The 57,671-nt window shown below is 35.6% G+C and carries 57 protein-coding genes and 2 pseudogenes (1 of these 59 running past the window's edge); 37 read left to right on the top strand and 22 right to left on the bottom strand.

Translation table 11 applies throughout. The features are described from left to right. Together OMO38_RS17415 and OMO38_RS17420 are read left to right on the top strand one after the other, a co-directional pair. Window positions 1-371: pseudogene (locus OMO38_RS17415) on the top strand (hypothetical protein); the annotation flags it as partial. 219 nt (window positions 372-590) lie between these two features. Next, window positions 591-2,060, top strand: a complete 1,470-nt coding sequence (locus OMO38_RS17420; protein WP_264751463.1) for a M20/M25/M40 family metallo-hydrolase — start codon at window positions 591-593, stop codon at window positions 2,058-2,060. A 97-nt stretch (window positions 2,061-2,157) separates the two neighbouring features. On the opposite strand, the gene folP is transcribed toward OMO38_RS17420, so the two are convergent. Beyond that, the gene (folP, locus tag OMO38_RS17425; RefSeq protein WP_406567335.1) at window positions 2,158-3,030 is read right to left on the bottom strand and encodes a dihydropteroate synthase; all 873 of its coding nucleotides are present in this window, start codon (window positions 3,028-3,030) and stop codon (window positions 2,158-2,160) included. Window positions 3,031-3,260: 230 nt separating this feature from the next. Between folP and OMO38_RS17430 the strand changes: the two genes are divergently transcribed. The 4 genes from OMO38_RS17430 (at window position 3,261) to tpiA (ending at window position 6,217) form a co-directional block, all read left to right on the top strand. Beyond that, window positions 3,261-3,827, top strand: coding sequence for a DUF1599 domain-containing protein (locus OMO38_RS17430; protein WP_264751464.1), 567 nt, complete (start codon window positions 3,261-3,263; stop codon window positions 3,825-3,827). Window position 3,828: 1 nt separating this feature from the next. Continuing rightward, window positions 3,829-4,938, top strand: a complete 1,110-nt coding sequence (locus OMO38_RS17435; protein ID WP_264751465.1) for a BT_3928 family protein — start codon at window positions 3,829-3,831, stop codon at window positions 4,936-4,938. 100 nt (window positions 4,939-5,038) lie between these two features. Continuing rightward, window positions 5,039-5,389, top strand: coding sequence for a tellurite resistance TerB family protein (locus OMO38_RS17440; protein WP_264751466.1), 351 nt, complete (start codon window positions 5,039-5,041; stop codon window positions 5,387-5,389). Between the two features lie 69 nt (window positions 5,390-5,458). Further along, on the top strand, window positions 5,459-6,217 hold the full coding sequence (gene tpiA, locus OMO38_RS17445; RefSeq protein WP_264751467.1) for a triose-phosphate isomerase: 759 nt from the start codon (window positions 5,459-5,461) through the stop codon (window positions 6,215-6,217). Window positions 6,218-6,339: 122 nt separating this feature from the next. Here tpiA and clpP read toward each other — a convergent pair whose 3' ends face one another. After that, window positions 6,340-7,026 carry an ATP-dependent Clp endopeptidase proteolytic subunit ClpP gene (clpP, locus tag OMO38_RS17450; protein ID WP_264751468.1) on the bottom strand — a complete coding sequence of 229 codons (687 nt, stop codon included), beginning with the start codon at window positions 7,024-7,026 and terminating at the stop codon, window positions 6,340-6,342. A 224-nt stretch (window positions 7,027-7,250) separates the two neighbouring features. Beyond that, a complete protein-coding gene (gene dnaG, locus OMO38_RS17455; protein ID WP_264751469.1) occupies window positions 7,251-9,221 on the bottom strand; it encodes a DNA primase in 1,971 nt (656 codons plus the stop codon). A gap of 100 nt (window positions 9,222-9,321) precedes the next feature. Between dnaG and tsaE the strand changes: the two genes are divergently transcribed. The 12 genes from tsaE to OMO38_RS17515 all read left to right on the top strand — a co-directional run bounded on the left by tsaE (window position 9,322) and on the right by OMO38_RS17515 (window position 19,740). Then, window positions 9,322-9,729, top strand: coding sequence for a tRNA (adenosine(37)-N6)-threonylcarbamoyltransferase complex ATPase subunit type 1 TsaE (gene tsaE, locus OMO38_RS17460; RefSeq protein ID WP_264751470.1), 408 nt, complete (start codon window positions 9,322-9,324; stop codon window positions 9,727-9,729). Window positions 9,730-9,892: 163 nt separating this feature from the next. Further along, on the top strand, window positions 9,893-11,086 hold the full coding sequence (locus OMO38_RS17465) for an alanine dehydrogenase (protein WP_264751471.1): 1,194 nt from the start codon (window positions 9,893-9,895) through the stop codon (window positions 11,084-11,086). Between the two features lie 19 nt (window positions 11,087-11,105). Further along, on the top strand, window positions 11,106-11,477 hold the full coding sequence (locus tag OMO38_RS17470; protein WP_264751472.1) for a hypothetical protein: 372 nt from the start codon (window positions 11,106-11,108) through the stop codon (window positions 11,475-11,477). 9 nt (window positions 11,478-11,486) lie between these two features. Then, a complete protein-coding gene (locus OMO38_RS17475) occupies window positions 11,487-12,257 on the top strand; it encodes a histidine kinase (protein ID WP_264751473.1) in 771 nt (256 codons plus the stop codon). Further along, complete coding sequence (locus tag OMO38_RS17480; protein ID WP_264751474.1) at window positions 12,235-12,945, top strand: LytR/AlgR family response regulator transcription factor; 711 nt, start codon at window positions 12,235-12,237, stop codon at window positions 12,943-12,945. The genes OMO38_RS17475 and OMO38_RS17480 overlap by 23 nt, the downstream gene beginning before the upstream one ends. 109 nt (window positions 12,946-13,054) lie before the next feature. After that, on the top strand, window positions 13,055-13,444 hold the full coding sequence (locus OMO38_RS17485) for a hypothetical protein (RefSeq protein ID WP_264751475.1): 390 nt from the start codon (window positions 13,055-13,057) through the stop codon (window positions 13,442-13,444). A gap of 104 nt (window positions 13,445-13,548) precedes the next feature. Continuing rightward, on the top strand, window positions 13,549-15,831 hold the full coding sequence (locus OMO38_RS17490; RefSeq protein WP_264751476.1) for a cation:proton antiporter: 2,283 nt from the start codon (window positions 13,549-13,551) through the stop codon (window positions 15,829-15,831). Window positions 15,832-16,102: 271 nt separating this feature from the next. After that, a complete protein-coding gene (locus OMO38_RS17495) occupies window positions 16,103-16,948 on the top strand; it encodes a prephenate dehydrogenase (protein WP_264751477.1) in 846 nt (281 codons plus the stop codon). A 133-nt stretch (window positions 16,949-17,081) separates the two neighbouring features. Continuing rightward, window positions 17,082-17,348: a DUF2089 domain-containing protein gene (locus tag OMO38_RS17500; protein ID WP_264751478.1), complete on the top strand. Its 267-nt coding sequence runs from the start codon at window positions 17,082-17,084 to the stop codon at window positions 17,346-17,348. A gap of 19 nt (window positions 17,349-17,367) precedes the next feature. Continuing rightward, window positions 17,368-17,796 (top strand): PH domain-containing protein, encoded by a 429-nt coding sequence (locus tag OMO38_RS17505; RefSeq protein WP_264751479.1) that lies wholly within the window; start codon window positions 17,368-17,370, stop codon window positions 17,794-17,796. Further along, complete coding sequence (locus OMO38_RS17510; protein WP_264751480.1) at window positions 17,774-18,343, top strand: hypothetical protein; 570 nt, start codon at window positions 17,774-17,776, stop codon at window positions 18,341-18,343. The genes OMO38_RS17505 and OMO38_RS17510 overlap by 23 nt, the downstream gene beginning before the upstream one ends. Window positions 18,344-18,351: 8 nt before the next feature. Further along, window positions 18,352-19,740, top strand: a complete 1,389-nt coding sequence (locus OMO38_RS17515) for a serine hydrolase domain-containing protein (RefSeq protein WP_264751481.1) — start codon at window positions 18,352-18,354, stop codon at window positions 19,738-19,740. 97 nt (window positions 19,741-19,837) lie between these two features. Here OMO38_RS17515 and OMO38_RS17520 read toward each other — a convergent pair whose 3' ends face one another. The 7 genes from OMO38_RS17520 to OMO38_RS17550 form a co-directional block, all read right to left on the bottom strand. Beyond that, on the bottom strand, window positions 19,838-21,256 hold the full coding sequence (locus OMO38_RS17520) for an L-serine ammonia-lyase (RefSeq protein WP_264751482.1): 1,419 nt from the start codon (window positions 21,254-21,256) through the stop codon (window positions 19,838-19,840). Window positions 21,257-21,416: 160 nt separating this feature from the next. Next, a complete protein-coding gene (locus OMO38_RS17525; RefSeq protein WP_264751483.1) occupies window positions 21,417-22,763 on the bottom strand; it encodes an ammonium transporter in 1,347 nt (448 codons plus the stop codon). A gap of 153 nt (window positions 22,764-22,916) precedes the next feature. After that, entirely contained in the window at window positions 22,917-23,558 is a 642-nt protein-coding gene (locus tag OMO38_RS17530) for an alpha/beta fold hydrolase (RefSeq protein WP_264751484.1), read from the bottom strand. 126 nt (window positions 23,559-23,684) lie between these two features. Then, complete coding sequence (locus tag OMO38_RS17535; protein ID WP_264751485.1) at window positions 23,685-24,296, bottom strand: YceI family protein; 612 nt, start codon at window positions 24,294-24,296, stop codon at window positions 23,685-23,687. Window positions 24,297-24,374: 78 nt separating this feature from the next. Next, window positions 24,375-24,941, bottom strand: a complete 567-nt coding sequence (locus tag OMO38_RS17540) for a YceI family protein (RefSeq protein ID WP_264751486.1) — start codon at window positions 24,939-24,941, stop codon at window positions 24,375-24,377. Window positions 24,942-25,084: 143 nt separating this feature from the next. Next, window positions 25,085-26,140 (bottom strand): glucokinase, encoded by a 1,056-nt coding sequence (locus OMO38_RS17545; protein ID WP_264751487.1) that lies wholly within the window; start codon window positions 26,138-26,140, stop codon window positions 25,085-25,087. A 113-nt stretch (window positions 26,141-26,253) separates the two neighbouring features. Next, complete coding sequence (locus OMO38_RS17550; protein WP_264751488.1) at window positions 26,254-26,817, bottom strand: hypothetical protein; 564 nt, start codon at window positions 26,815-26,817, stop codon at window positions 26,254-26,256. A gap of 234 nt (window positions 26,818-27,051) precedes the next feature. Between OMO38_RS17550 and OMO38_RS17555 the strand changes: the two genes are divergently transcribed. After that, window positions 27,052-28,428, top strand: coding sequence for a DUF1800 domain-containing protein (locus OMO38_RS17555; RefSeq protein ID WP_264751489.1), 1,377 nt, complete (start codon window positions 27,052-27,054; stop codon window positions 28,426-28,428). 22 nt (window positions 28,429-28,450) lie between these two features. Continuing rightward, a complete protein-coding gene (locus tag OMO38_RS17560) occupies window positions 28,451-29,641 on the top strand; it encodes a DUF1501 domain-containing protein (protein WP_264751490.1) in 1,191 nt (396 codons plus the stop codon). Between the two features lie 49 nt (window positions 29,642-29,690). Here OMO38_RS17560 and OMO38_RS17565 read toward each other — a convergent pair whose 3' ends face one another. The 4 genes from OMO38_RS17565 to OMO38_RS17580 all read right to left on the bottom strand — a co-directional run bounded on the left by OMO38_RS17565 (window position 29,691) and on the right by OMO38_RS17580 (window position 31,881). Further along, window positions 29,691-29,822: a hypothetical protein gene (locus tag OMO38_RS17565; protein WP_264751491.1), complete on the bottom strand. Its 132-nt coding sequence runs from the start codon at window positions 29,820-29,822 to the stop codon at window positions 29,691-29,693. A gap of 58 nt (window positions 29,823-29,880) precedes the next feature. Then, entirely contained in the window at window positions 29,881-30,903 is a 1,023-nt protein-coding gene (locus OMO38_RS17570; protein ID WP_264751492.1) for a helix-turn-helix transcriptional regulator, read from the bottom strand. A 267-nt stretch (window positions 30,904-31,170) separates the two neighbouring features. Beyond that, window positions 31,171-31,503: a hypothetical protein gene (locus OMO38_RS17575; RefSeq protein ID WP_264751493.1), complete on the bottom strand. Its 333-nt coding sequence runs from the start codon at window positions 31,501-31,503 to the stop codon at window positions 31,171-31,173. A 45-nt stretch (window positions 31,504-31,548) separates the two neighbouring features. Next, the gene (locus tag OMO38_RS17580) at window positions 31,549-31,881 is read right to left on the bottom strand and encodes a HopJ type III effector protein (protein WP_264751494.1); all 333 of its coding nucleotides are present in this window, start codon (window positions 31,879-31,881) and stop codon (window positions 31,549-31,551) included. 719 nt (window positions 31,882-32,600) lie between these two features. On the opposite strand from OMO38_RS17580, the gene OMO38_RS17585 reads away from it, so the two are divergent. From OMO38_RS17585 to OMO38_RS17615, 8 genes and pseudogenes are all read left to right on the top strand, one after another. Beyond that, window positions 32,601-33,995 carry an RtcB family protein gene (locus tag OMO38_RS17585; RefSeq protein WP_264751495.1) on the top strand — a complete coding sequence of 465 codons (1,395 nt, stop codon included), beginning with the start codon at window positions 32,601-32,603 and terminating at the stop codon, window positions 33,993-33,995. 214 nt (window positions 33,996-34,209) lie between these two features. Next, window positions 34,210-34,587 (top strand): hypothetical protein, encoded by a 378-nt coding sequence (locus tag OMO38_RS17590; RefSeq protein ID WP_264751496.1) that lies wholly within the window; start codon window positions 34,210-34,212, stop codon window positions 34,585-34,587. Between the two features lie 2 nt (window positions 34,588-34,589). Beyond that, window positions 34,590-34,745, top strand: a pseudogene (locus OMO38_RS20350) (RtcB family protein); the annotation flags it as partial. 68 nt (window positions 34,746-34,813) lie between these two features. Then, a complete protein-coding gene (locus OMO38_RS17595) occupies window positions 34,814-35,614 on the top strand; it encodes a P-loop NTPase family protein (protein WP_264751497.1) in 801 nt (266 codons plus the stop codon). 90 nt (window positions 35,615-35,704) lie between these two features. Beyond that, complete coding sequence (locus tag OMO38_RS17600) at window positions 35,705-36,835, top strand: ATP-binding protein (RefSeq protein WP_264751498.1); 1,131 nt, start codon at window positions 35,705-35,707, stop codon at window positions 36,833-36,835. A gap of 2 nt (window positions 36,836-36,837) precedes the next feature. Continuing rightward, window positions 36,838-37,734, top strand: coding sequence for an HNH endonuclease (locus OMO38_RS17605; protein WP_264751499.1), 897 nt, complete (start codon window positions 36,838-36,840; stop codon window positions 37,732-37,734). Window positions 37,735-37,798: 64 nt separating this feature from the next. Beyond that, complete coding sequence (locus OMO38_RS17610) at window positions 37,799-38,734, top strand: nucleotide-binding protein (RefSeq protein ID WP_264751500.1); 936 nt, start codon at window positions 37,799-37,801, stop codon at window positions 38,732-38,734. Between the two features lie 446 nt (window positions 38,735-39,180). After that, the gene (locus OMO38_RS17615) at window positions 39,181-39,936 is read left to right on the top strand and encodes a hypothetical protein (RefSeq protein ID WP_264751501.1); all 756 of its coding nucleotides are present in this window, start codon (window positions 39,181-39,183) and stop codon (window positions 39,934-39,936) included. 147 nt (window positions 39,937-40,083) lie between these two features. On the opposite strand, the gene OMO38_RS17620 is transcribed toward OMO38_RS17615, so the two are convergent. The 5 genes from OMO38_RS17620 to rpsO form a co-directional block, all read right to left on the bottom strand. After that, window positions 40,084-40,518 carry a cold-shock protein gene (locus OMO38_RS17620; RefSeq protein ID WP_264751502.1) on the bottom strand — a complete coding sequence of 145 codons (435 nt, stop codon included), beginning with the start codon at window positions 40,516-40,518 and terminating at the stop codon, window positions 40,084-40,086. Between the two features lie 485 nt (window positions 40,519-41,003). Further along, complete coding sequence (locus tag OMO38_RS17625) at window positions 41,004-41,360, bottom strand: hypothetical protein (protein WP_264751503.1); 357 nt, start codon at window positions 41,358-41,360, stop codon at window positions 41,004-41,006. 87 nt (window positions 41,361-41,447) lie between these two features. Further along, window positions 41,448-43,661: a polyribonucleotide nucleotidyltransferase gene (locus tag OMO38_RS17630; RefSeq protein ID WP_264751504.1), complete on the bottom strand. Its 2,214-nt coding sequence runs from the start codon at window positions 43,659-43,661 to the stop codon at window positions 41,448-41,450. 142 nt (window positions 43,662-43,803) lie between these two features. Further along, window positions 43,804-44,994 (bottom strand): acyloxyacyl hydrolase, encoded by a 1,191-nt coding sequence (locus OMO38_RS17635; protein WP_264751505.1) that lies wholly within the window; start codon window positions 44,992-44,994, stop codon window positions 43,804-43,806. A gap of 148 nt (window positions 44,995-45,142) precedes the next feature. Beyond that, window positions 45,143-45,412, bottom strand: coding sequence for a 30S ribosomal protein S15 (gene rpsO / locus OMO38_RS17640; RefSeq protein WP_263001145.1), 270 nt, complete (start codon window positions 45,410-45,412; stop codon window positions 45,143-45,145). Window positions 45,413-45,584: 172 nt separating this feature from the next. Between rpsO and OMO38_RS17645 the strand changes: the two genes are divergently transcribed. From OMO38_RS17645 to OMO38_RS17660, 4 genes are all read left to right on the top strand, one after another. After that, on the top strand, window positions 45,585-46,142 hold the full coding sequence (locus OMO38_RS17645) for a pyruvate decarboxylase (protein ID WP_264751506.1): 558 nt from the start codon (window positions 45,585-45,587) through the stop codon (window positions 46,140-46,142). 83 nt (window positions 46,143-46,225) lie between these two features. Then, on the top strand, window positions 46,226-47,548 hold the full coding sequence (gene mgtE / locus OMO38_RS17650) for a magnesium transporter (protein WP_264751507.1): 1,323 nt from the start codon (window positions 46,226-46,228) through the stop codon (window positions 47,546-47,548). A gap of 23 nt (window positions 47,549-47,571) precedes the next feature. Continuing rightward, the gene (locus tag OMO38_RS17655; RefSeq protein WP_264751508.1) at window positions 47,572-48,300 is read left to right on the top strand and encodes an ABC transporter substrate-binding protein; all 729 of its coding nucleotides are present in this window, start codon (window positions 47,572-47,574) and stop codon (window positions 48,298-48,300) included. A 120-nt stretch (window positions 48,301-48,420) separates the two neighbouring features. Next, the gene (locus OMO38_RS17660) at window positions 48,421-49,686 is read left to right on the top strand and encodes an NAD(P)/FAD-dependent oxidoreductase (RefSeq protein WP_264751509.1); all 1,266 of its coding nucleotides are present in this window, start codon (window positions 48,421-48,423) and stop codon (window positions 49,684-49,686) included. 72 nt (window positions 49,687-49,758) lie between these two features. Here OMO38_RS17660 and OMO38_RS17665 read toward each other — a convergent pair whose 3' ends face one another. Continuing rightward, the gene (locus tag OMO38_RS17665; protein WP_264751510.1) at window positions 49,759-50,361 is read right to left on the bottom strand and encodes a CinA family protein; all 603 of its coding nucleotides are present in this window, start codon (window positions 50,359-50,361) and stop codon (window positions 49,759-49,761) included. A 427-nt stretch (window positions 50,362-50,788) separates the two neighbouring features. On the opposite strand from OMO38_RS17665, the gene OMO38_RS17670 reads away from it, so the two are divergent. After that, window positions 50,789-51,487, top strand: a complete 699-nt coding sequence (locus tag OMO38_RS17670; RefSeq protein ID WP_264751511.1) for a DUF1826 domain-containing protein — start codon at window positions 50,789-50,791, stop codon at window positions 51,485-51,487. A gap of 277 nt (window positions 51,488-51,764) precedes the next feature. Continuing rightward, window positions 51,765-54,230 carry a glycoside hydrolase family 95 protein gene (locus OMO38_RS17675; protein ID WP_264751512.1) on the top strand — a complete coding sequence of 822 codons (2,466 nt, stop codon included), beginning with the start codon at window positions 51,765-51,767 and terminating at the stop codon, window positions 54,228-54,230. Window positions 54,231-54,307: 77 nt separating this feature from the next. Here OMO38_RS17675 and OMO38_RS17680 read toward each other — a convergent pair whose 3' ends face one another. Further along, the gene (locus tag OMO38_RS17680) at window positions 54,308-55,096 is read right to left on the bottom strand and encodes an SDR family oxidoreductase (protein WP_264751513.1); all 789 of its coding nucleotides are present in this window, start codon (window positions 55,094-55,096) and stop codon (window positions 54,308-54,310) included. 93 nt (window positions 55,097-55,189) lie between these two features. Next, the gene (locus tag OMO38_RS17685; protein WP_264751514.1) at window positions 55,190-56,173 is read right to left on the bottom strand and encodes an L-histidine N(alpha)-methyltransferase; all 984 of its coding nucleotides are present in this window, start codon (window positions 56,171-56,173) and stop codon (window positions 55,190-55,192) included. 442 nt (window positions 56,174-56,615) lie between these two features. Between OMO38_RS17685 and OMO38_RS17690 the strand changes: the two genes are divergently transcribed. The 3 genes from OMO38_RS17690 to OMO38_RS17700 all read left to right on the top strand — a co-directional run. After that, complete coding sequence (locus tag OMO38_RS17690) at window positions 56,616-56,873, top strand: hypothetical protein (RefSeq protein WP_264751515.1); 258 nt, start codon at window positions 56,616-56,618, stop codon at window positions 56,871-56,873. Window positions 56,874-56,977: 104 nt separating this feature from the next. Continuing rightward, complete coding sequence (locus OMO38_RS17695; RefSeq protein WP_264751516.1) at window positions 56,978-57,547, top strand: Crp/Fnr family transcriptional regulator; 570 nt, start codon at window positions 56,978-56,980, stop codon at window positions 57,545-57,547. Window positions 57,548-57,625: 78 nt separating this feature from the next. Continuing rightward, window positions 57,626-57,671: the beginning of an SDR family oxidoreductase gene (locus OMO38_RS17700; RefSeq protein ID WP_264751517.1), read on the top strand. The gene runs 818 nt beyond the window's last position; 46 of the gene's 864 nt are visible here — the first part of the coding sequence; it begins with the start codon at window positions 57,626-57,628; its stop codon lies off the right edge, out of view.

Consider the following 57,671-nt stretch of genomic DNA (forward strand, 5'->3'; position numbering starts at 1 on the left):
GCGGACTGAACTTCAACCTGACATCCTATCTTGGCTTCGCTACCATGGAAGGAGGTAAATATTACAACGACAAATTTGTTGGTGCGTATCTTACGCATAAACTGCCTTGGTATTTTAAAAGCTTTGGAAAAAATGTATCAAGTTTTGATTTTATCTACAGAGGAACCATTGGGGATATGAAAAATAAAGAATTTCACCAGTTTGAATTTGAAAAGCTTGATCATTTATATAATGAATTAGGTTTGGAATGGAATAACTTTCTTTCATCACAATTCAACTTAGGATTTTTCTACAGAGTTGGTCATTACAACACTCCGAGATTTAAAGATAATTTCGCCATTCAGTTTAAGCTGAAATTATTAGGATTCTAAAGATTAGTAATCAATCGTCGGCAATCAATAATAAAAACCCGGAGCAATATATTTTGTTTCGGGTTTTTTATGTAAAATACTTTCAAAATCATTTTTTACGTTCAAGCAGAAAAGATTTTAATTAATTATATTTATCCTTCAAATCTGAAAAACCGGACGCAGAAATAGAGATTAGAAAGCAGTTTTTCAGTACATACAATAATTAAGTAAAATAAATTAATGAAAAAACAAACCTTATTTTCTGTCATAGGATTTCTCGTTTTTATTTTTGGGAATGCGCAGAATTATAAAAAACCGTTGGTATCGGCGATAACAGAAACGGATCTTAAAAAAGATATGTACGAAATGGCTGCAGATCAGTTTTGGGGAAGAGAAGCCGGCACATTAGACGAGCTCAAAGTTTCAATGTGGCTGGCTGACAAAGCCAAAGAAGCAGGGATGAAACCTGCAGGAGACAACGGGACTTTCTTTCAGTATTTTGATATGTACAGACATCAGATTATTCCGCAGAGCAGTCTGAAAATCGGAGAGACGCAACTTAAACTGTGGAAAGATTTTCTCGTTGCAGAGCCTGTGAACGTAAATATTGATGCTGAAATTATGTATGCCGGGACTACCGAACCTGAAAACCTGTCCAAATTAAACGTTAAAGGAAAAATTCTGGCAATCAATGCTTCCGACAAAAATATAGACAGAGAAATGACGCTTTTTGTAAGACGTTATCCCGGATTTGTAAGAACAAAATATTACAACAAAGCTCTTAAACTGGGTGCAAAAGGAATTATTTTTATCACTGACGAAACATCCGATAAAAGCTGGGTTGAGGTTCTGCCACAGATGACCAGAGGTACTTATGGCGTAGAAGGTTTGAGAGAAACAGTTACGAAAAACATTCCTGTTCTGTGGATTAAAAGAGAAAATGCCAATTGGGTGAAAAATAATCCTACAATTTCGCTCAACATTATTACTGAAACCTATAAATATCCTTCCGTCAATGTTATCGGAAAAATAGACGGAACTGATCCTAAATTAAAAGACGAATATGTATTGCTAAGCGGTCATCAGGATCACGACGGAATAAGACATCCTGTAAAAAATGATACAATTTACAATGGCGCTGATGATAATGCAAGTACCTGTGTAGCAATGTTGGCAATGGCAAGAGCGTATAAAAAGCAACCTTCAAAAAGAAGTATTCTGTTTGTATTTCACGGTGCTGAAGAACGCGGATTATTGGGTTCAAGATGGCACGCAGCGCATCCGGTTGTTCCCAAAGAAAAAATTGTTGCTGTTTTGAATGGCGACATGATTGGAAGAAATGAAAATAATGAAGCAGCCTTATTAGGAGGAAATGCACCTCACAAAAACTCTGAAGAACTGGTGAAAATGGCTGAAGATGCCAATAACGAAAGCACAAAATTCACTTACCTCAAAGACTGGGATTCGCCGAACCACGCAGAATATTTTTATTTCAGAAGTGATCATCTTCCGTATGCAAAAGCGGGAATTCCGGCCATATTTTTCACAAGTGTTCTGCATGACCAGTATCACACACCGCAGGATGAATCTGAGAATATCAATTATAAAAAACTCTACAAAATGACGGAATGGATGTACAGAACTTCATGGAAAGTTGCCAACGAAGCTGAACGTCCGAAGGTAATATCCAACTTTACTTTGGAGCGGTAGATTTAGATTTATTGCAAACTAAAAATCGCGCATTCTTGGCTATTAAAAATTTTCAGCCACGAATGCACGATTTTTTTTTATGCAGCATTGCTTTTAATTAATTCAATCTTAAAAATTCATCAACCGTCTTCTTCGCTTCAGCTACATCATGAACTCTGAGAATTTTTGCACCCTGGCGCAGAACTTTCAAATGGAGTTTCTGCGTTTCCTCGTTAATATCCAAAGCAGATTTTCCCAAGGGCTTATAAATAAATGATTTTCTCGAAATCCCAATCAATAACGGAAAACTTCCAAAACCAAAAAATTCGACTTCACCGATCATTTTCATCTGATCTTCCACAGTTTTCCCAAATCCAAAACCGGGATCAAGAATGATATCTTTAATTCCCTTTTTCAACAATTCATCAGTCTTCCTTGAAAAATATTGATTGACCGTTAACGTAATATCTGTGAAACCTGTCTTCTCATGCATCGTTTGGTAAGATGGATTGACATGCATTAGAATATAAGGAAGATTGGTTTCCGCCACCGCATCAAGCATATTAACATCAAACTGTCCGCCTGAAATGTCATTGACGAGATCAATTCCTTCATTAAAACCAAACTTTACTGTTTCGGCATAAAAAGTGTCTAGCGAAATTAAAGCATCGGGAAATTCTTTTTTAACCAAAGAAATTACGTTTCCTATTCTCTTAATTTCCTCCAGACTGCTTAGAAATTCCGCATTCGGTCTTGTAGACTGTGGACCGATGTCGATCATTGACGCTCCATCTTTCAACATTTTTTCAGCCTGCTGCAGTGCAGATTTTTCAGTGTTGAATTTTCCACCATCCGAAAAAGAGTCCGGTGTAAGATTAAGAATCCCCATCACCTGTGGGACATTTAAATCAACCAGCCTTCCGTTACAGTTGATGGAATGGAAGTTCTGGGAACTGTGGAAAGGCGAAAGAATTACATTATTTGCAGACATCCGGATAGATTGAATTTATTTTCGCAAAATTAAACTAAAACTTCAGAAAATTTTAATTGAAATGACATTTAGAATCACAAAAATCAAAATCATCGATCTCTACTCACCAACACTCCGACTCTCAAAACCTCAAACTCTCAAACGTTCCAGCACTCCACCGCAAAAACTCTCCCACTCCTCAAACCTGCCAAAACACAAAATTTCGTATATTTGAAAGATTAAGAAAATATATGTCAAAAACTTCAGAACAGTTCGGGAAAATCATTGGCGAATGCCGTGATCTCTTCAGCAAAAAACTACAGGATTACGGTGCTGCTTGGAGAGTTTTGAGACCGAGCTCCATTACCGATCAGATTTATATTAAAGTCAACAGAATCCGTACGTTACAGATGACCGATGTGAAAATGATTGACGAAAGTGAGGAGGGCGAATTCATCGCTGTGGTCAACTACTCTATCATCGGTTTGATTCAATTAGAAAAAGGTTTTTCAAATGATTTTAATGAAAATAAAGATGAAATTTTAAGTCTTTATGACCAATATGCTCGTGAAGCTCAGGCTTTAATGGAAAGAAAAAACCACGACTACGGTGAAGCGTGGAGAGACATGAGAATTTCTTCAATTACTGATTTAATTTACCAAAAAGTTTTAAGAACGAAACAAATTGAAGATAATCAAGGCGTTACCATTGTTTCTGAAGGTCTGGATGCCAATTATTTTGACATGCTAAATTACGCCGTGTTTTGTCTGATTAAATTTTCTGAGAAAGAAAACAATGTAGAACATCAAATTATATAATATGATTAAAGGTATATTACGTTTCATCGTCGCAATTATCTTCATCCTCTCAGGATTTGTGAAAGCAGTCGATTTGGTCGGATTCTCATTTAAAATGGAAGAATATTTTGAGCCTTCTGTATTTGATATGCCGTTTCTGGTGAAATTTGCATTGCTCTTTTCAGTCATTGTGGTGGTTTTAGAATTGTGGTTAGGTTTTATGCTTTTGCTTAAATTTAAACTGAAATTCACACTTTCTGCATTGATTGCACTGTGTATTTTCTTTGGTTTCCTGACGTTTTATTCCGCTTATTTCAATGTAGTTACTGATTGCGGATGTTTTGGAGATGCGATCAAGTTTACACCTTGGGAAAGCTTTGTGAAAGATATTGTTCTTTTGGTCGGACTTATCATTCTGTTCGTATTGTACAGAAAAGAATGGAACAAAAAAGATGATTATTCCAGTTCAGCAAAACCTAAAAACAACAAATTATTTTCAATCGCTTTCGGAATTTTTTCCGGCATTATGATTTTCGTTATGGCCCAGGGACTCATCAACGAACCGATTATTGATTTCCGTGACTATAAAATCGGGACAGATCTGAAAGCTGAAAAAGTAAAAATTAAGAAAAATCCTTTTGAATATAAAACGTTTTACTCTTTAAAAAATTCTAAAACCGGAGAAGCTGTAAAAATCAATCAGGATGATTACATCAACCAGACAAAGTACTGGGAAGAAGGCTCACCCTGGAAGATTGAAGAAGATAAAAACGAGTCAAAACTGGTGAAAGAAGGTTACAAATCTGAGATTGGGAAATTTAAGATTGAAGATCCTACTGGAGTTGATTTAACAGAGGAAATCATCAATGCTCCAAAAGCTATTCTGGTTTTTTCTTATCATCCACAGGATGTTTCGGCTGAATTATTACAGAAAGTAGAAGCTAAAGTAAATACTGACAAAACAGCAGTTGTTTATGGAATTTCTACCATTCCAACGACTTTTAAAACCATAAAAAATGCAATGATGGACGGTACTGCAATCAAAACCATCGCAAGAAGCAATCCTTTTGTATTAACTCTGCAGAACGGAAAAATTGTAGATAAGCAGCCTGCAAAAAACTATGTTGATTAGTTAAATTGCAATGAGTTGAAATTTTCTTTTACCTAAACCGTAAAGCTGGAAAATTTCATTAAAAAATTAAAATAAGAATTTTAAACTTTAATATTATTAAATGCAAAAATCAAATAAATCAATCGCCGGATACCACTTACTGATGATTCTCTCATCTGTAGACGGCGAATTTGCACCGGAAGAAGGAATGCTTGTACAGCAATATCTGGCAGACGAATTTCCTTTTAAAATGAATTTAGACAACGAACTGGATACCATCGCATTGCTACAGCCCGAAGAATGGAAAGATCATTTTGAATTTCACGGACGCTGTTTCTTAGAAGATTCAACAGAGGCAGAGCGTCTGAGCTTTATTCAGTTTGCTAAAACATTGATCAAAGCTGATGATGTGGTGACTGATGAGGAACATACGTTCTATGTACTTTTGAAAAATCTTTGGAATATTAAATAATAAACTAAACAGTAGAGATGAGTTAAGAATTATTTAAACTCATTTCTAACTTCTTTAAAAAATCAAACTATGAGAAGAAAAATAGTTGCAGGAAACTGGAAAATGAACAAAAATGTAATTGATGCTCAACAATTGATGATTCAGTTACTTAGTTATAAAAATGACAACAAAACAAACTGTGAAGTTTGGATTGCTCCTCCATCTTTATATTTAATGATGGCAAAAGACATCTTTGAAAAAGACGAAATCGGAGTTTTTTCTCAGGACATGAGCGAATTTGAAAGTGGTGCTTATACAGGCGAACTTTCTGCAGATATGCTTGAGTCGATTGATGCGACAGGATCTTTAATCGGACATTCTGAAAGAAGACAGTATCACGGTGAGAATGACGAAAGCTGCAATAAAAAAGTAAAACTGGCTTTGGACAAAGGTTTAATTCCTGTTTACTGTAATGGTGAAACGCTGGAGCAGAGAAAAGCAGGACAACATTTGGATGTTGTAAAAACTCAGACTGAAACAGCACTTTTCACCCTTTCTGCCGAAGAAATTAAGAAAGTGGTGATCGCTTACGAACCGGTTTGGGCGATCGGAACAGGCGAAACGGCCAGTCCGGCACAGGCACAGGAAATTCACGCTCACATCAGAGGAATTATCGCTGAAAAGTATGGACAGGAAGTTGCTGACGAAGTATCAATTCTTTACGGCGGATCTGTAAAACCTGATAACGCAAAAGAAATTTTCTCACAACCAGATATCGATGGTGGACTGATCGGCGGTGCTGCTCTGAAATTGGAGGATTTTTCTAAAATTATTGAGGGTTTTAATTAATTTGAAAATTTGTCAATAAGCTAATTTGAAAATAAAAAAGGGACGTAATATAAAATTACATCCCTTTTTTAATTTCCGGCTAATTTTCAAAGTAACACATCTTCAAATTAGCAATGATACTTCTATTTTTCTTTCTTAGCTCTCTGTAAAACTTCGTCTACCATTCCGAAATCTTTCGCTTCAGTAGAAGTCATCCAGTAATCTCTGTCAGATGCTTTTTCTACCCATTCGTAAGTTTGTCCTGAATGCTCAGAAATAATGTCATACAACTCTTTTTTCAACTTCAACATCTCTCTCAAGTTGATCTCCATATCAGATGCAACACCCTGTGCACCTCCAGAAGGTTGGTGAATCATCACTCTAGAGTGCTTCAATGCAGAACGTTTACCTTTTTCACCTGCCACCAATAAAACTGCTCCCATAGAAGCTGCAATACCTGTACAGATTGTTGCTACGTCCGGCTTGATGATCTGCATTGTGTCATAAATTCCTAAACCTGCATAAACACTTCCTCCAGGAGAGTTGATATAGATTTGAATATCTTTTGAAGGATCTGCACTTTCTAAGAACAAAAGCTGCGCAGTTACAATATTTGCAACCTGATCGTCGATCCCTGTTCCCAAAAAGATAATTCTATCCATCATTAAACGAGAAAAAACGTCCATTTGTGCAACGTTTAATCTTCTTTCTTCCATGATATACGGAGTAAGGTTGGTTGGCCCATACATTCCCATATACTGATCGGTTACCAAACCGCTGTTTCCTAAATGTTTTACAGAGAAATCTCTGAATTCTTTTTTAATGTCCATATTTCTATTGGTATATTTTTAAATTTAATTAAGATGTAATTTACAACTTTTATTCCTAAAATTTTATAGGACTTTTTGGCAGGATTAGAGTTTAATATTTAAGATTACTGTTCAACCTCAAGACATTGTTAGTGTTTAATTAATGAGTTTTAAACTATACCTCTGCGCAAATCTGTACTATCAATAGGAAATAATTTCTTACTGCAGATCTCCGTTAAAACCTTCTACCTCTTCACATAAATTCCTTTGATCGGAGAATACCCTAAAATTTCTGACAGCTGCATGGAAGCCTGTTTCAGCAGAGTAATTTTTTTGATGGATTCAAAATATTTAGATTCGTTATCTTTGTTCTGTTCAAGGCTTTCTGTAGTTTCCTTAATTAAATAATCGATGTATCTGAATTTGTGAATTAAAATATCGCCTTCAACCTGCGTATTGATTTTGTCACCATAATTTGGTGGGAAAATATTTCTCGAAGCCCAGTTTTCAAGGTCATTTAATGGCATAATGGCATCCACGACTTTTGAAGTAATGTTTTCATCCATAAATGTGACAAAAAAGTTTCCTTTACGAAGCTCTTCATTGGCAATACCTTCTTTAATGCTGTCGATAATGATTTTGTTTAACTCAACCTGAAATTCGTAATTTTCTTCTTCAAAATGATGAAGAATTTCTTCAATCACCGTGATGTCATATTTTTCATTAGCTTCATTTTCTCTGTGAAGTACCACGTCACCAAAATTAAGCATCAGATTCACCAAATTATTCTCCTGATTTAGCAGATCAAAAATGATTGGATCTACCTGTTCCACGCTATCAGGAACGATTTCCAGTTTTGGCTGGGCATTTTCTTTGGGCTGACTTTTCGGCGCCTGATTTTGGGTAATCTGCTTCTGAATATCAAGTTCATTAAACAGACTCTGTTCAGAAAGTCCGAATTTGGTAGAAACTTCTTTAAGGTAAACCTCTCTTTTTAAGCCATTTTGAACGAAACCGACAGACTTTACAATATTTCTGATCGCTTCCGCTTTTTTTATCGGATCATTTCCTGCTTCCTTTAAAAGAATTTCAGCTTTGAAATCGATGAAATCCATCGCTTCATTTTCGATGAACTTTTCTACGTATTCCTGAGGATGTTTTCTGGCAAACGAATCTGGGTCATCTCCTTCCGGGAAGAGCAAAACACGAATGTTCATCCCTTCTGTCAGCAACATATCGATGCTTCGGAAACTGGCTTTAATTCCGGCATTATCACCATCAAAAAGAATGGTAACATTCTCGGTAAGCCTTTTAATTAGCTTTATTTGCTCGGTCGTAAGTGAAGTTCCGGAGCTCGCCACAACATTTTCAATTCCTGAAAGATGAAGAGAGATTACATCCATATATCCTTCCACCAAAAGACAGATGTTTTTTCTCGAAATCGCCTGCTTGCTTTGGTTTAGACCATATAAAACATTTGATTTGTGGTAAATTTCTGTTTCAGGAGAATTGAGATATTTGGCAGTTTTAATGTTGCTCCGAAGAATTCTCGCTCCGAAACCTAAAACTCTTCCCGAAAAACTGTGGATCGGGAACATCACCCGTTCGCGGAAACGGTCAATTCCTGCAGGAGAATTTTCAGGGAAAATTGAAAGTCCTGATTTCTCTAAAATTTCTTTGGAATATCCTTTCTGTAAAGCAAATTCCGTAAAAGCATTTTTCTTTTCCGGTGAATATCCAAGCTGGAATTTTTTGATGATATCATCTTTCAGTTCACGCTCTCTGAAATATGATAAACCAATGGATCTGCCCTCTTCATTTTCCCACAAAATGTTTTGAAAATATTCATTGGCGATCTCATGAATTTTATAAAGTATATCTCTTTCAGACTGTGCATTTTTCGCTTCCTCAGAAAACTCACGCTGGTCTTCTTCAATTTCAATGGCATATTTTTTGGCAGCATGGCGAAGCGCTTCAGGATAAGTGAAATTTTCAATTTCCATTAAAAAAGAAATTGCAGTTCCTCCCTTTCCTGTCGAGAAATCTTTCCAGATCTGCTTGCTTGGAGACACTACAAAACTTGGCGACTTTTCATCATGAAACGGACTCAAACCTTTAAAGTTAGATCCCGCTCTCTTCAACTGCACATATTCGCCAACAATCTCTTCAACCCTGATTGTGGAAAATATTTTGTCTATCGTCTGCTTGGAAATCATCTTGCAAAAGTAATGAAAATTGAAGTTTCAAGATTCAATTATAATAGTTTGTTGTTATATTTAGAATGTAATATTAGTATTTTTGCATCAAATTATATTCATGGAATTTAATATAAAACAGATTGACGACTGGCAAAAAGTTGTAGAAGAAATTCTTCCTCAGCTGGAACATCCCATTTTACTTTTAAAAGGAAATTTAGGTGCCGGGAAAACTACATTTACGCAGTTTTTACTTAAAAATCTGGGCAGTGAAGACGAGGTGAATTCACCCACCTACTCTATTGTAAATGAATACAGTACCCCCAAGAGAAAAGTTTACCATTTTGATCTCTACCGTCTGAAAAATGTAGATGAAGTATTTGATATCGGCATAGAAGAATATCTGGACAATGCTTTTCTGTGCATTATAGAGTGGCCGGAAGTTTATGAAGAAGAACTGTACGGATTAAAATATCATACCATGAGCATCCACAACAATGGGGAAAGCAGAGAAATCGGTTTCGAATAATCGATTACTTATAGGCATCATCTGATCATGTATCTCAAATTTCAGAATGCTGATTTTAGAATCAATAGCAAGAAGCTAATTGCCAGCAACTACTTATTATGTATCTTTGTTCTAAGAAATCGATTGTATTATTAATTTTCTTTAAGTCATAATTGAATTTAAAATGAGTACCACAAATATTTTTACTCCTTTTTCCGAGGAAGAATTAATGCCGAAGGAGGAAAAGTTGGAAGTTATTAAAAAAGGCAAACAATTCAGTATAGGAATTCCTAAAGAAACTTGTCTCAACGAAAGACGTACTTGTATAACACCCGACGCAGTGCAGGTTTTGGTACAGCATGGTCATGAGATCATTGTAGAATCCGGTGCAGGACAGGGATCTTTTTTTACCGATCTTCAGTACTCAGAATCCGGGGCAATTATTACCAAAGATCCGAAAGAAGCGTTCAGTCAGGATTTGATTTTAAAAATCAATCCGCCTACTGATGAAGAGATTGATTATTTTAAACCTAATACTTATCTTGTTTCTGCTTTACAGATTAATCTCAGAGACAAAGATTATTTCATGAAGCTGGCAGAGAAAAAAGTCAATGCCATTGCTTTTGAATTCATTGCTGATGAGTACAAACAATTGGCTTTGGTAAGATTGATCGGCGAAATTGCAGGAACGGTTTCTATTCTATATGCTTCAGAATTATTAGCTTTATCAAACGGATTGATGCTTGGCGGAATTACAGGAGTAAGACCTACCGAAGTGGTTGTTTTAGGTGCAGGAATTGTTGGGGAATTTGCCACAAAAGCTGCCATCGGTTTGGGAGCGAGTGTAAAAGTTTTTGACAATTCACTTTCAAAGCTGAGAAGACTTCACACATTGGTTGACAGCCGGGTTCCTACTTCAATTATTGACCCAAAAGAATTAAGCAAAAGCTTAAGACGCGCCGATGTAGTTATCGGAGCACTTCCAAGACTGAATATGCAGCCAATTGTTACCGAAGAAATGGTTTGCAAAATGAAAAAAGGCAGCGTCATCATCGATATCGCGATCGACTACGGTAAAGTGGTTGAAACTTCAGAACTGACGACCATGGAAGATCCTTACATCATCAAACACGGCGTTATCCACTGTGGACTTCCGAATCTTACTTCGAAAATGCCTCGTACGACTACAAAAGCAATCTCTAACTTTTTCCTTTCTTATATCTTAAACTACGATGTAGAAGGAGGTTTCGAAAATATGCTGATCCGCAAAAATGAAATGAAACAAAGTCTGTACATGTACAAAGGCAGACACACCAAAAAGGTGATTTGCGACCGTTTCGGACTTACTTATCACGACATTAATCTTTTAATTTTTTAGTGGATATTTTATTCTTCCTATGAAAAAAATCAAATTCTTTTTAATCGGTCTTGTTCCCGGATTGATTATTGTATTTTTTGTTCTTAATAAAAAAGGTGTGAGCTGCAGCGGATATTTACCCAACAGCCGTGTCATCGCCGAAACCTTATCGAAAGATTTTAAATATTCTGAAAGCTTTAAGTCTGAAATGGCAGCTTTAAAAGTAGATGAGAAATTCTTAAAAGACAGCATCATCACAGCTGGAAAAGTAGATTTTGACAGAAGTCATGCTCAGAAAAAAGCTTGTCCGGATTACCTAATTTCTTATCCGAAAGACAATCCCCGCTATGAAGTTACATTCGAAAAATGTGCTGAAGAAGCTCAGTTATTAAGTTTAAAAAAAATTAAATAACCTACTGAGATGGATGGCAACTACTACATGATTCACGATTATCTGATTTTCGTTGGAGTTTTTGCTATTTTCTTTTTCCTCACAGTAAGTATTTATCTATTCAGCCAAAATCAAATTTTCCGCAGGAAAAACACCAAACTTTCTGAAACCAATAAGCTAATTGAACAGCGATTAAACGAAGTTCAGCTGGAGCATATCGGCACGAAACTGAATCCTCATTTGTTTAAAAACATTCTGAATTCAGTACAGTCTCATGCGTATCAAACTTATATGTCGCTGGATAAACTGGCGAATGTTCTGGATTATATTCTATACGAAAGCAACAACAAATTTGTAAGCCCAAAAGAGGAATTCAGCTTTGCATTGAGTTTGATTGAAATTAACAAAATTAAGATCAATCCTCTTTTTGATTTCAGGATTAAATCTAAAATTGATAAGTCAGACGCAGTTTATGAAGAAAAAGTTTTCGCTCCTTTAATCTCAGTGGATTTAATTGAAAACGCATTTAAACATACCGATTTCTTAGCACAGGACTCTTTCATCGCTATTCATCTTGAGCTGGAAAACCGGATGTTCACCATGAAAGTCAGCAACAAAGCTTCACTGAAAAATGTGCTGGAAAAAGAACACAGCGGTTTTGGAAGTCAGTCTTTGGATCAGCGTTTAAAAATGATTTACCATAATTTCTATACTCTGCAGAAAAGTTCAAAAAACGGTATCTTCACAGCAGAATTAACAATCAATCTAGGCGAATTCCATGATAAAATGCGTTATTCTTGATGATGAACTTCTTGCCATAAGTTACCTGAAACTTTTGTGCGAACAGATTGACAATGTAGAAGTTGTAAAAGCTTTTAACGATCCTAAAATTTTCCTGAGCGAAATAAATTCTATCGACTGCAACCTCTGTATTTTAGACATTGAAATGCCGGGAATGACCGGACTTCAGGTAGCAGAATTAATTTCAGATTCAAAAAAAATCATTTTCACAACTGCTTATAAAGAATATGCTGCCGAAGCGTTTGATTTAAATGTCGTCGATTACGTACGGAAACCGATCAAAAAAGAGAGACTGATTCAGGCTTTTGAAAAAGCGGCAGATTTATTCAGTCATCTTCCGCAGAAAGAATCCATCGAATGGAACAGCAATATCGGAAAATCGACTATTTTCACTGAGCAGATCGCTTATATTAAAACCTCAGAAATCGACAGTCGTGATAAGGATATTATCCTGAAAGACGGAACTACGATCGTCCTGAAAAACCTCAATTTCAAATCCCTTTTAGAAATGTTGCCTTCCAAAGATTTTGCGCAGGTGAACAAAAAAGAAATCATTGCTTTATCATCTGTAAAAGTATTGTCTACCAGCGAAATTATCACCACGATTCCCGCTGAGAATGACCATTTTTTAAAATTGCAGATCGGCGAAACCTATAAAAATTCACTAATGGAAAGATTCGGGAAATAGGATTTTTTCAGACTTTTATAATTTCACTACAAAATTCAACCGTTTCATTACATCAGGTTTAAACAATTGTTTAATCAAACTATTTTTGCGTCTGCTTAAATATTTTATAATGAAAAAATTACTATTTGCTTTTGGAATTCTGACCTCTACCTTCTGTTTCTGTCAGGAGAACGAATCAAAAATAAAAGTTTCTCTGTTTGACGGAATTGCTGTTGCAGGATATGTTGACCACGGCGGTTTTATCAATTTTACGGGACCTAATGTTAATTTCAAACACAGAAACACAAAAATGATGATCGGAATGCTTCCTTCGCTGAGAATAAAAGAAGACCATTCCAGTGGAACTAAAAACTCACCGGTTATGCCGACACTTGGAGTTGGTTTTGCGTTGATTTACAGGAAGGTAGCTTTGCAGATCCCATTGTACTATAACACGAAAACATCATCAGAAAATGGTGCCTGGAAAATGGGAATCGGCCTGGGTTACAGCTTCAAATAGGTTTCATTACATTATTCTGTGCATTTGTTACATTTCAAAAAAAACAACTTTTAACATCCGTTTATTCTTTAGAAATTTGCGACCAAATAAAATGATTAATGATTATGGGGAAATATAAAAATATCATCTTTTACATCAGTACCATCGCGTTTTTTTCATGCCTGATGTACTGGTTTTTTATCGAAGGAAAAACATTAGAAATAGGAGAAAATATCGCTCCGAGTAAAGCGACCGGATCTACTATGTGGGAGAATTTTACCGATTCCTTTATGACAAATCTTCATCATCCGTTAGCACTTTTACTGGCACAGATTGTAACAATTATTCTTGTTGCAAAACTATTCGGCTGGATTTGCGTTAAACTAAAACAACCTTCTGTAATCGGTGAAATGATTGCAGGTATCGTTTTAGGGCCATCTCTTTTCGGGCTTTATTTTCCGGAACTTTCAGCGTTTATTTTCCCTAAAGAATCGCTTCCAAACTTACAGTTTTTAAGCCAGATAGGTTTGATCCTTTTCATGTATATCGTTGGAATGGAGCTTGACTTAAGTGTTTTGCGTAAAAAAGCGCATGATGCAGTAGTCATCAGCCATGCGAGTATTATCTTTCCTTTTGCCTTAGGTGTTGGGCTTTCTTATTTCATTTATAAAGAATTTGCACCGGAAGGAATTCAGTTCAGTTCATTCGCCTTATTCATAGCGATTGCGATGAGTATTACCGCTTTTCCGGTATTGGCGAGGATTGTTCAGGAAAGAAATCTTCATAAAACAAAAATTGGAACCGTCGTGATCACCTGCGCTGCAGCCGATGATATAACTGCGTGGTGTATTTTGGCAGCCGTGATTGCCGTTGTGAAAGCAGGATCATTTTCGGGGTCAGTATTTGTAATCTTAATGGCGATACTGTATGTCTTTTTTATGATTAAAGCCGTAAGACCTTTCTTACACCGAATCGCTGAGTCTCAAAAAGGCAAAGGTTTTATCAGCAAACCATTGGTTGCTGTATTTTTCCTGATCTTAATTATTTCATCATATGCAACAGAAGTAATCGGAATTCACGCTCTTTTCGGAGCATTTATGGCAGGAGCCATCATGCCGGAAAATGTAAAATTCAGAAATCTATTTATTGAAAAAATTGAAGATGTTGCCTTGGTTTTACTACTTCCGTTATTCTTTGTCTTCACAGGATTACGCACTCAGATTGGACTTCTGAACGATCCACATCTTTGGAAAATCGGAGGATTCATTATCTTAACGGCCGTTACCGGGAAATTTGTAGGAAGTGCACTGACATCAAAGTTCCTCAAAATGAGCTGGAAAGACAGTCTCACGATTGGAGCATTGATGAATACCCGTGGACTTACAGAACTGATTGTACTGAATATCGGTTATGATCTCGGAGTTTTAGGTCCGGAATTATTCGCAATGCTGGTTATCATGGCATTATTTACCACATTTATGACAGGTCCGTGTTTAGATTTGATCAATTACCTTTTCAAAGGAAAAAAATCAACGATGGATGAAGAAGATCACGACGATAATGACGCAAAATATAAGGTTCTTTTGTCGTTTGATACAGCAGAATCCGGAAGCACATTACTGAGACTGGCAGATAATTTTACTCACAAAATGAACGGAAACAAAAGCGTAACGGCAATGAATATTGCTCCTGTTGACGAGTTGCACGCTTTTGATATTGAAAATTTCGAGAAAGAACAGTTTAAAAATGTGATTGAAACTTCAAACGATTTAGAATTAGAAGTTACAACTCTTTTCAAAGCTTCAACCGATATTGAAAGTGACTTAACAAGCATTTCAAACAAAGGAAATTACGATTTACTTCTAATTATGCTCGGGAAGTCAATGTATGAAGGAAGTTTACTCGGAAGACTTTTAGGTTTTACTACCAAAATAATCAACCCAGAAAAATTACTGAATACCGTAAAAGGAAAAAGTTATATTTTCAACAATTCTCCGTTCGACGACTTTACACTGCAGATTTTAGATAAAACGAATATTCCTGTAGGTGTTTTAGTTGAAAAAGGTTTTACTTCAGCTGAAAAAGTTTTTGTCCCTATTTTCAATTTAAGCGACTTTTATCTGCTTGAATATGCGAAAAGACTGATCAACAACAACAATTCTCAAATTATCATTCTGGATGTTGCTGGACAGATCAGAAGTAATATTGAAGTGAAAGAACTGATCAGAAGTATCGAACAGGTTGCACCAAATCACATCACCCTATACAACGAAAAGAAAATTGAGAAGGAATTTTTGAATTCTCAGGATCTAATGCTGATCAGCAAAAAAAGCTGGCGAGGACTTATCGATTCGAAGAGTGTCTGGCTTTCGGATATTCCTTCAACGTTGATTATCTCGAATCCTTAAATGGCCAATAGTGATTTTTGTTTTACAGGGTAATTTTTTTCTAAAATAAACTGTTATGATGGCCTAACTAACTGACAGCTCACCTACTTTACAAAATTCACTATTCACTTTTAATCTAAATTAAAAAAAATCATTACCTTCGCTTAGTGATTAATAGAAACAGAACATATTATTATAGAATTTTCAGCTCAGATTTGGGATAGAGATTCTTGTTATATAACTTAAAACCTCGTCCTCGGACGGGGTTTTTTATTTTTAAATGTAAAGTAAAATGAAAATAGGTATTATTGGTGTAGGATTGATCGGAGGCTCAATCGCATTAAAATTAAAACAAAAAAAAGCGGTCGATTTCATTTATGGAATTGATAACAATACAGATAACTTAGATGAAGCATTAAGTTTAAAGATCATCGATGAAAAAGCTGATTTTGAATTCGGTATTAAAAACTCAGATTTGATCATCATTGCAATTCCTGTAGATGCAGCTAGAAAAATTCTGCCAAACGTTTTGGATATAATCGACTCTTCACAGACCGTAATGGATGTAGGTTCTACCAAAGCGGGAATTGTAAACTCAGTAAAAGATCATCCCAACCGTTCAAGATTTGTCGCTTTCCACCCGATGTGGGGAACGGAAAATCACGGACCAAAATCAGCCGTTGCGGAAAGTTTCGCAGGCAAAGCCGGAGTGATTTGTGATCGTGAAGATTCCGCAGCAGACGCCTTGCAACTGGTTCAAAATATTGTTGAGAATTTAGATATGCATTTGATTTATATGAACGCTGAAGCGCACGACCTGCATACCGCGTACATTTCTCATATATCTCACATCACCTCGTATGCACTGGCCAATACGGTTTTGGAGAAAGAAAAAGAGGAAGAAACTATTTTTCAGCTGGCGAGTTCAGGTTTTTCAAGTACAGTCCGTCTGGCAAAATCTCATCCCGAAATGTGGGTTCCTATTTTTAAACAGAACAAAGAAAATGTGCTGGATGTTTTGAATGAACATATTTCACAGCTGAGAAAATTCAAATCGGCACTGGAAAAAGAAAATTTTGAGTATTTGGCCGAACTCATCGAAAATGCCAATAAAATACGGGGAATTTTAGATAAATAAATCTTAAATCAAATCAATTAAACTTCTTTCAGGAAGTTTTTTTATGCCATTTTTACATTATTTTTTTTAACTTTATTAAAAATTAATTTAACTTTATTAAAAATATTATTACTTTTACTGAAACATAACTCAAATGAAGTTACCTATTATTTGTCCGAGTTGCGATCACACTCTTCATGTAAGCCAAATGAAATGCCCTGACTGCAAAACTGAAGTCAATGGAAATTATGAGCTGCCTGTACTTCTGAAATTAGCGCGTGACGAGCAGGAATTTATTCTTAATTTTTTTCTTTCCAGCGGGAGCATCAAAGAGATGGCTAAGCAAGCCGAACTCTCCTACCCGACGATGAGAAATAAAATGGATGATCTGATTGAAAAAATAAAAAGATTAAACAGTTGAATTTAAACAATAAATCTTTATGAAAAATATACCTGCGAGAATTGGGTGGGAGTTGATACTTCCTATTTTTCTGATCATTTTATTGCCAATGTCTTTGGAAGCGAAAAACGGAAACTGGGAAATATTATTGGTACCCTGTGGAATCTTTGCACTGATAATCCTAATGATGTTCACCATTCGATACAGGATTGATGCAGAGTTTTTATATGTGAAAAATTCGATTTTCGGAACCACAAAAATTAAAGTCAATGACATCTACAAAATAGAAAAAACCGGAAACTTAATTTCTTCACCAGCTCCCAGCATCATCGGACGGGTAGAAATATATTTCACAAAAGGTAGCATCATTATTTCACCAAAAAATTTTGATGACTTTGAAAATGATTTGCTTAAAATAAATCCAAATATTACTATAAAAAAAAAACATGAACTGGAAAACTATTTTTAATCCCTTTTTAAGATTTGATGATAAGACTTTGCTTTTTGCAGGCCTTACTTCTGTAACCGTTGTTTTTATAATAGCGTATTTTTTCGGCTACCAGACAGACAGTTTATTCCATTTTAGATTTATCAGTCCCGAAGACGCTTTATGGAAGATCATTTTAGAAACCTCAGCTATTTACGCTTTAAACATCGCAGTGTTTTATATTTTCGGGAAAATTATCAATAAAAGAACCAGACTGATTGATATTATAAATCCCATTTTCATATCACAAATCACTGTTATCTTTCTTTTGTTTCTGTCCGAAATTCCGCTGATAAAAAATGCTCACATACAAATTATTGATTCTGTGGGAAAACAGTCGTATGAAATAGATCCAATCACACTTCTCATCATTACCATAAATTCATTTATTTCATTAGCCATCTCCGCTTATGGATTTGCGATACTCTACAATGGTTTTAAAACCGCTACGAATTTGAAAAACTGGCGACACATCGTGATCTTTGTCATCTTGCTGATTACCATGATGCTAACTCTGCAACTTATATAACTGAAAATATGAAAAATAAATTTTTACTTTTCCTTAGCTTACTTCTTTTTAACTCAGTTTTTTCTCAGCAAATTGTTGGTTCATGGATGGGAGAACTGGAAATCCAAGGCACCAAACTACCATTAATAATCAATGTAAAGCATGAAAACAATGTTTACAGTGCAACTTTAGACAGTCCGTTACAAGGTGCTGCAGGAATTCCGATTGATAAAACAACGTTTGTGAATAATGAATTGAGTTTTGAAAATGCAGCGATGAATGCTAAATTTAAAGGAACACTGAAAGATTCTGAAATCATTGGTACGTTCAGTCAAAACGGTATGGTTTTACCTTTGACTCTAAAGCCGTTTGACAAATCAAAAAATAAAGACAAAAATCTTGAGATATTAAAACTTTCAAATCTTGCTGAAAGTTTGGTTAAGATTGAAGATTTCCTTTTTTATCTTGAAAAAAATAATCTGGAAGCTGGAGAGATATCTATTTTTAAGGACGGAAAAGAAATATACAAGAGAAATTTTGGTGAAAAAAATCTACCTGATTACAGAAGCACGAATAATACCTATCAAATTGGATCTATCACCAAGACCATGACGGCAATTATGATATTTAAACTGATTGAGAACAATCAATTGAATCTGACGGATAAACTCTCTAAATATTTTCCGCAAATTCCAAATTCAGAAAATATTACAATTTCACAGATGCTTAATCACAGTGCAGGACTTGGCGATTATGTGCAGGTAAAGGATCAACCGAAATGGCTTATAAAAAAAGCTACTGAGCAGCAGATTTTCAACAGAATTATTGAACAGGGTTCGCTATTTGAACCAGGTTCTACCCAACAGTATTCCAATTCAGGATATTATTTACTGACTAAAATACTGGAGAAAATCACCAAAAAATCTTATGCAGAAAATTTAGATCAGTATATTATAAAGCCTTTGAAGCTGGAGCAATTTTATACAGCGAACAAAAAACCGAGCAATGTTTACAAATCTTTTGCCTTCGATAAAAAATGGATTCCCATTACTGATTTTGACTTTAACAGTATTGTAGGTGTCGGTGATATTGCGACTACACCTTACAATCTGAACATTATCATCAATGCAATTTTTGACCGCAAAATCATTTCGGAAACGTCATTACAAGCAATGATGCCTGATGAAAAAAGATTTGGAAAGGGCTTGGCAATTGTACCTTTTCACAATAAAATTTTTGTCGGTCACAGTGGCGGAACTTATGGTACAAACTCTTTGATGATCTACAATGGCGAAGACGATATTTCAATCTCCTACTCTCTTAATGCAGATCGAATCGGTATTGCCGGAAACGATTTTGCCATTGCAATTTTTAGCTTTCTGTATGGTGCGGATTATGAATTTCCAAAAGCTCAATAGATAAATTTATCTATCAAATCAAAAATAATTAAACAAAAAAAATGCAGGCGTTGCAATGAAACGTCCGCATTTTTTTATACTGAATTCGGAATTCTTATTAACACTCAGGTACATTCACGGCAATTGCCAAACCACCTTCTGAAGTTTCTTTAAAACGGTCATTCATCGATAACGCAGTTTCCCACATCGTCTGAATCACCTGATCTAAACTTACCTTTGCTTTTGCAGGATCACTTTCCAAAGCAATATTCGCCGCAGTAATCGCTTTTATTGCTCCCATCGTATTTCTTTCGATACAAGGAATCTGCACCAACCCTCTGATTGGATCACAGGTCAATCCCAAGTGATGCTCCATGGCAATTTCCGCAGCCATCAAAACCTGACCGACGCTGCCGCCTAATATTTCTGTTAAACCTGCAGCCGCCATTGCCGATGAAACTCCTACTTCGGCCTGACAGCCGCCCATGGCCGCGGAAATCGTTGCATTTTTCTTAAATAAAGTTCCGATTTCTCCGGCAACCAATAAAAATCTTGCAATATCGTCGTCACTTGTAAACGGAGTAAACGCCTGCGCATACATCAAAACTGCAGGAATCACTCCGCTTGCGCCATTGGTAGGTGCTGTGATGATTCGTCCAAAACTCGCATTCTCCTCATTCACTGCGAGCGCAAAACAGGCAATCCATTTGTTGATGTTGGTGAAGTTTTCTTCGGCGTCAACAACCTGCTGAAACCATTCGTCTTTATTTTTGTAAATCTGTTCGCCTAATAATTTCCGGTTCATTCCGGCTGCACGGCGGGTCACATTCAGTCCGCCGGGCAAAATGCCTTCTTTATTTACCCCTTTATAAATACATTCTTTGATGTTTTCCCAAATATACAGCGCCTCCTTTCTTGTCTCTTCCTGTGTTCTCCAGCTTTCTTCATTGATTAAAATAAGATCCGACATTTTATCAAAACCTAATTTCTCGCAATATTTGAGAATATCTGAACCGTGGTGACACGGATATATCGTGCGGACGCACTGCTTCTCAATAGAGTTTTTTTCCTGACTGGCGATGAAACCTCCGCCTACAGAATAGAAATCCTGCACGAGCTCGATACCGTCTTCAAAAATAGCTTTGAAAATCATTCCATTGGGATGAAAGTCTAAAGATGTGGACATATTGAGAACCAAGTGATGTCCATAAACAAAAGGAATTTCTTTTTCTCCTCCTAAATTAAGAATCTCAGAAGTTTTGATCTGGTGAACAATTTCGTCGATCTTTGAAGTATTGATGGTTTTAAAATCTTCACCATTCAATCCCAACATTCCTGCTATGTCTGTTCCGTGACCGATACCCGTTTTTGCCAATGACCCGAAGAATTCCAGAAAAACCTCTTTCACCTCAGCGATCGATCTTTCTCTTTTGATAATCCTGATAAATGCCGAAGCAGCATTCCAAGGTCCCATTGTGTGTGAACTGGACGGTCCAATTCCTACTTTAATAATTTCAAAAACCGATATAGATTCCATACGTGATTTTCATTTTCATGAAAAGCAAATATACACGATAAATTCTAAAGAAATCAAGTTGCTTTTCCTTAGAAAATTCATTTTGAATAATTAAAAAACCCTGCCAGCGTTTAAAACGCTGGCAAGGTTGTATCGTTATAGAATTTATTTTTTAAAATAATTACCACTTGAGGCTTTCCTCATGCTGAGACATATCTAAACCTATATTTTCTGATTCTTCAGAAACTCTGAGCGTGATAATCCGGTTGGTGATTTTATACAAAAGCAATGATCCGAAAAATGTAAATATAGAAACCAAAATCAATGCAGTCATATGATGGATAAAAACCTCAACTCCCCCATGCAGAAGACTTGCGTTCTCACCATGAGCAAAAATTGCAGTCAAAATCATTCCCATAATTCCTCCAACTCCGTGACAGGCAAACACATCTAAAGTATCGTCGATTTTCTTTAAGGCTTTCCAGTTCATCATCAGATTAGAGACAATTGCCGCAGCAAATCCGATGAATAGACTTTCCTGTATTGAGACGAATCCACAGGCAGGAGTGATCGCAACCAAACCTACCACAGCACCGATACAGGCTCCCAGTGCAGAAACTTTTCTTCCGTTGATTCTGTCGAAGAATATCCATGTCATCATGGCCGAAGCCGATGCAATCGTCGTGGTACCAAAAGCAATTGCAGCAGTCGCATTCGCGCTTAAAGCCGAACCGGCATTAAAACCGAACCAGCCAAACCAAAGCATTCCGGTTCCTAAAATAACATAAGGAATATTGGAAGGCTCATGATGAGGATTTTTTCTTCTTCCCAAAACAATCGCACCCGCCAATGCAGCAAAACCGGCACTCATGTGAACCACGGTTCCACCTGCAAAATCTTTAACCCCAAAAAATTTGTTTAAAAGACCTTCGGGATGCCAAACCATGTGACAAAGCGGCGTGTAGATAAAAAGACTGAATAATACCATGAAAACCAAATACGAAATAAACCGTACTCTCTCAGCAAATGATCCTGTAATCAATGCTGGGGTAATCACCGCAAATTTCATCTGAAACAAAGCAAATAAGATAAAAGGTATTGTAGAAGCCATGGTTTTGTGCGGATAGATACTCACATGATTGAAGAACGGATAAGTTAATGGATTTCCGATAATTCCATAATGCTCGCCATCGATTTCAAAACCGATAGAATCCCCAAAAGATAATGAAAAACCGACTACGATCCACAAAATAGATATGACTCCCAAGGCGATAAAGCTCTGCAGCATGGTCGAAATCATGTTTTTCTTTCCCACCATTCCACCGTAGAAGAAGGAAAGACCTGGAGTCATCAGAAGAACAAGGCCGGCCGCAGCCAAAATCCATGCTACATCTGAACCAACGATACTTTCTTCTCCTAAAAAGTCACCGGTATTTGGGAAATCAACACTGGGCTTCCAGAAAAGTCCACCGATGGCAATTAAAGAAATTATTATAAATGAAACTTTCCATTTTAAACCAACTTTCATACTAACTAATTTTTAAAGGAAATAAAACAACTCAACATATTTAAAGCTATTTTATTTATTTTTAATTCAACCCCTGCAAAATTAGATATTAATTTTAATATTTTATCATTAAAAATAAAATAACCCCAATTAAAATTGAGGTTATTTTTAAATTTAAATAAAAATCTCATGAAGTAATGTTGAGACTTCTTTGTATTTCGTAGCAGGAAATAAGTGAGTTCCGCCTTTGATAATGTAATTGGGTTTTGAATTTTTAATTGGAAAAACAATATCCCGGTCTCCCAAAATCTGAATCACGTTCGGGTTTTCTTCAAATTTCCATTCTGAAATTCTCTCTACAGACCATTTGAGATAATAGGGGTCTCTCACCTGAAAGTACTCAATGACTTTAGGATTTTTCGGATCAAAAAACTTCCTAAGTCTCGTATAAAAAACAGAAGTTTGATCATTGAAAAGCCGTATCGGTAGATATTTCGGAATTCTGGTAACCTCTCCCATTTTGATCAGTCGCGATTTTTCTTTATCAGATTTTATACTTCCCATGATCACCACTTTTTCGGCAGGTTTCAATGCATTCAGTTCCTGAACCATAATTCCGCCAAACGAATAGCCCAGCAAATAGAAAGGTTCGCTTGTATCAATCTTTTCGGCCATTCTGCCTACATAATCTGCAAAGCTTTCATTCAGGTTGGGAATCATCCAGTCGATAAAAACAACTTCATGCTGCTCTGGAAATTTTAGTTTTTCCAAAACTTTAAAATCTGCTCCCAAGCCACTTACTACATATATTTTCATCTGTATTTGATCTTGTTAATTTAAATTTTGGGCTGAGATTACATCACTCCAGTTTATCAGTACTAAAATAAAAAAAATGCACAACTTATTAAAAGCTGTGCATCATGATTTATGAAAATTTTAACCTTACAAAGGTCTTTCGTTGTCAACTTTCTGAGTAGAAACTTTAAACTGAATATCCATCTCGTCTTTGATAAAATAGTCTTTCAAAGAATTCTGATAGAAAATTCTAAAGTCTTTTCTGTTCAAAGAGAATACTGAAGACTCAATCTCTACCGTAAACTGCGTAATGTGGGCGTTTGCCGGGAATGAAATCGTCTTTCTGATACCTTTGATGGTAATATCTCCAACGATGGTAGAATTGTACTCGCTGTTCGCCAAAGGAATAATTTTTTTCAAATGGAATTTAGCAGTCGGGAATTTTTTAACTTCGAAGAAATTTGTCCCTTTTAATTCGTTAGTCAGTTTCACTTGATCGTCACCTGAAAGATCGGCTACAACCAAACTTCTCATGTCGATTACAAACTCACCGTCAACAAATACTGTTTTATCAAAATTAAATTTTCCACTTTTCAGTTTCAGACTTCCGTAGTGAGAAGATGCTTTGGTTTTTACAACCTTATGTCCCCACCATTTGATCTCAGAACTGATCACTTTAGAAATTTTATCTCCCTTTTTTTGAGCAAATACAAATGATATGCTCGCACACATCATCACAAACAATAATAATCTTTTCATTCTTTTTTATTTACAATTCAACAAAAATAAAAAAAAGTGTAGAACTTCTACACTTTTAATAATATTTTTTTGATTAAATTATTTCGCAGTCACTTTTACAAGCATATCGATATCATCTTTCACAAAAACATCTTTCATCGAAGATTTGTAAGCGACATCAAATTTCTGTCTGTCGAAAGAGAATTTATTAGACTCTAAACTTACCACTCCATTTGCATAAGAAACTTTTGCAGGGAAAGAAACTGGACTTGTTTTTCCTTTTACTGTAAGGTTTCCTGTAACCAGTTTATTGTAAACTTTATCGGAATTTTTCTTAACTGAGGTAATTTTAAAACTTGCTGTCGGGAACTTTTCAACTTCGAAGAAATCTCCGTTCTTAAGGTGGCCATTCAGTTTCCCTTGATATTCACCTGAAAGATCTGTAGCGTTGATAGAATTCATATCCAAAACGAAATCACCTCCTACAAGCTCATTCCCTTTCATGATCATATTTCCGGATTTTACTTTCACCGTTCCGTCGTGAGAACTGGATTCTGTTTTTGCAACTTTGTAACCCCACCAGTGTACATCAGATGTTACCACTTTTTTTGACTGACCGAAAGCCAAACCACTGGCCAAAACCGCTAATAAAAATATTTTTTTCATGAATAAAACTTTTTAATTATTTACTGCTGCAAATGTAATTATCTTAATCGGTAGTTCATCTTGATGTACATCAATTATCACAAAGATTTTTTATGACTAAAATCATCCAAAAAAAACTCCGAATTTCTTCGGAGCTGTATTTTTTAGTCTTTATAATAAGCGGCGTAAAGTGCGGCACCATCTATACTGGTGGTGTCTGTATTGATCAGATAAATCGGAATGTTTTTCAACATATCTTCCATCTTATCGCTGATCTTAAATTTCTCATAGAATTTTTCTTTGTCAATATACTGCTTAATGATATGCGGAATATCTCCGGTAATCAATAAACCTCCGGTTGCTTTCAGCTTTAGAGTGAGGTTGTTTGCCTCTCTTGCTAAAAACTCCAAAAATGTATCTAATGCAATTTTGCAGATCATTACGTTTTCTTCAACGGCAGCTTTGAAAATTTCTTCTGTGAAATTTCCGTTGGCATTAGTCAGTCTTTCAGATAGCCATTCCGGTTCCGGATGTCTTTTAACGTCTCTTAAGAATCTGTATATATTAAATAATCCTGTTTTAGATAAAACATTTTCCCAGCTTACAATTCCGTAGATATTATTTAAAAACTGGTAAAACTCTACTTCTACATTCGTTCTTGGAGAAAATTCTGAGTGACCGCCTTCTGTTGCAAAAGGTCTTAGATATTTTCCGTCAAAGAAATATCCTGCCTCACCCAAACCGTTTCCTGGAGCCAAAATCGCTACGTTTCCTTTTTCCAGATGACCGCTGCTGTATATAGCATCCAAATCACTGTCTGCAAGAAGTGCAATACCGTAAGCCGAAGCTTCCTGGTCATTCAACATCGTCACTTCTTCGAAACCAAATGTATTTTTATATTCTTCAACATCTAAACTCCATCCCAATCTTGCAGGGTTACTTCTACCATTTAAAACGGGTCCCGGAACAGATACTCCCAAACGCTGAACGTTTTCTAACTGCTCATCCTGAATAAATTGGGTAAGAATTTCAGAAAATGCAGAATATTCTTTAGTAGGATAATTTTTTTGAATTTTAGTTTCAATTCCACCATTACCTGAGACATAATAAGCGATCGTAGTAACATCTTCACGTAGGTTGGCACCAATGATCGAAACATTATCGTTACTGCTGTTTTTTACTCCTGGTAAAAAAAGTGGAAATTTTGGATTTAAGTTCATAATCGCTAATTTTATCAAATATAATAATTGTTTTGGTATTTCTCGCTAGGTAAAACAAAACCTTTTCAAAATTTCGAAAAGGTTTGGCTTATAACTGATTATAATTGTTTTAATTATTTTCCTAAAGCAATGTTGTAAGAAAATCCGGCACCAATGCTTCCCACATTGTAGTCCTGACCTGCTACATCTCCATTACTTCCTGAAAATACTTTCTGATATTGTAGGAAGAAATTCCAGTCTCTATTGTGATATCCGATCTCCGGCTTCAAGTAAAAACCTCCATCTGGTCTGTTTACAGTAGAATTCGTGGCTACTCTGTCATCACCTACCAAAAATCCGTATCCAAGGTCAGCTCCGAAATAAAAACCGGTCTGCTTAGGATAAATTCTGATGAGTGCTGCTACAGGAACTACACCAACGTCGTTATTGTCATATCCGTTATTATCTTTTGCAAAATAATGGGTATACCCTGTTGCAATACCCAATCCAAATCCCGGAGTAATTAGATTTTGATACGCTACATCTACACCTACTGCTGCAGAAAGGTTATCCGCCGGAACTGCAATACCTGCTGTAGCTCCCACTTTAATCATGTTGTTCATGCTTGCACTCTGTGCACTTAACAAACCTGCTGTTAAAATTCCTGCTCCTAATATTGTTTTCTTAATCATTTTCATAACATTGATTTTTTTAAATTTTACTGAATGGTGATATGTAAAAATCATGCCAAAATAATTCACACCTGTTAACAGCAATCCTTAAAATTTTCACAAATTAATGAAAATCAACAGATTAAATTTTAAAATATTTAAATAGTTGTTTAACTTTACATGACGACAGACAATAAAGAGCAATTGGAATTTGTTTAGTAATTATACACCTTTTCTTTTATCACAAAATAAATCAGAATTATGGATTCATCTACACTGTTAAAAAACAAACACCTTCTCTGGCGCGCAGGCTTCGGACCGGATATTAACCGGATGGATGACTTGAAAAATATGGATTCAAAGCTTATCCTGAAAGAACTTTTTAACGAAGAAACTTTTACTCCCATCCAATATCAGACTGCCGACATCGAGCCCATTGAATACACAGATCCAAAAGCTACAGCCGAACAGAAGAGGGAAATTCAAAAAGTCAGTCAGCAACAAAACACAGAATTGAATCTTAACTTTCTTAAACGAATGACGGAAAGCAAAGAACAGTTACGTGAGAAAATGGCGTTTTTCTGGCATGGCCACTTTGCTACCAGAATCAACAATCCAAAATTTAACCAACAGCTTCTGAATGTGATTCGGGAAAAATCTTTAGGTAATTTTAAAGATTTGCTGTTTGAAGTCAGCCGTTCTCCCGCAATGCTCAGTTTTCTGAATAACCAACAGAACAAAAAAGATCATCCCAACGAAAATTTTGCCCGCGAAGTGATGGAACTTTTTACAATGGGCCGTGGAAATTATACCGAAACAGATATTCGCGAAGCTGCAAGAGCTTTCACAGGCTGGGGGTATGACAAAGAAGGAATTTTCAATGAAAGAAAAAAACTTCATGACACAGATACAAAAACTTTTCTCGGAAAAACCGGAAATTTCACAGGTGATGATGTTTTAAATATTATTCTGGAACAAAAGGCTACAGCAGAATTTATTACCACAAAAATCTACACTTTTTTCGTCAATGAAAAACCGGATTTAAAAATCATTAAAAACCTCAGCGAAAACTTTTATCAGTCAGGCTACGACATTAAGAAACTGATGACTGAAATTTTTTCAAGCTCCTGGTTTTATGACACAAAAAATATCGGCAACAGAATAAAGTCGCCCACAGAACTCTTTGCCGGCATGATGAGAATGCTGCCAATGGAAATTCAAAACCCTGAAAACATTACCGTTTACCAAAAACTTTTGGGACAGATGTTGCTCTTTCCACCCAATGTATCAGGCTGGCCCAACGGAAAATCCTGGATCGACAGCTCCACTTTAATGTTGCGTTTACAGATTCCACAAATCTGGTCAGGATTACGGCCAATGGAATATTCAGCAAGAGAAGACGATGATATGGACATGGGAATGAAATCCCGCGAAGCTTTAAACAAGAGCTTTAAAAGCCCAAACATTACCATAGACTGGACGAAAGTGGATAAAGCATTATCCCAGAAAAAAGCAGAAGATTACCTGATTGTCAATCCAGAATCTTTAGATATAAATACCGTCAGACAATTTTCAGATCAGAGTATCAAAATGAACGTCATCAATCTGATGTCAACACCCGAATACCAATTGATGTAATAAAACTTTAAACAAAATCACTATGATCATCAAAAGAAGAGAATTTTTAAAGATCAGTTCATTGGCAACGGCATCATTATTCATCCCGAATTTTCTGCAGCCGATGACGTTAGATAATGCTTTAAACCCAAATCAGAAAATACTGATCGTCCTTCAGTTTACTGGTGGAAATGACGGTTTAAACACCATCATCCCGACAAAAAACGATATTTATTTTAAAGAAAGAAACAACATTGCTATTAATGATTCATTACAGTTAAATGACGAAACAGGAATCAACCCTGCCCTATCCTATTTCAAAGAACTGTTTGACAGTGGTGAACTTTCGCTGATGAATAACGTGGGTTATCCAAATCCCGACAAATCCCATTTCCGAAGCATGGATATCTGGCATTCTGCAAGTAAAAGTGACGAGTTTCTGGAAACCGGCTGGCTCGGAAGATTTTTGGATGAAGAATGTTACAAATGCGAACATCCCACGCAGGCACTTGAAGTTGACGATATGCTGAGTTTAGCTTTAAAAGGACAAAACAACAAAGCATTTGCGTTTAAAGATCCTAAAAAACTGTATCAGACAAGTCAGGAGAAATACTTTAAATCACTGTATGAAAGCGACCATCACCACGACGACGAAACTGTTTCATATCTGTATAAAACATTGGGTTCAACCATCAATAATGCAGACTACATTTTTGAAAAAAGTAAATCAAAGAAAACCAGTCAGGAATATCCAAATTCTAAACTGGGAAAAGATTTCAAAACCGTAGCTTCCCTGATTAAATCTGATATCAACACACAGGTTTACTATCTTTCCATCGGAAGTTTTGATACCCACGTCAACCAGAACGAAAGACAGCAGAAACTGTTTGGTGAAATCAATGATGCTGTAAAATCTTTCGTGGCTGATATGAAAGATAATGGATTATTTAATGATATTCTCCTTATGACTTTTTCTGAATTCGGCCGTCGTGTCGCACAGAATGCCAGCAAAGGAACTGACCACGGAACCGCCAACCAAATGTTTTTCATCAGTGGCGGATTAAAAAAGAAAGGAATCCTCAACGCTCTGCCGGACTTGCAAAACCTGAAAGACGGTGATCTAATTTATACCGAAGATTTCAGAAAAGTCTACGCAACGATCCTTAAAAAATGGCTCAACGCCGACTCATCAAAAGTTTTAGGCTGGAAAAATGGAGTTTATGATTTCGTATAAAAAAGCCTCACAAATAATTTGCGAGGCTAAGGTTATAATTGGTTAATTATTAGTGAGGTGAAGGAATTTGTTTATTCACATCCTTTACTTCTTGTTTCTTGTCTGTAAATTTTTTAATAACATATTCAATGACGATAGGAACTACCATTGCAAGTACCGCTTTCAATATTCTTGATTTCATAATAATTTTATTTCAAAAACAATTACAAGTTTCAAGCCAATTTTACTGTGACAGATAATTATGATTCTTTCATCTCTGAATTTAGATCCTGATAATTGGAGTAAGCAATTCTAATACTTTTAGCAATCCGCTGTTTCAGTTTTCGGGGTGCAAGCACAGTCAGAAACTCACCCATTCCTAGAATCATTCTTTCAAGTTCAAAATTCAGCTGCACACAGATTTTAAAAGTTGTTCCGTTTTCGTCTTCACTCACAATCTCCTGAGAATGATGGAAAGGCTTGGTTTTCACGTAGGGCGCATGCTGTGCACTTACCATGAAGATAACATTCTGTGGCCGTTGTGTTTCAGAAACCGTTGCGCCGATCACTTCTCCAAAATAACGGTCTGCATCAAAATCTTTGTCGATATACTCTGTAGTGTCATCGATTTCAATTTCTTCCATCCGGTCTAAAGCCAGATTATAAATCGCTTTTTTGTGCCAGCAAATCAAAAACCATCGGTTATTATATTCCTTCAGCAATTGTGGGTGTACAACGATAATATTCGATTCTCCTGCCTTAAAACTTTTGTAGCAAATTTTTAGAACCTTCTTATTTAAAATGCTTTCATACAGAATATCGATATGCTCCAAACCTTTCAGCTGCTCATTTTTATCTAAATGAATAATCGATTTCTGACTGGTCGAATGAATAGAATCTTCCAGTTTCTGAATCACGCCATTCATCTCCTTAAACATCGAAAAATCTTTAAACTGCTTTAAAATCTGCACCGCATTATTCATCGCCTTGAGATCATTTTCATTCACAGAAATCTGATGGATACTGTAATCCTGATCGCTGTAACGGTAATATTTCCTTTCATAAACTTCAATCGGCGCTTCATACCCAAACTTTTCACTCCGCATATTCTGCAGATCGAGCTGCACCGTCCGTTTACTCACAAAAGATTCTTTCCCTTCAAACTCAAACAAAGCCTCAGAACATTCGTCCATGAGATCTTCCAGCGTATACTTTTTATACTTATTCTTTAGACATTTATCTAAAGTTTTGTAACGGATAAGAGCGTTTTTATTGGATGACATGATGTGAGGTTAAGATTAAGGTTAAGGCTGAGGTTGAGGCTGAAAATAGATTTGAATTAAGGCTGAAGTTAAAATTATAATTGAGTTTAAAATTTAGATTAAAATAAAGGCGCGTGACAATTCCCCTCCACTGGAAATCGAGGAACGAGATTCGCCGAATCATTTTAAAAATAAATAATATTGAGGCACTGGTGGCGAAAAATCTCCGATTTTTTGACGGGGTGGTTTCACTCGAATCATTCCACAAAATTATTCCCACACCATTCACTATTCCCACTCTTCCCCCGTAATCGTCTTAAAAAAAACATCCGTAGAATACGTTTCACCTTCATACATAAAGCTTTTCAAAAATGGATGTATTTCTACTGCATAATATGTCGAGCCATCCGGATAAATTCTGAACCTGATCTTCAAAACTTCTCCGTCAATCTCTTCAATATCATCAAGATTAAAAATCGTAATCACAGGAATAATTTCCTCACCTGTAAATGCGTTTTCCAGTCCGAAACCGTTAATCCATAAAGACATTCTGAATTCATTTAAATCTGTAATAAGTTTAAAGTTCCCATTACAAACCGTTTTTTCCTTTCTGTATTGCATGATTGATTTTTTAGTTGACTCTGTGGACAGATGCAAAATTTAAATCTACTTTCTCTCCAACGCCTTCCCTTCAAAAGAAATCCCATCCCAGCCGTACTCAATAAAGTTCCTGATGTTCTGATGATCCGTTCTTTCAGGATTTTCTAAAACATCTTCCCTGTAAAAAGCACCGAAAAGCGAAAGCGTATCTTCTTTCGGCAAATCATTCAGCTTTGCAAAACTGAACACTTTACACGAACCATTATTCTGCCCCGCCTCATTCACCGTATTTCCATTCGTAAATTTTGTAGGAGTAAAATCATAATGCTCATCAATAAACGCAATCACATCATTAAACTGAATCTTCTCCGCCGATTTTTCTAATTGTTCGAATAACATATTTTTTATTTTTTAATATTATAATTAGTGAAACTTACAAATTTATTTTTAACACATTAGAATCCTGAAGTTAAATACTTTGAAAATATTTTAGATCACATCAGAAAAAAAATCAAAGATTTTTTTTAAACTTACATGGTGTTATATCCGTATAGTAGAAAATTAATAATCTCACCCAAAAATTTAATCAAAATCATTTGCCCCTACCCTAAAGGGAGTGATTTTGATTAAATTTTAAACAATTTTTCCTCCCATATCATCCTGAGCCTGTCGAAGAAAGGGCAAATTCTTTTAATTTTTTTTTTACTAAACTTCTTGATATTCTTCAAAGAACAAATAATTATCAATCTTTTTTGCTCTTATCAACATATCTCATTACACCTTACAAAGCACATCGCAAAACCTTTATGATTTTTGTGGTAAAAATTATCCGCAAAAATCTTTCTAATAAATTATGAACCTTCATTTTGCCACCTTCTGAAAATCTTATTACCCAGCTAAATCTTTTGTCTCTTTTGCGGTTTAAAAAAAAATCTTCGATTTTTTAAAAACTTATGTGCTCTAAAAATATCCTCAATCATTTAAACTAAAAACTCATGTGACTGATGTGTTAAAAACTTTCGTGGTAAAAACATTCCAAAAATAATCAAAATAAATTTCACCTACGCAAAAACATTGCGCAATTACCCAATTACTTTGCACTATCAAATAACAAACACATGAACACATTCAACACCATCAACGGAAATCACTTAATCGAATTAGGTTTCAGACCATCGAAATGGTTCAACGAAGCTATCCAACATATTAATGAAAACCATCTCGGTGAAGAAGAGATGAAAATATATCTTGAACAGTTCAGAGCTCCGGATCCGATTCCTCTGCATGCAGAGCCGAAAGATTTTATCATCAACATCCGTCCTGAACATGAGAATGAAACCGACAATGTAGAAAAAGTCATCAACACGATGAAAGTGCTTATGAAAACGCCCACCCTAATCAGCGGAGCCATTATGCCCGATGCCTGCCCGACTGGTCCTGAAGGACATATTCCCGTTGGCGGAGTGGTCGTAGCGAAAAATGCAATTCATCCCGGATTTCACTCTGCAGATATCTGCTGTTCGGTGATGCTGACCGACTTTGGAAAGGCTGATCCCAAAGAAGTTTTAGATGCTGCCCATTCAATTACCCATTTCGGATACGGCGGAAGACCGAGAGGCGAACAGATGCCCATGTCTCAGGAACTGATGGATGCTTTCAGAGAAAATTTCTTCTTAAATGACGAAAGACTCATCAGCATTGCCCGTTCGCACATGGGAACTCAGGGAGACGGAAACCATTTCCTTTTTGTAGGAACCTCCAAAAACACCGGAAACACAATGATGGTCACCCATCACGGTTCAAGAGCTCCGGGCGCCGCGCTGTACGATAAAGGAATGAAAGTGGCCAACCGTTTCAGAATGGAAATCTCCCCTGAAACCCTGAAGGAAAACGCATGGATTCCCTACGAAACTGAGGAAGGACAATCCTACTGGGAAGCATTGCAGCTGATCAGAGCATGGACAAAGGAAAACCACGAAGCCATTCATAATGCCATATTGGAGAAACTGAATACCGAAAAACAAAACAGATACTGGAACGAACACAACTTCGTGTTCAAAGACGGAGATTTATTTTACCACGCAAAAGGAGCGACGCCTCTGGACGATAAATTTATGCCCGACATCACAGGACCAAGACTGATCCCGCTGAATATGGCAGAGCCTGTTTTGATCGTTCAGGGCAAAACCAATGAGAGAAACTTAGGTTTTGCACCCCACGGCGCCAGAAGAAATTTCAGCAGAACGCAGCATAAAAAATCACTGGCTCACAAAACCATTGAAGAAGTTTTCGCTGAAGAAACCGCAGGTTTAGACATCCGTTTCTTCACCAACGACATCGACATCTCCGAATTACCAACCGCCTACAAAAGCGCCAAAAACGTCAGAGCCCAAATTGAAGAATACGGTTTGTGTGAAGTGCAGGATGAAGTGATGCCTTACGGATGTATTATGGCAGGTGATGTGCAGAAGAATGCGCCGTGGAAGAGGAAGAAGAAGTTTAGAAAAGCTTAGGTTTTTGCTCAATATCTTATTTTAAAAATCTTCACAAAGTTTGTCATTCCGTTGGAATCTAAGCAAATATTTAATTTTTTGTGCAGAAATTCCTACGGAAAGATAATTATAAAATTTAAATTAAAACACAGCAAAGAGAAAAACTTACCATTGATATTTTAATTCGTGTTCAAAATAAATTTCTAAATTTACTTTCAAACAAAAAAACACGGATATGAATTTTGAAGATAAGTTTACCAAAGATTTCGAAGAAAAATTCCATAAAAACCTTCAGACCATAAGAGGGATTTCTCCTGAATCTTTTGAAATGATCAAACAAAACCTGCAGATTGTTTTTAAATTTTTAGAAGATTTTAAAAACAAGCCAGATAAAACACCTGAAGATTTTGAACAGCTGGCTGCTATAACTTCCAGACTAAAACCTCTCCTTGAGAATTTTGTAGATACGGAGCTTATTTTAGGAGAAAGTTTAAACAGACAATCCATCGCTTATTATGAGCATATAAAAAAACTGGCGAAAGAAGGAGATAAAGAAGCTGAGAAAATTTATCTTGATCTGAAAACTTATTGTGAAAAATTTGATTCTAATTAATCGAATTACCAACCGCCTACAAAAGCGCCAAAAACGTCAGAGCCCAAATTGAAGAATACAGCTTGTGCAAAGTGCCAGATGAAGTTTTGCCTTACGGATGTATTATGGCAGGTGATGTGCAGAAGAATGCGCCGTGGAAGAAGAAGTTTGTGAAATAATTAGAAGATTACGGGGTGCCGTAATCTTTTTTATTTAGAAATCATATATTTGGGAAAAACAAAAAATCATGAGACTTGTAGCAATCTACACAAAAGAACATTTTTTATTTCCTGAATCTCTACTAAATCTTGGAGGAAAATACATTTACGATGTGAAACACAAGCGAGATAATAAGTATGAAGTTAGCAGAGTCCCAAACACAAATCACATCGAAAACTTTTGGGATAATAATATATCATTAATATCAGCAATTGTAGGAGAAAATGGAGCCGGAAAAACAAGTGTTTTCAGAAATCTAAATAAAATATTCTCACCTTATGATAGACAGGATAGAGTGTTTGATACTATTTTTATTTTTGAAAATTTATCAGAAGATAGCTATTGTTATTTCTCTGAAAAATTTGAAGTTGATGAAATTGCTAAAATCAAAAGAAATGAAATCGAAACAATTTATTATTCTCCTGTTATTGATTATGATTTAACGGACATCAATTCACCAATAAGTTTAATATATCATTACAGCGATTCAATTTCTACATTCTATCTTCAAAACCTTCAAAGACATTTATTTTTTCTGAAGAACACAGAACTGGTTGAAAATCTAAAAAAATCATATGAGCATTTTCCCTTTTATGAAAAATTAAAAATCAAAGCAAACCAACTCTACAAAGATGATTTTGAAAAGGTTTATATACAAACTACAATAGGAAATAGCTTTTACAGAGCTAGAAATGAATTAATGCACCTAACCGAGAATCAAGGGTTTTATTTTGAAAATGAAAAAGCAGTCGAGGATTTTTTTAATAAACAAGAAGGTTTACAAGAAGAATTAAAAACTGTTTGGAATACATATAAAACCCCTGAGTAATCTTCACATCTTTTACATGATGGAAAAAATTTTAAGAAGAATCTAGAAATAAATATTTTATCATTCTTAGTTATCAATGATACTTTTGCAATGAATAATGATAATGGAGCATATGATTTTAATAAAATTTTAGAAGCAGAAAACTTCACAGACAAATTGCATCATTTTTTCAATAAATATATAATTCAAACAAGTCAATTCTTCTATCGAGCATTAAGAAAAGAAAAAAGTGAATTATATATTGAAGATTCTGAAATTTTATTAAAAGAATTAACGGACAATATTAGTTTAAGAGATGGTACTTTCCCTGGTGAATTCAGAATAGATAGTATCAATAAAACGATAAAAAAGCATATACTTATTTTTAGAAATATATTTGATTTTCATACGCAATTAGATCAACTTTTAGATCAAGAATGCACCAAGAAAATTGAAGGCGGACTTGAAATAGATATTCAGAAGTTAGACTTAGAAGATTTTAATAGATTTATCAAAACATATGAATTTCTTAAAGAAGAATTAACTGATTCTCTTCCTAATAAAAGCCGAGATATTTTAGAAATTAGATCGACAAAAAAGTTGTCAACAGGAGAAAAAGCTCTGATCGACTTATATTCTTCTATATATGATTATTTAAAAGCATTTGGAGATCATCAATATAATGAAAATTGTATTTTTTTACTAGATGAAGCTGACTTAGGATTTCATCCAGAATGGAAAAAGAGATACATCAATGCTTTAACAACAACTTTACCCCTTTTAATAAACTCCGTTACAGATAAAATTAAAAATATCCAGATAATCTTTGCAACACACGATCCTTTAACTCTCTCAGATATTCCGAACAACAATGTAGTTTATTTAAAAAAACACGAAGTTACTACCGAAATTTTATCCGAAATTGAAAAGCCCACAAACTCTTTTGGTGCCAACATAACAGACTTGCTTGCAGATAGCTTTTTTATAAAAGATGGTCTAATCGGAGATTTTGCAAAAGAGAAAATTGACCATGTTATTAAATATTTAAATGATGATGAAAGTAGTCTAATAACAGATAAGATAGAAGCAAAAAAAATTATTAATATAATTGATGAACCTATTCTTAAATATAAATTAGAAGATATGTATTTCGAGAAATTTCCTGAAGAATATAACAAGGAAAAGGAAATAGAAGAGTTGATTAGAAAAGCTCAGGAACTAGGAGTAACCATTCAAAGATAATTATGATAAATATAAATCCAACAAAACAAGCAATTGAATTTCATAATCAAAAAGTTAGTAAAGTATTCGATGATACTATAAAAAAAGGATATATTTTCAGAGAAAAAACTCAAAAAAAACTTAGTACAGAATTCCTGTATTTCTTAAATAAATATAAAGATGAATTGATTAGTGCTAAGCCAGAAAGATTACTTGAAATAAATAAGGAATTTGTAAAGAAATGGATGTCTAGCCATGAATTAAAGCTTATTAAAAGCTTCTTTATTCAAACTGGTTATGAAAATTTTCCAAATAAAGAATTTTTAAATCTTTTAGAAATTGATACCTGTGTATATTGTAATCGAAACTATACTTTAGATTTTGATAAAATTAACAATGCGCGAGCAGAACTTGACCATTGGTTTCCAAAAGAGTCCTTTCCTATTCTTGCATTAAGTTTTTACAACTTAATTCCTAGTTGTCATTCTTGTAATCATATTAAACATAATAAAGCTCCTGCTGGAGGTTGGGAAAATGCTTTAGTAAATATTAATCATCCATATCTAAATGATAAAACTGCAATGTTTGCCTTTAGCTATTCTCTTACTTCTATAAAGCAACCTAGAGCAATCGTTAAATCAACCAGTGAAAAAGCCAAAAGGACGATAGAATTTAATAAAATTGATATGATATATGAAGCGCAATCCAATCGAGAACTAAAAGACTTACTAGAATTGCGTTATAAGTACTCTCAAAATTATTTAGATATTTTATTAAACAAAACATTCTCCCACGAATTATCAATATCTAAAGAAGAGGCATATAGAATCATTTTCGGTACAGAAATTAAAGAAGAAGATTATCATAAACGACCTTTCTCAAAGTTCAAAAAAGATATTATTGATGAACTTCTAAAATAAGTGAAAAGAATAATGTTAAAAATGAAGCAAAGAGAAAGAAATAAAATACTAAATAGATTTTAATATGGCAAGAAATTATTGGGATTCAGATTATGCTGAAATTAATACAGAGATTCATCCGAAATATGAAATATTATACTCTGATTTAAAAAAGCACAATATTCAAAAATACTTAGTAGGCAGAGAATTTAAAATTCTTTTAAGTAAACTCGGAGCATATGAACAATGGAAAGGAATATTTGAACGAATTAAGAAACAGTGTCGTGTAATTACCCTAGGAACAGATCAAGATCCATGGCATGCGGAAGATACATTAGCAGTATATTTAAATGCACTAAATGATCAACCAGAATTTCAATATTTAATTGTACAAATAATCTCTAGTTTTATAAGTAATGTTTCTACTCGCAAAAATTATAGTGATATCCTAGAAAGCCTCTTGATGTTAAATTTTGATAAGCAACACATCGCTGTAGTTGAAGAATCAATAGAAGAAAACAAACTTAAACCTGAAGAAAAAAAAGCATTTCAAAAAACCAAAGATGCAAAAAAAACATATACTATGGATAAAGTTTTCATTGTTCACGGTCATGATGATGGTCTCAAAAATGAAGTTGCTAGACTAATTGAAAAACAAAATATTGAAGCAATAATACTTCATGAACAGGCTAGTGGTGGCAAAACTATAATTGAAAAAATAGAATCGATGACTGATGTAGGTTTTGGAATAATCCTATACACACCCTGCGATGTTGGCTCAAAAAAAGGAAGTGAAAATGATTTAAAAGATAGAGCACGGCAAAATGTTGTATTTGAACACGGTTATTTAATTGGAAAAATTGGAAGGAAAAATGTTGCTGCAATTGTAAAAGGAAATGTTGAAACACCGGGTGATGTTTCCGGAGTAGTATATATATCTTACACAGGAAGTTGGAAGTTTGATTTAATGAAAGAATTAAAAGAAAGTGGCTATAAGATTGATTTTAATAAAATTCAATAATAAAATTTCCCCCTGCTGGCGCGAGCGTCCCGCTCGTGCCCACTCAAACAAATCAAAACCTTGACCTCAACGTCAGGGTTTTATTTTGTGGGTCAATATGACGAATTCAAATTCAAAATAATTTCACAGTCGAATTACCAATTAAATTTAGCTTCTAAATATACACTCTCAATTCCCAAAACAATGTTCTCACCTCCCAAAACAATAATCCAACACAAAGAAATATAAAAAGAGCAGTCAGAGATCAAGACAGACCTTGCAGAATGGTAAAACGGAGAAATCCCAACTCTCAAAACACATAATTGTAAATAATAATTCTTTACTTAAATCGGTTTTAAATGCAATTTCTTAAAGATCAAAACGGCTTAATATAAACAATTTAACCTGATGCAATCGTTTACAAACGCTTTTCGTACTTTTGCACCCTACTATTTTAATGAAGTGAAATGAAACAAAAATTATTATTCTTAAGTATTTTCATCTGTGGTCTATACTTTTCGCAGAACGTGGGAATCAATACTGCTGATCCACAAATAACCCTGGATGTAAGAGGAATTCCGGCAGATAACACAAAACCCGACGGATTAATTGCGCCACGCCTGACAAGAGCACAGCTTAATGCAAAAGCATCTGTATACAGCGCTGCTCAGACGGGAGCCATTGTGTATATTACCAATATTGCAGGTGGCACTGTTGCGTCTACCGTACAAATCACAACGCTCGGATACTATTATTTTGACGGTACAGTCTGGAAATCTCTCGAACCGAAAGCAGGAACTACAGTGTTCACCGCAACTCTGGGTACAGGAGCCGGCGCCACCACAAATTTTACAGCGGGAACTTCCACTTTCGTTACTGTTCCACTTCCTGCAGTTGTTAAAAACGTCGGTGGCGGTGTTTGGAATGCCGCTAACAACACGTATGCAGCACCGGTAAGCGGAACTTATATCATTAAGTCTACCATAAGACTTACAGATGGCAGCAGTTCAAGAAACGTTTATCAGGCGGTCAACACTGTCAATTCAGATATTCCCGACGGAGTATGGCAGACCAATCCCGGAAGCGGAAGATGGACGATGCTTTACACCAGAATTGCGTATTTCAATCAGGGTGATTTAATGAGACTCTACATGTATTCAGACGGTTCACCAGCAACGGTTTCAGATGCATCTCTCAACATCTCACTGTTAAGCCCGAATTAAAATTATGGACAAATGATTTTCAATTACTTTAAATAAAAATTCTCAATCCGAAACTGGGTTGATCATTTTAAGGTAAAACAGAAATCCACCAAAACAGAAAAACCGCCTCATTGCTGAAGCGGTTTCGTTTTTATGTATAGTGTAAAACTATCTGATGATTTTAATATTGATTGCAGAGAAACCTTTAGGTGATCTTTCTTTTTCGAAAGATACTTTGTTCCCTTTCTTAATGATATCTACACAGTTGTTGCTGTGGAAGAATACATTTTCTTTAGAATTATCTTCTGTGATAAATCCGTATCCTTTATCGCTGAAAAATGTAACGATACCAGATTTGATTGGATCTTCCTCCTGAATAGGTGCTGCACCCAACTGAATGTTATCCAAACTGATAGCCTCTGTATTAGAGTTATCCGGAGGTGTACTTGTCAACTGACCGTTTGCATCTACGTACATGATCATGTCATCAAGACTTTTACCCTTGTCATTGCTGTTTTTTCGGTCTTCGCGACGTATCGCTTTTTCCTTTTGCTTCTGTAATTTTTTCTTAAAGTTTTCTTTTTTTGAGAAAGAATCCGCCATATATTATTGTATATTAATTGTTATTCTTGAATTTTAATTTAATGATTTATCATCATTTGGTCAAAGGGTATTGTTTACCATCATAAAAAGATTTCTGTTGAATTCTTCTAATGATTCCGCTGCATTCAGATAATAAATTGTTTAGAATTTATGATCGTTACCAGAAAGTTGATTGATGATTTCATCATTTTCTCTTCCTGAAAAGAAGTAGAAAGGCGTCCTGCGTATTTCAGTTGAGGTGATTCATTTTGCCGGCACAGCTATTCATTTAGAAGAAATAAAAGTGAAAAGACGGCAGTCAGAATAAAGAAAACTGAGGGATAAAGAGTATTCTAAACTGTAAAAGTTTGAGAAAAGCAGAAACCTTCTTCTTAATTATAATGCAAATATACGACAATTCCACGGATTTTGAAGACTATTATTTAAATAATTGAATTTCAGTTTATTTCTCAAGCAAAACCCGGAGCCACATATTCTTCACAGCATTATTTATCTTTCTTCTTTAAAATATAATACACCGCCTCATCCTTTTCATTATTCGTGGTATAGGCAAACTGAAAACTGTATCCGTTGGCAGACATAAAGTTCAGCGCATCCATCATCGAATTGAATTTTACATTCCTTCCACGTTCGTCTTTGATATTGGTTCCGTTTTTAAAGGATATGGATTTGGTTTCCTGCCCGAAATCAATTTCCACATTCACCTTGGTACTCAGCGAACGGCCTGTCCCAATGATCTGAACGTAGTCTACATCGATATCTTTTAAAGGAACATCATTGACAGTCTGGGCAAAACCCAATGCCGAAAGCGTAATGAATGAAAGGGTAAAAAGTTTTATCATCTGTTTAATTTTTAAGTTTTTAAAGATAATTAAATTTAAAGCAAAAAAAATCCCTCAAAAGAGGGATTCTATATAATATTTGGATGATTAGTCCTGTGGTTCGTTCAATGGTTTGTGCTCACCCGGTCTGTCTTTTCCTTCAGGATTTACCTGTCCTTCAGGTCTTGGCTTCTGGGTTGGTCTTTCAGGTCTTGGCAATAAAACTTTTCTAGAAAGTTTCATTTTTTTACGGTCATCATAACCCATAAATTTCACCTCAACTTCGTCACCTTCTTTGTAAGGAACTTTGTCTAGACGCGCCCATTCGATTTCCGAGATGTGAAGTAATCCTTCAGTACCTTTCGCAATCGCTACGAATGCTCCAAAATCCATTACTTTCACTACTTTCCCTTGGTAAACTTCACCTACAGTCGGTACAAAAGTAATCTCGTTGATTCTTGCAATCGCTTCGTTGATTTTCTCTCTGCTAACTCCGGAAATTTCAATTCTACCGATTTCGCCAACTTCTTCAATTGCGATCACAGTATCTGTATCTTTCTGCATTTGCTGAATGATTTTTCCACCAGGTCCGATTACAGCACCGATGAAATCTTTAGAGATTTCAAGCATAACCATTTTCGGAGCGTGAGGTTTCACGTCTTCTCTTGGAGCAGAAATTGTTTCGTTCAATTTATCAAGAATATGAAGTCTACCGTCTCTTGCCTGAAGAAGTGCTTTCTCCATAATGTCCATAGAAAGACCCTGAATTTTGATATCCATCTGGCAAGCCGTGATTCCGTCTGCAGTTCCTGTTACTTTAAAGTCCATATCACCTAAGTGATCTTCGTCTCCCAAGATATCAGAAAGTACAGTGAATTTTCCTGTTTTAATATCAGTTACCAATCCCATTGCAATACCTGAAACCGGTTTCTTGATCTGAACACCCGCATCCATCAGTGCTAAAGTTCCTGCACAGACAGTTGCCATAGAAGATGAACCGTTTGATTCTAAAATATCAGAAACGATACGGATTGTATAAGGATTTTCTTCCGGGATCATGTTTGCCAAAGCTCTCTGAGCTAAGTTACCGTGACCAACTTCTCTTCTTGAAGTTCCTCTCAAAGGACGTGCTTCACCAGTTGAGAACGGCGGGAAGTTATAATGTAAGAAGAATCTTTCGTCATAGTTTACCATTACGCTGTCTACCATGTTTGCATCTTTTACTGAACCTAAAGTTACAGCCGTTAAAGACTGAGTTTCACCTCTTGTAAAGATTGCAGAACCGTGAGCTCCCGGTAAATAATCGATTTCAGACCAGATCGGACGAATAGTCTGAGGATCACGACCGTCAAGACGGATTTTATCATTGATAATCATCTGACGCATCGCTTCTTTTTCCACATCGTGGAAATATACTTTAGCGAAAGGAGTAACTCTTTCAAGCTCTTCAGCATGCTCTACATACTGAGCTAAGAATTCAGCCAATACAGCTTTGAATTTCTCACCTCTCTCCTCTTTTCCAGAAGGAATTTTTGCTACTTCGTATACTTTGTCGTATGTTTCTTTCCACACTTTCTCACGGATTGCTTCGTCGTGATTTTCGTGGCTGTATTCTCTTTTTGGGAATGATTTGCCTACTTTTTCAGCCAGTCTTTCCTGAGCTTCAACCTGTTTTTTGATTTCTTCGTGAGCAAAAGTAATCGCTTCAAGCATTTCTGCTTCCGTGATTTCTTTCATCTCTCCTTCCACCATTACGATAGAATCTTTGGTTGCTCCAACCATGATGTCAAGGTCAGCCAGTTTAAGATCTTCGAAATTAGGGTTTACTGCTAATTTTCCGTCAATTCTTACTACTCTTACTTCAGACATCGGTCCGTTGAAAGGAATATCGGTGATCGCAATTGCTGCAGACGCTGCCAAACCTGCTAAATCGTCAGGAATTGACTGTCCGTCATAAGAAATTAATGAAATCATTACCTGAACTTCCGCGTGGAAATCTTCAGGGAATAATGGTCTCAGAACTCTGTCTACCAAACGCATTGTCAGGATTTCCTGATCAGATGGTCTCGCTTCTCTTCTGAAAAAGTTTCCAGGGATTTTTCCACCTGCGTAGAATTTTTCTCTGTAATCTACTGTTAATGGTAAGAAATCTACACCATCTTTTGCTTCTTTGCTGGCTACAACAGTTGCTAAAAGCATTGTTCCGCCAATTTTTACTACAACAGAACCGTCAGCCTGTTTTGCCAGTTTTCCTGTTTCTAAAGTGATCTCTCTGCCGTCTGCAAGAATGATCGTTTCTGTAATTGCTTGAGGTATACTCATAAATTGTTTTGTGTTGCACTCCGTATTGAGCGCTTTAGTTATTGATATTTCGTCTAAATTTCGTTGCAAATTTACTGTTTTTGTTTTAAATAGAATATCTAAAAGTTTTAAGCAGGTAAATATTCATTAAATGACAGAAATCCTATTGATTTTTCCTGTTGAAAATTCTGTACCCCAGCCTCCATTCAATATAATCAGCTTTGTGGAATTTAAATGACCGTAAAGCAATTCCCACCAACAGATTTCTGCCAATGGTGTACTGAAATCCAACTCTCTGGTAAAAAACAGTTTTGTCGTAGCGTCGGTCTATTTCTTTTTTAAATATATAAAATCCCGGTTGCAGCTGAATATCAAATTTTGAGATCGAAAGACGGTAAGACGGAAAAATATTGAGCAAAAGATTATCTTTCTTAAACCTTTTGGCTGTCTGAATAGCCCCTGTTTCGTCCTGATAAAACTTATTATTATAATCTTCGTCATACATCAGCCCAATTCCCAATCCTAAAGAAGATTTGTAGGTAACCTGTCTGTGATAAACGGTTTCTATTCCCCAGTTCTGATAATATTCACCTCTGAATTTTTCATTTAAATTAACATCAGAATATTCAAAACCATCATCTTTTCCAAAAAAGATCGAATGTCGCACTCCTCCGAAAACATTGACATCTAAAGTTGAATGTTTGTCAAACGCTGATAAAGTATCTTTTTTAGGGATCAGTCTTTCATTAAAATTATAGGTAAGAGAAAGTTTGGGAGAAAAAGTATTCAGTCCCTTATTAGGATGTTTCAGAGCGCCATTGGAGAAATGATTAAAATTAAGTCCGAGACCCAAATCAAAATGTTTTCCCAAGTAATATTTATAGCTGGCTCCCAGATTGATGTAGATACTGACTGATGAACCTGAAGTCTCATTTAAATATCCTTTTTCAAGGCTAAAAGGTTCCCAGCCGAATGCAAAACCTGCGCTTGTTTCATAATTCCATGAGTGAGTTTCAGCGCGCTTCATGGTTCCACCGAAGGTTCCGTAAACAGCAAAAGGCTGTCCGATATCTTTATTTTTAAGAAAATCAAGTGCTAAAATTCCACCACCATAATAAGGCAAACCGAATCTTTTGTGCCACTCTTTGCTTCCGTCGGTCTGTACAGTAAGTTCAGCTGATGCACCGACAAACTGGCGATGATCGAGTGTTTTCAGATAATCATTGGTTCCTAAAAAATTACCAATCTGCAGACTGACCGTCCCCTGCAGATTTGATTTGGGAATCGTATCCAGATCCTGACAAAAAAACATTGTGGATACCAGCAGGAATAAGTAAGAATATATGTGCTTCAAATCTTTCAGTAGAATTTAAAAAATGCAAATGTAAATATTCTGGCAGAAAAACAGATCAGCTTTGGTTATCAATTGACAATTATTGACAGATGAAAAACAAAAAAGCAACCTCTTGCGAAGTTGCTTTTATTTTTGGAAATCGGATCGATTATTTTCTTAGACCAAGTTCAGCAATAATTGCTCTGTATCTTGTGATATCTTTCTTCTTAAGATAATCTAATAAGCTTTTTCTCTTACCTACTAATTTCACCAAAGATCTCTCTGTGTTGAAATCGTGACGATTAGCCTTCAAATGCTGAGATAAGTGGTTAATTCTAAAAGTAAATAGAGCTACCTGTCCTTCAGCGCTTCCTGTGTCCTGTGCAGATTTTCCATGTTTTGCGAAAATTTCTGACTTTTTTTCTGTTGTTAAGTACATTCCAATATTGTTTAATGATTATTATGTAACGGGTGCAAAACTACAACTATTTTCGCATTCACCAAAACATTATCGATTCCATATATAAAATTTAATAGAAAAATATGTTAAAAATTTCTTAATAAAATTATGCTATCCCAGTAAAAGGCAGTAATTTTGCATAGACAAAAAGATGAAAAAATTTTTACTTTACATACTGATTCCCACTGTCTTTATCACCAGTATTTCTTCTGTGAAAGCACAGAAAGCCAATACTCACGATAAAATCAAGAAAATCTTATACTTCAATCCTGAGGTGGAACCCGATTTGGAGGAAATAAAAGAACCTACGAGCCATGCTTTCTTCAGTGCAGTTTCAGATAATGTTAGTGCATTTAGAAGAAATAAAATGCTGCGATCTGAAGTACAGGTTTCTTATGACAGCATTGATTCGAAAACAATTCTGGAATACAGCAAAAACAACGATGCTGATTTTGTAATTGTTCCTAAAGTAAAATATTTTAAAGTCGGACTGGGAAAATATGTTTTCTCAAACCAGGTTATCGTCAGTATGAAACTTTTTGATGCTGAAGGAAACTTCATTGCTGCATCTGATTATGATACCTACCGAAAAAACATGCGCCTGTTAGGTTCTGCAGAAAATTCGATTAAGATCGGAACCAATGGCGCGATGAAAAGCATTTTAAAAGAATTAAGAAAACAGAAACCCTCTTCAGAAGCAGGTTTTTAAGCTTTAATAAATCCTTAATTTTACGCGATCGTTCTCATTTGTTGAAAATTTGAATTATTTTTGCATATCCAAAAAATTCAGTTTTGAATCATACAGACGAACTTACCTTTAACCCAGCCGATATTGCCGAAAGACTTAGCGAATTGCATGCTGATGAAAGGCTGTTGGCTTTTCTGAAAGTTCCGAAAGATTATAAAGCTGACGTTTTCTCACATTTAGATCCGGATTTCCAGGAAGAAACCATCAGAAGCATCGGCAGCGACGAAGTTTCAGAGATTCTGAATGCCATGACTCCGGATGACAGAACTGCACTTTTCGAAGATTTCCCGGACGAGCTGATTAAATATTCGATCAACCACCTTAATCCACAGGAAAGAAGAATTGCCTTAAAGCTTCTGGGTTACGATTCTGATTCTATTGCCCGTCTGATGACGCCTTATTACATCCAGATCCGAAAAGAATGGACGGTAAAAAGATGTCTGCAGCAAATTAAAAAAGTCGGAAAAAGAGTGGAAACCATCAATCATCTGTATGTAGTGGATGAACGAAACCGCCTGATCGACGATTTGGCACTGGGAAGTTTGCTGTTGGTTGAAGAAGATACTCTGGTTTCAGATCTTACCGATAATCAGTTTGTCGCTATCAAAACGACAACTTCAAAAGAAGATGCGGTAACCTATTTTGAAAAATACGACAGAACTGCACTTCCTATCATTACTGACGCAGGAGTTTTGGTGGGTATTGTGACAATCGATGACATTCTGGATCAGATTGAATCGCAAAACACCGAAGATATTCAGAAATTTGGGGGTGTTGAAGCTTTGGATGACCCTTATATACAGACGCATTGGTTTGAAATGATTAAAAAAAGAGGTCTTTGGCTGATTGTTTTATTCTTTCTTCAGTTGATTACCGCTTCTGTAATGGGTTATTATGAAAATGAAATAGAAAAAGCTGTTGTTCTGGCACTTTTTATTCCTCTAATTATATCAAGTGGCGGAAATTCAGGTTCACAGGCTGCAACATTGATTATCCGCGCAATGGCACTTCAGGAAATTACCATTAAAGACTGGTGGATTGTAATGAAAAAAGAGTTGGTCACAGGTCTTATTTTAGGAACTTTCCTCGGAGTTATTGGTTTTTTCAGAATTATGATCTGGCATGAAATGGGCTGGTTTGACTACGGTGACTACTGGTTTTTCATCGGTATAAGTGCCGGAATTTCATTAGCTATGATTGTACTTTGGGGAACTTTATCCGGATCAATGGTTCCTTTTATTCTTAAAAAATTCAATCTTGACCCTGCAACTTCTTCTGCACCTTTCGTGGCAACTTTGGTAGACGTTACCGGTTTAATTATTTACTTTACGATTGCCGGACTTTTCTTAACCGGAAAACTTTTGTAATTTTAGACAAAGTCTAAGATTTTATGAAAGTCATTTCTTTAGTTCCTTCAATTACTGAAGCCTTATTTGATTTGGGATTAACCGAAAAGGAAATCATCGGAAGAACAAAATTCTGTATTCACCCTGCTGAAAAAGTTAAAAATGTTGAAATCATCGGTGGAACGAAAAATCTGAATATTGAAAAAATAAGAAGTTTACATCCCGATTTAATTTTAGCCAATAAAGAAGAGAACGTCAAAGAGCAGATTGAATCTCTGATGAACGATTTCAAAGTGACTGTTTATAATACAGAAACTATTGAAGACAATTATTATTTGGTTAAAAATTTGGGCTTGCTTTTTAATAAAGAAGAAAGGGCGCAGACATTTAATCTGAAAATTTACGATGTTCTTTATCAGGCTAAAATAAATTCTAAAGTAAAAGCTGCTTATCTGATTTGGAAGAATCCTTATATGACAGTGGGTTCAGACACTTTTATTCATAATGTGCTATCAGAAATAGGTTTTGAAAATATATTTAAAAATCAAACGCGTTATCCGGAAATCAGGGCTGAAGATTTGGCCGAAGCAGATGTGATTATGCTTTCTTCTGAACCCTTCCCTTTCAAGGAAAAACATATTGCTGAGCTTAAAGAAGTTTATCCACAAAAAAAGATAATGATTGTTGATGGCGAAGCTTTTTCCTGGTACGGAACTCATATTGCGAAGTGCGAGAGTTATTTCAGAGAATTAATTCTTGAATTTGACCGCTGAGAAAAAGTTCTAAAGCTTCCACTTTCATTTACAAAAATAAAACTCTGTATTCAGGACAAATCTGCCTATTTTGGTCTTATTGTTGAATAGTATCCGGTATCAATTTTAATGTATCTGATCATGAAAAAGCATATCGTAATCGTTGGTGGCGGGTTTGCCGGTGTACACATCATAAAATCTTTAAAAAACGATCAGCGTTTTCGGATCACATTAGTCGACAAAAATAATTATCATTTCTTTCCACCTCTTATTTATCAGGTTGCCACATCATTTATTCAGGCATCGAACATCAGCTATCCTTTCAGAAAAATGATTTCCGACTCCAGGAATGTACATTTTCATATGGGAAGTCTGGTAAAGGTGAATCCTGAAAGCAAAACAATAGAAACTGACACGGGAACTTTGAGCTACGATCATTTGGTGCTGGCTTTGGGTACGGAATCGAACTTTTTCGGAATGGAAAATGTACAGAAATGTGCACTTCCTATGAAAAATATTGAAGAAGCACTGTACCTGCGAAATCATATGCTACTTAATCTGGAGGAAGCCGCAAGAAATAAAGATATCAAAAAAGCACAGCGTCTGCAAAATATTGTCATTGCCGGTGGAGGACCAACCGGAGTAGAATTAGCAGGAATGCTCGCAGAGATGGGTAAATACATCGCAGAAAAAGAATATCCAGAAATGAAACTGGGACTGTCAAATATCTACCTGATTGACGCTTTGCCTACACTTCTATCTCCGATGAGCAAGATGGCTCAGGAAACAGCGTATAACAAACTGAAAAAGCTGGGTGTAAAAATTCAGCTTAACATTTCTGTAAAAGATTATGTGGACAATAAAGTAATTCTATCAGACGGAAACACAATAGAAACGGAAACATTAATCTGGACTTCAGGTGTTATCGGGCGTGAAGTTCCCGGTCTGCCCAGCGAAAGTGTGGCTAAAGGCCGCAGAATTTTGGTAGATCAATTCAATAAGGTAAATGGGGTCAATGACATTTATGCACTGGGAGATATCTGTCTTCAGCTGACTGACCCAAATTTCACTAAAGGACATCCACAGCTCGCACAGGTGGCGATACAGCAGGGAAAAAACTTAGGTACGAATTTCAAAAAAATGGAAAAGTCTGAGAAACTGAATTCTTTTAAATACAATGACAAAGGCAGTATGGCGATTATTTCAAAATTCAACGCGGTGGTGGATTTGCCTAAATTCTCGTTCAATGGATTCTTAGCATGGCTCACATGGTTATTTATTCATGTGATTCCTTTGGTGAGTTTCCGAAGCAAAATAAGACTGGCTTTAGACTGGTTTAGGTTATTTATTACCAATAATCCTTCGATACGACTCATACTGTATCCAAAAAAGAATGCCAACCAATAGAAAGATTTGGCAATCAATATTCTATCAAATTCTATATAAATTAATTAAGATATGTTAAATCGGGATTAAGGATCAGCTGGAAATTCTGGACTGGTCTAATGTTTCTGCGCAGTACATTTTATATTTATCCAACTCAAGCTTAAAACATCCTAAGACAAACTCACTATAATACAGCTGAGCCTTTAATGACATGGTTCTTGAGTGTAAATCGAGTTTTTCGGTAAGAATAATTTTTCCGTTGTGGCTGATTGAAAAATAGGCGAATAGCTTATTTCTGGATTTCTTAATAGGATTTGCATAACCGGTCACCGCTATTGACCAATCGCTTTTGAAGATATTGGCAACATTTAAAGCCATTGATTCAGCGATTTCGGGAGAAACACCGTCAGATGCCGGAGTTTTACCTTCATCTATTTTCAAGACGTTAATTTTTTCTGTAACTGTATATGCTGTAATTCCACCTTTAAAAAACTGAGATGCATCGGTCATTTGCGAAAATGAGAACTGAAGAAATCCTGCAGTGACACTCTCTGCTATAGAAACGGTCTCATGAATTGATGAAAGTTCTGTACCGATATATTCCAGCAGGTTTTGCAATTCTACGATAAAATTGATAAAAGATTTAGCGGAAAGCTGCTCTTTAGTGAGGTCGATTTTTGTAGGTTTTAAAATCATTATAAATCTTTTATATCTTGTAGATGATTAACAGTAGATGAGATGATGTCTGAATATTATCTTTTATAAAAATTATATTTTTTTGAATGATATTCTATTATGAGTATCAATCCTGACATTAATCAGTGAACACCCAGTATGTTAAGCGACAATCTAAAATCAAGCCAATAATTTCAATTTTTTGCGTATTGACAGTTATTTCAGACGTATTTCCGAAAAAAAAGACTGCAGGTTGAGATTCTTTCTGTACACTATGATTCAGGTCATAGTAATCAGTTTAGAAACTCCTTTTCATTATGGAAAATTGACAACCCAAAAAAAGGGATGAAGAGATTTCTATTTAATTTTAATTATTACAAAAAATAACATTGTTTTTTATTAGATCGTTATTTTTGCTAAATTAATTTTCTACAATTATTATAAAAAAATGAGCAATCCATTTCCTACAAATAAGCAGATTAAAGTGGTTTCTACTTTTTCTGAATTAGTCGCTACAAATTTTCAAGGTGATCAAAACGCGGTTTGCTGGAACAGGAATTTGAACGGAGATTTTAAAGAAATTGTATCAAAACTCAGATTAAAAGAAAATATTACCGAAATTGATACTGAAGATCTATTAGATTTAGAACTTTCTGAAAATGGTGAATTTGCAAGGCAGATTATTCTCAATGATTTACGGCTGTTAACTGATTTTGGAGCATTGCCATCACTCAACTTGCTCAAAAATTATGAGCGCGATGAAGAATTCGACTTTATTTCAACAGACGTTTATTCATATCATGTCGATCGGTCGCCCATTGGTACGAGTACTTTTTTATGCACCTATTACGGGGTGGCAAGTGATATTTTACCGAATGATCAGGCTGTTCAAAAAATCTTAATTCCAGAAATCCGGGAAAAACTGAAAAAATTACATAACGGTCCTGAGAAGGAATTTGAAATCTTTTTGGAAGAAAATTATTTTGATCTTCATTATCAGGCTAACCCCGATTCACAGCCCACAAATCTTGGGCTGGGTAATCTCTGGAAGCTGGCAGTGGATCATCCTCAGCAGAAAGTTCTCCCATGTATTCACAGAGCGCCGGTAGAAAATGATGGCGAATACCGACTCCTTTTAATTTGTTAGTCAAAATTCATAATAATTGCGCAATCGATTACTTTTGATTAACTACGATGTTTTTTTGGTCAAATCAGCATGCCTGTAAACTCATCAAATCATTAAATAACAAATGATTTTATTTAACAGAAAATCGTATAAATAATTAATCTTCAACATTTAACAGAAACAAATCGAGAGGCTTATCATAAAACTGAAGGTATGTTCATGTATCATTTAAAATCATTAGTTTTAAAATCATATTCTTTCATTGAAAAAGGGTGAAAATATATTTAATTACTACAGAATGATCAAAAGTAAAATATCTTTTTTTATTGTCGGAGCAGTACTGTCTGTTTCTGTTCACGCACAGCAAAATTTAAAATTAACATATAACAAAGCCGCAGAAAATTGGAATGAAGCTCTGCCCATCGGAAATGGGAAGTTGGGCGCAATGGTTTTTGGTGGAGCAAGCCGGGAACATCTGCAGTTGAATGAAGAAACAATCTGGGCCGGAGAACCGGGAAACAATGTTCCTAAAAATACGTTCGACAGCATACAGAAAGTACGAAAGTTAATAAATGAGGGTCAGTTTGAGAAAGCTCAGGATCTTACCAACAACACGTACCCACGAACAGCTCCGAAAGATTTAAATTATGGGATGCCGTACCAGACAATGGGCGACTTGTTTTTAGATTTTAAGGATCATGAAAATTTTAAGAATTATAACCGTACTTTAGATATTGAAAAAGCCATCTCTACGGTTTCTTACGAAGTTAACGGCGTGACTTTCAAACGCAAGATCTTCTCATCATTTGCGGATAATGTGATTGTCATTAAATTATCTTCAAGCAAAAAAGGAAGTTTAAATTTCAATATTAATGCAACTACTCCACATATAAAGAAATCAATTTTCACTGAGAAAAACCAATTGGTTATCAATGGAACAAGCGGATCTGTTGATAATAAAACTGGGAAAATCAATTTTAAAACAGTAGCACTTCCGGTTTTAAAAGGTGGAAAATTAACTTCAACGAATGATCAGTTGAGTATTTCAGGAGCAGATGAAGTGGTGATCTACATTTCTATTGCGACCAATTTTAAAAAGTACAATGACATTTCCGGTAATCCCGACACCAGAGTTTCGGAATATTTAAGTAAAGCTTTAAATAAAAAATATGATGCTGAACTCAAAGATCATATTAATAATTATCAAAAATATTTCAAACGTGTCGAATTAAATTTAGGTACGACAGGACAGGCGAAAAAAACGACGGACATCAGAATCAAAGAATTCGGAAATTCACAGGATCCCGATTTGGTAGCATTGTATTTTCAGTTTGGAAGATATCTTTTGATCTCCTCTTCACAACAGGGAACGCAGCCTGCGAACCTACAGGGAATTTGGAATTATCAGCTGAATCCGGCCTGGGACAGCAAATATACGGTCAACATTAATACGGAAATGAATTACTGGCCTGCAGAAAACACCAACCTTTCTGAAATGCACGAGCCATTATTTGATATGATTCAGGATTTATCAGTCACAGGTCAGGAATCTGCCAGAGAAATGTATCACGCCAGAGGCTGGAATATGCACCACAATACCGATCTATGGCGAATCACGGGAATTGTGGATGGAGGTTTTTATGGAATGTGGCCAATGGGCGGTGCATGGTTAACCCAGCATGTTTGGAATCACTATCTGTATACTGGTGATAAGGAATTTTTAAAGAAAAATTACGAAGCTTTAAAAGGCTGCACACTGTTTTACCTGGATGTCCTTCAGCAGGATCCTTCTAAAAAATATCTTGTGGTTTCGCCTTCAATGTCACCCGAAAACAAGTACTTTAAAAATGTAAGCATCACGGCAGGAACCACGATGGACAATCAGTTGGTTTTTGATGTTTTTAATAATTTCATCAATGCTTCAAAAGTCTTGAATCAGGACAAAATGCTTTCTGAAGAAGTTAAAAATGCTTTATCAAAACTTCCGCCAATGCAGATCGGACAACACGGTCAGTTGCAGGAATGGCTTACCGACATGGACAGAACGGATGATAAGCACAGGCATATTTCACATCTTTACGGACTTTTTCCGTCAGGACAAATTTCGCCTTTCAGAAATGCAGATTTAGCTGAAGCTGCAAAAAACTCAATGATCTACCGTGGCGACAAATCTACAGGCTGGTCTATGGGCTGGAAAGTGAACTGGTGGGCAAGATTACTGGATGGAAACCGTGCCTTTAAGCTTATCTCAGACCAGCTTACTCCTGCACCCATGGAAGCAAAAGGTCAGTCTGGAGGAACATATCCTAATCTTCTGGATGCTCATCCACCATTTCAGATCGATGGAAATTTCGGCTGCACTTCAGGAATTGCAGAGATGCTATTGCAAAGTTATGACGGCTATCTATATCTGCTGCCGGCACTTCCGGACGCTTTACCAAATGGTTATGTAAAAGGTTTGAGAGCAAGAGGCGGTTTTGAAATTGATATGGACTGGAAAAATTCTAAACTGACAAAACTGGCCATTAAATCTACGTTAGGTGGGAATGCAAGAATAAGAATTGCAAAGAATTTAAATTTAAATTCTAAAAGCAGTTTAACCTCAGCAAAAGGAGAAAATACAAACGAATACTATCATGTTGATCTGATCAAAACTCCTTTGAGATCAGCCAAAGCAGACTTGAAAAGTTTTACCGTTCCCGAAACAGAAATGTTTGATTTTAAAACTGAAAAAGGAAAAACGTATATTTTCGAGGTGAAGTAATTTTTAAAAATAAAACGATATTTCAAAAGAAATCCTGAACGTAACTGATCAGGATTTTATTTTGTCTTTTCCGGATATTAATAGATATTCGCCAAACCTCCATCCAGAGGAATACTTGCTCCTGTAAGATAAGATGCATAATCAGAAGACAAGAAAGCAACGAGATGACCATATTCTTCAGGTTTACCCAGGCGTTTCATCGGGATTTTATTTTCTCTGACTTTCAGAATTTCTTCTTTGGAAATATTTTTCTGTTCAGATTCTACGGCGATTAATTTCTGAATTCTTTCAGTATCAAAATATCCAGTGAGCACATTATTGATGGTGATCTGATGCTGAGCAACTTCATTAGACAAAGATTTTGACCAGGCAACAACTGCAGAACGTGTAGAGTTTGAAAGCACCAAGTTGGGAATTGGTTCTTTTACAGAAAGTGATGAAACATTGATAATTCTCCCCCACTTTTTTTCTATCATCGATGGTAAAGCCAATGCTGTCGTTTCGAAAACGGTTTTAAAAAGAAGATCAAAAGCGGTCTGGAAATCTTCTACCCTTTTCTCAAGTGCAGATCCTGCTTCCGGACCATTAGTATTATTGACCAAAATATCAACAGAATTACTTTGAAAATATTTAGATATAATTGTTTTGAAACTTACAAAATCTGAAAAATCTGCAACCAGATATTGGTGTTTCTGATTTTCGTTCACAACGGGTAGTGCAGCCAATGAATTTCGAAGTTTATCCTCGTTACGGGACATCAGAGTCACATTGGCTCCGCATCTTGCCAGTTCTGTTGCAATGCCAGCTCCTATTCCACCGGTGGCTGCACCGACTAATGCATTTTTATTGGTAAGGTCAATATTCATAAGCTAATTTTAAATTTTTTTGATAAAACAGGATGTGATAGATTATAAAAGAAAATGATAGATCCGGTAGAATGTTCAGGCGATCAAATGTGACTAATCAACCTGCCAGATAGAATCTACAAACCATCTGTTTGAGTCTTTTATATTTTCAAGAATATGAAATCCTGATTCTTTTGCCAAATTTGTAATATCATTCTCAGAAAATTTCTGTGAAATTTCCATATCGATCAGTTCATGTTCCTCAAAGCTGAATGTATTGTTGCCAATATGAACATCCTGTCTTGCGAGACTTACAAGAAAACTTCTGCATGCTCCAGAAACCGGATCATAGGTTTGATAATGCTGAAATTCAGTGATATCAAAGTCAGCTTCGAGCTCGCGGTTAATTCTTAAAAGAAGATTCATATTAAAAGAAGCCGTAATACCTGCCGGATCATTGTAAGCATTCAATATCATGTGTGGATTTTTCTTTAAATCAAAACCAATAATCAGGACATCGCCCGTGCTCAGTTTTCTTTTAATTTCACGGCAGAAATGGTAAGATTCCTCAATATCCATATTTCCTATATTTCCTCCCAGAAAGAGAACGACTTTACGTCTTGTAGAAATAGAAGTTGCTTTATCAAGCATATCAAAATAGTCCCCTTCCAGAGTCGTCATATCGAGAGTTGGTAGCTCATTTCTCAGTTTATCATTCAGTACAGATAGAATGTTTCCGGATATATCGATGGGCATATATTTAAAATCAATATTTTTCTCCACAAGATGCTTAAGAAGATAGGTCGATTTCATCGCGTCTCCTGCTCCAAGCTCGATCAGATCAAAGGGCGCATCATTGACTAAAATACTCTGAGCCAATTCGGGAGTTTTATTTTTAAATATATCCAGCTCGCAATTGGTCAGATAATATTCAGGCATTTTCATAATCTGCTGAAAAAGCTCGTCGCCTGTTTTATCGTAAAAGTATTTTGAAAATAATTTTTTAGGAGTTCCGCTTAAGCCTTCTATAACATCTGATCTGAAACCAGTGATGACTTCGGTTTCCTTTTGACACTCTGTATCCAACTGTACGTTCATAGGTATATCTGTTTTGGTTTTTAGAGAACTACAACTATCTTGCCGCTGCCATCATTATTTCGAATTAAAATGCAGGCTGATCAAATTTCTTGTAGTTTAAAAAATTCCATATTTAAGTATGAATTTCTTTCTGTATTACTATAATGATCAATTTCTGAAAATACCTGTAATTTTTATTTCAAAAGGGATCTTCCAGGAGGTTTTTATGCGCGTTGATTAAAAGTAATTCTGATCTGTTTATTTTTTAAATTTAAGATTGAACTGTGCTTTCTAAAAATAGAATATCAAAGATTATATTTCACAATTCTAAAACTTGAAACTGCACTCTGGAGGCTTACAGTTTGAAACAGTTAAAAACGTATTACCACTATATACACTTTGCATTGGCGAAATGTGTACATTTGATACTCACCATTTAACTTTATAATTTAAATAAAAAAAAATGCTATCCGAAAAAGAAATTCAGGAAATAGAATTAAGGGTTGACCAGGCACAGAATGGCCCATGGAAAGCTTACATCGAGGGACGTGATCACGAAAGTGGCTCCAGTTTTATTAAAACAGGATCAGAGGAAGATCCTGGAGTAGATATTAAACTTGTCGGAGCAACCAATGCTGATATTGACTTTATTGCCAATGCAAAACAGGACATTCCGAAATTAATAAAAGAGATTAAAGAACTTCGAAGTCAAATTAAGTAAAAAAGTAAATGCAGAAGTTTCATATATAAATTAGAAAGGTCTGTATCACTTAATTTTTACCATATGGTAAATGCCCTGCACTAAATATCAAGTATCTTTAATCTATGAAAGAGTTTATTGACTATATTTTGCAGTTTGGAGATCTGAACAGACAGCAAATTGATCTTATTACAAGTAAAGCCACAAGACTTAATCTTCGTAAGGATGAGTATTTTTCAGAAGCCGGAAAAATTCCAAAACAAGTTGGATTTATTCTAAAAGGAGTCGTCCGTTTCTGCTATTACAATAACAAGGGTCAGGAGATCACTCATCATTTCGTAGATGAAAACAATTTTGTTTCGGATCAGCAAAAATTCGAGGCACAGATCATTGCTTCTGATTACATAGAGGCAGTTACCGACTGCGAGTTACTCGTTTTTTCAAAGAAAGACTGGGACGAGATAGGAAATACTATTGTCGGATGGGATGCTATCACTGGACTTATTGTAAAAAACTGTTTGCTGAAAACGATTGAAAGAAGAAGTCCATTGGTTTCAGAGGATGCAACAACGCGCTACCTCACATTCATGGAAAAATTTCCTTTATTGGTTAATCGAATTCCTCTGTCTTATATTGCTTCCTATCTTGGTATTACCCAGCAGTCGTTAAGCAGAATACGGAAAAGCATCAGGTAAAATCGCTTTTTACCATTTGGTAAACGCTGTTTGTGACCATATACCGAAATTTGTATCATTAATTTTAATATAAAAAAAATGGACAGAAAAGTAGTATTAATCACAGGAACCAATAGCGGATTTG

Origin of the sequence: Chryseobacterium kimseyorum, from assembly GCF_025971945.1 — a bacterium.
Taxonomy (GTDB): domain Bacteria; phylum Bacteroidota; class Bacteroidia; order Flavobacteriales; family Weeksellaceae; genus Chryseobacterium; species Chryseobacterium kimseyorum.

Excerpts from the sequence above, each read along its gene's own strand:
- OMO38_RS17605 (WP_264751499.1), top strand. The coding sequence starts at position 36,838 with ATGATAAATATAAATCCAACAAAACAAGCAATTGAATTTCATAATCAA.
- OMO38_RS17620 (WP_264751502.1), bottom strand. The coding sequence starts at position 40,518 with ATGGCGGATTCTTTCTCAAAAAAAGAAAACTTTAAGAAAAAATTACAG.
- OMO38_RS17670 (WP_264751511.1), top strand. The coding sequence starts at position 50,789 with ATGAGCAATCCATTTCCTACAAATAAGCAGATTAAAGTGGTTTCTACT.
- OMO38_RS17555 (WP_264751489.1), top strand. The coding sequence starts at position 27,052 with ATGGATTCATCTACACTGTTAAAAAACAAACACCTTCTCTGGCGCGCA.
- OMO38_RS17685 (WP_264751514.1), bottom strand. The coding sequence starts at position 56,173 with ATGAACGTACAGTTGGATACAGAGTGTCAAAAGGAAACCGAAGTCATC.
- OMO38_RS17580 (WP_264751494.1), bottom strand. The coding sequence starts at position 31,881 with ATGTTATTCGAACAATTAGAAAAATCGGCGGAGAAGATTCAGTTTAAT.
- OMO38_RS17595 (WP_264751497.1), top strand. The coding sequence starts at position 34,814 with ATGAGACTTGTAGCAATCTACACAAAAGAACATTTTTTATTTCCTGAA.
- OMO38_RS17430 (WP_264751464.1), top strand. The coding sequence starts at position 3,261 with ATGTCAAAAACTTCAGAACAGTTCGGGAAAATCATTGGCGAATGCCGT.
- OMO38_RS17560 (WP_264751490.1), top strand. The coding sequence starts at position 28,451 with ATGATCATCAAAAGAAGAGAATTTTTAAAGATCAGTTCATTGGCAACG.
- OMO38_RS17435 (WP_264751465.1), top strand. The coding sequence starts at position 3,829 with ATGATTAAAGGTATATTACGTTTCATCGTCGCAATTATCTTCATCCTC.
- OMO38_RS17500 (WP_264751478.1), top strand. The coding sequence starts at position 17,082 with ATGAAGTTACCTATTATTTGTCCGAGTTGCGATCACACTCTTCATGTA.
- OMO38_RS17575 (WP_264751493.1), bottom strand. The coding sequence starts at position 31,503 with ATGCAATACAGAAAGGAAAAAACGGTTTGTAATGGGAACTTTAAACTT.
- OMO38_RS17470 (WP_264751472.1), top strand. The coding sequence starts at position 11,106 with ATGAAAAAAATCAAATTCTTTTTAATCGGTCTTGTTCCCGGATTGATT.
- dnaG (WP_264751469.1), bottom strand. The coding sequence starts at position 9,221 with ATGATTTCCAAGCAGACGATAGACAAAATATTTTCCACAATCAGGGTT.
- OMO38_RS17510 (WP_264751480.1), top strand. The coding sequence starts at position 17,774 with ATGAACTGGAAAACTATTTTTAATCCCTTTTTAAGATTTGATGATAAG.
- OMO38_RS17665 (WP_264751510.1), bottom strand. The coding sequence starts at position 50,361 with ATGATTTTAAAACCTACAAAAATCGACCTCACTAAAGAGCAGCTTTCC.
- OMO38_RS17420 (WP_264751463.1), top strand. The coding sequence starts at position 591 with ATGAAAAAACAAACCTTATTTTCTGTCATAGGATTTCTCGTTTTTATT.
- OMO38_RS17680 (WP_264751513.1), bottom strand. The coding sequence starts at position 55,096 with ATGAATATTGACCTTACCAATAAAAATGCATTAGTCGGTGCAGCCACC.
- OMO38_RS17600 (WP_264751498.1), top strand. The coding sequence starts at position 35,705 with ATGAATAATGATAATGGAGCATATGATTTTAATAAAATTTTAGAAGCA.
- OMO38_RS17535 (WP_264751485.1), bottom strand. The coding sequence starts at position 24,296 with ATGAAAAGATTATTATTGTTTGTGATGATGTGTGCGAGCATATCATTT.
- tsaE (WP_264751470.1), top strand. The coding sequence starts at position 9,322 with ATGGAATTTAATATAAAACAGATTGACGACTGGCAAAAAGTTGTAGAA.
- OMO38_RS17565 (WP_264751491.1), bottom strand. The coding sequence starts at position 29,822 with ATGAAATCAAGAATATTGAAAGCGGTACTTGCAATGGTAGTTCCTATC.
- OMO38_RS17515 (WP_264751481.1), top strand. The coding sequence starts at position 18,352 with ATGAAAAATAAATTTTTACTTTTCCTTAGCTTACTTCTTTTTAACTCA.
- OMO38_RS17630 (WP_264751504.1), bottom strand. The coding sequence starts at position 43,661 with ATGAGTATACCTCAAGCAATTACAGAAACGATCATTCTTGCAGACGGC.
- OMO38_RS17485 (WP_264751475.1), top strand. The coding sequence starts at position 13,055 with ATGAAAAAATTACTATTTGCTTTTGGAATTCTGACCTCTACCTTCTGT.
- OMO38_RS17660 (WP_264751509.1), top strand. The coding sequence starts at position 48,421 with ATGAAAAAGCATATCGTAATCGTTGGTGGCGGGTTTGCCGGTGTACAC.
- OMO38_RS17520 (WP_264751482.1), bottom strand. The coding sequence starts at position 21,256 with ATGGAATCTATATCGGTTTTTGAAATTATTAAAGTAGGAATTGGACCG.
- OMO38_RS17480 (WP_264751474.1), top strand. The coding sequence starts at position 12,235 with ATGATAAAATGCGTTATTCTTGATGATGAACTTCTTGCCATAAGTTAC.
- OMO38_RS17505 (WP_264751479.1), top strand. The coding sequence starts at position 17,368 with ATGAAAAATATACCTGCGAGAATTGGGTGGGAGTTGATACTTCCTATT.
- folP (WP_406567335.1), bottom strand. The coding sequence starts at position 3,030 with ATGTCTGCAAATAATGTAATTCTTTCGCCTTTCCACAGTTCCCAGAAC.
- OMO38_RS17590 (WP_264751496.1), top strand. The coding sequence starts at position 34,210 with ATGAATTTTGAAGATAAGTTTACCAAAGATTTCGAAGAAAAATTCCAT.
- OMO38_RS17540 (WP_264751486.1), bottom strand. The coding sequence starts at position 24,941 with ATGAAAAAAATATTTTTATTAGCGGTTTTGGCCAGTGGTTTGGCTTTC.
- tpiA (WP_264751467.1), top strand. The coding sequence starts at position 5,459 with ATGAGAAGAAAAATAGTTGCAGGAAACTGGAAAATGAACAAAAATGTA.
- OMO38_RS17490 (WP_264751476.1), top strand. The coding sequence starts at position 13,549 with ATGGGGAAATATAAAAATATCATCTTTTACATCAGTACCATCGCGTTT.
- OMO38_RS17465 (WP_264751471.1), top strand. The coding sequence starts at position 9,893 with ATGAGTACCACAAATATTTTTACTCCTTTTTCCGAGGAAGAATTAATG.
- OMO38_RS17615 (WP_264751501.1), top strand. The coding sequence starts at position 39,181 with ATGAAACAAAAATTATTATTCTTAAGTATTTTCATCTGTGGTCTATAC.
- OMO38_RS17585 (WP_264751495.1), top strand. The coding sequence starts at position 32,601 with ATGAACACATTCAACACCATCAACGGAAATCACTTAATCGAATTAGGT.
- OMO38_RS17530 (WP_264751484.1), bottom strand. The coding sequence starts at position 23,558 with ATGAAAATATATGTAGTAAGTGGCTTGGGAGCAGATTTTAAAGTTTTG.
- OMO38_RS17525 (WP_264751483.1), bottom strand. The coding sequence starts at position 22,763 with ATGAAAGTTGGTTTAAAATGGAAAGTTTCATTTATAATAATTTCTTTA.
- OMO38_RS17695 (WP_264751516.1), top strand. The coding sequence starts at position 56,978 with ATGAAAGAGTTTATTGACTATATTTTGCAGTTTGGAGATCTGAACAGA.
- OMO38_RS17690 (WP_264751515.1), top strand. The coding sequence starts at position 56,616 with ATGCTATCCGAAAAAGAAATTCAGGAAATAGAATTAAGGGTTGACCAG.
- OMO38_RS17645 (WP_264751506.1), top strand. The coding sequence starts at position 45,585 with ATGAAAAAATTTTTACTTTACATACTGATTCCCACTGTCTTTATCACC.
- OMO38_RS17440 (WP_264751466.1), top strand. The coding sequence starts at position 5,039 with ATGCAAAAATCAAATAAATCAATCGCCGGATACCACTTACTGATGATT.
- OMO38_RS17625 (WP_264751503.1), bottom strand. The coding sequence starts at position 41,360 with ATGATAAAACTTTTTACCCTTTCATTCATTACGCTTTCGGCATTGGGT.
- OMO38_RS17610 (WP_264751500.1), top strand. The coding sequence starts at position 37,799 with ATGGCAAGAAATTATTGGGATTCAGATTATGCTGAAATTAATACAGAG.
- OMO38_RS17545 (WP_264751487.1), bottom strand. The coding sequence starts at position 26,140 with ATGAACTTAAATCCAAAATTTCCACTTTTTTTACCAGGAGTAAAAAAC.
- OMO38_RS17495 (WP_264751477.1), top strand. The coding sequence starts at position 16,103 with ATGAAAATAGGTATTATTGGTGTAGGATTGATCGGAGGCTCAATCGCA.
- OMO38_RS17550 (WP_264751488.1), bottom strand. The coding sequence starts at position 26,817 with ATGAAAATGATTAAGAAAACAATATTAGGAGCAGGAATTTTAACAGCA.
- OMO38_RS17475 (WP_264751473.1), top strand. The coding sequence starts at position 11,487 with ATGGATGGCAACTACTACATGATTCACGATTATCTGATTTTCGTTGGA.
- OMO38_RS17675 (WP_264751512.1), top strand. The coding sequence starts at position 51,765 with ATGATCAAAAGTAAAATATCTTTTTTTATTGTCGGAGCAGTACTGTCT.
- rpsO (WP_263001145.1), bottom strand. The coding sequence starts at position 45,412 with ATGTACTTAACAACAGAAAAAAAGTCAGAAATTTTCGCAAAACATGGA.
- OMO38_RS17570 (WP_264751492.1), bottom strand. The coding sequence starts at position 30,903 with ATGTCATCCAATAAAAACGCTCTTATCCGTTACAAAACTTTAGATAAA.
- OMO38_RS17655 (WP_264751508.1), top strand. The coding sequence starts at position 47,572 with ATGAAAGTCATTTCTTTAGTTCCTTCAATTACTGAAGCCTTATTTGAT.
- clpP (WP_264751468.1), bottom strand. The coding sequence starts at position 7,026 with ATGGACATTAAAAAAGAATTCAGAGATTTCTCTGTAAAACATTTAGGA.